40 protein-coding genes and 3 pseudogenes (1 of these 43 running past the window's edge) are annotated in these 44074 nt (G+C 66.7%); 32 read left to right on the forward strand and 11 right to left on the reverse strand.

The genetic code is table 11. From position 1 onward, the window contains the following. The 17 genes and pseudogenes from FFS09_RS15025 to FFS09_RS31570 all read left to right on the forward strand — a co-directional run. Nucleotides 1-1235: the 3' portion of a feruloyl-CoA synthase gene (locus FFS09_RS15025; RefSeq protein WP_137919704.1), read on the forward strand. Its footprint begins 628 nt before the window's first position; 1235 of the gene's 1863 nt are visible here — the last part of the coding sequence; the start codon falls outside the window, past its left edge; the stop codon is at nt 1233-1235. Beyond that, the gene (locus FFS09_RS15030; protein WP_137919705.1) at nt 1232-2479 is read left to right on the forward strand and encodes a thiolase family protein; all 1248 of its coding nucleotides are present in this window, start codon (nt 1232-1234) and stop codon (nt 2477-2479) included. The genes FFS09_RS15025 and FFS09_RS15030 overlap by 4 nt, the downstream gene beginning before the upstream one ends. 124 nt (nt 2480-2603) lie before the next feature. Further along, entirely contained in the window at nt 2604-3368 is a 765-nt protein-coding gene (locus tag FFS09_RS15035) for an SDR family NAD(P)-dependent oxidoreductase (RefSeq protein ID WP_137919706.1), read from the forward strand. Next, the gene (locus FFS09_RS15040; RefSeq protein ID WP_137919707.1) at nt 3365-3784 is read left to right on the forward strand and encodes an acyl-CoA thioesterase; all 420 of its coding nucleotides are present in this window, start codon (nt 3365-3367) and stop codon (nt 3782-3784) included. Before FFS09_RS15035 ends, FFS09_RS15040 begins: the two co-directional genes overlap by 4 nt. Before the next feature lie 51 nt (nt 3785-3835). Continuing rightward, nucleotides 3836-4969 (forward strand): ABC transporter substrate-binding protein, encoded by a 1134-nt coding sequence (locus FFS09_RS15045; protein WP_137919708.1) that lies wholly within the window; start codon nt 3836-3838, stop codon nt 4967-4969. Between the two features lie 268 nt (nt 4970-5237). Then, nucleotides 5238-6278, forward strand: a complete 1041-nt coding sequence (locus FFS09_RS15050; RefSeq protein WP_137919709.1) for a branched-chain amino acid ABC transporter permease — start codon at nt 5238-5240, stop codon at nt 6276-6278. Between the two features lies 1 nt (nt 6279). Beyond that, nucleotides 6280-8049, forward strand: a complete 1770-nt coding sequence (locus FFS09_RS15055) for a branched-chain amino acid ABC transporter ATP-binding protein/permease (RefSeq protein WP_137919710.1) — start codon at nt 6280-6282, stop codon at nt 8047-8049. 2 nt (nt 8050-8051) lie between these two features. Further along, entirely contained in the window at nt 8052-8789 is a 738-nt protein-coding gene (locus FFS09_RS15060) for an ABC transporter ATP-binding protein (protein WP_502703734.1), read from the forward strand. 36 nt (nt 8790-8825) lie between these two features. After that, nucleotides 8826-10561 (forward strand): annotated as a pseudogene (locus FFS09_RS31690) (tannase/feruloyl esterase family alpha/beta hydrolase). An 11-nt stretch (nt 10562-10572) separates the two neighbouring features. After that, entirely contained in the window at nt 10573-12279 is a 1707-nt protein-coding gene (locus tag FFS09_RS15070; RefSeq protein WP_137919712.1) for an acyl-CoA dehydrogenase family protein, read from the forward strand. Nucleotides 12280-12296: 17 nt separating this feature from the next. Continuing rightward, nucleotides 12297-12812 (forward strand): MarR family winged helix-turn-helix transcriptional regulator, encoded by a 516-nt coding sequence (locus FFS09_RS15075; RefSeq protein WP_137919713.1) that lies wholly within the window; start codon nt 12297-12299, stop codon nt 12810-12812. A 98-nt stretch (nt 12813-12910) separates the two neighbouring features. Continuing rightward, nucleotides 12911-13246, forward strand: coding sequence for a winged helix-turn-helix transcriptional regulator (locus FFS09_RS15080; RefSeq protein WP_137919714.1), 336 nt, complete (start codon nt 12911-12913; stop codon nt 13244-13246). Between the two features lie 143 nt (nt 13247-13389). Next, nucleotides 13390-13962 (forward strand): nucleotide exchange factor GrpE, encoded by a 573-nt coding sequence (gene grpE, locus FFS09_RS15085; RefSeq protein WP_137919715.1) that lies wholly within the window; start codon nt 13390-13392, stop codon nt 13960-13962. Between the two features lie 83 nt (nt 13963-14045). After that, nucleotides 14046-15992 (forward strand): annotated as a pseudogene (dnaK, locus tag FFS09_RS15090) (molecular chaperone DnaK); the annotation flags it as partial. Between the two features lie 83 nt (nt 15993-16075). Continuing rightward, nucleotides 16076-17212 carry a molecular chaperone DnaJ gene (dnaJ, locus tag FFS09_RS15095; RefSeq protein ID WP_137919717.1) on the forward strand — a complete coding sequence of 379 codons (1137 nt, stop codon included), beginning with the start codon at nt 16076-16078 and terminating at the stop codon, nt 17210-17212. A 156-nt stretch (nt 17213-17368) separates the two neighbouring features. Continuing rightward, nucleotides 17369-18520 carry a hypothetical protein gene (locus FFS09_RS31130; RefSeq protein WP_252374375.1) on the forward strand — a complete coding sequence of 384 codons (1152 nt, stop codon included), beginning with the start codon at nt 17369-17371 and terminating at the stop codon, nt 18518-18520. Nucleotides 18521-18627: 107 nt separating this feature from the next. Next, nucleotides 18628-18741 (forward strand): annotated as a pseudogene (locus tag FFS09_RS31570) (hypothetical protein); the annotation flags it as partial. On the opposite strand, the gene FFS09_RS31575 reads toward FFS09_RS31570, so the two are convergent. Together FFS09_RS31575 and FFS09_RS15110 are read right to left on the reverse strand one after the other, a co-directional pair. Further along, the gene (locus tag FFS09_RS31575) at nt 18734-19306 is read right to left on the reverse strand and encodes a DUF6862 domain-containing protein (protein ID WP_354595879.1); all 573 of its coding nucleotides are present in this window, start codon (nt 19304-19306) and stop codon (nt 18734-18736) included. The pseudogene FFS09_RS31570 and the gene FFS09_RS31575 overlap by 8 nt on opposite strands. Further along, on the reverse strand, nt 19191-19829 hold the full coding sequence (locus tag FFS09_RS15110) for a hemagglutinin repeat-containing protein (RefSeq protein ID WP_137919719.1): 639 nt from the start codon (nt 19827-19829) through the stop codon (nt 19191-19193). The genes FFS09_RS31575 and FFS09_RS15110 overlap by 116 nt, the downstream gene beginning before the upstream one ends. Nucleotides 19830-19879: 50 nt before the next feature. Here FFS09_RS15110 and FFS09_RS15115 point away from each other — a divergent pair, with 50 nt between their 5' ends. Beyond that, entirely contained in the window at nt 19880-20758 is an 879-nt protein-coding gene (locus FFS09_RS15115) for a DUF6882 domain-containing protein (protein WP_137919720.1), read from the forward strand. Between the two features lie 130 nt (nt 20759-20888). Beyond that, nucleotides 20889-21524 carry a hypothetical protein gene (locus FFS09_RS15120; protein ID WP_137919721.1) on the forward strand — a complete coding sequence of 212 codons (636 nt, stop codon included), beginning with the start codon at nt 20889-20891 and terminating at the stop codon, nt 21522-21524. A gap of 18 nt (nt 21525-21542) precedes the next feature. On the opposite strand, the gene FFS09_RS15125 is transcribed toward FFS09_RS15120, so the two are convergent. Together FFS09_RS15125 and FFS09_RS15130 are read right to left on the reverse strand one after the other, a co-directional pair. Beyond that, complete coding sequence (locus FFS09_RS15125; protein ID WP_137919722.1) at nt 21543-21758, reverse strand: DUF3820 family protein; 216 nt, start codon at nt 21756-21758, stop codon at nt 21543-21545. Further along, complete coding sequence (locus tag FFS09_RS15130) at nt 21755-22588, reverse strand: alpha/beta fold hydrolase (protein ID WP_137919723.1); 834 nt, start codon at nt 22586-22588, stop codon at nt 21755-21757. Before FFS09_RS15130 ends, FFS09_RS15125 begins: the two co-directional genes overlap by 4 nt. 150 nt (nt 22589-22738) lie before the next feature. Between FFS09_RS15130 and FFS09_RS15135 the strand changes: the two genes are divergently transcribed. From FFS09_RS15135 to FFS09_RS15150, 4 genes are all read left to right on the forward strand, one after another. Further along, nucleotides 22739-24439 (forward strand): AMP-binding protein, encoded by a 1701-nt coding sequence (locus tag FFS09_RS15135; protein WP_137919724.1) that lies wholly within the window; start codon nt 22739-22741, stop codon nt 24437-24439. Between the two features lie 154 nt (nt 24440-24593). Beyond that, complete coding sequence (locus FFS09_RS15140; RefSeq protein ID WP_137919725.1) at nt 24594-25238, forward strand: TetR/AcrR family transcriptional regulator; 645 nt, start codon at nt 24594-24596, stop codon at nt 25236-25238. Between the two features lie 96 nt (nt 25239-25334). After that, on the forward strand, nt 25335-26351 hold the full coding sequence (locus FFS09_RS15145; RefSeq protein WP_137919726.1) for an amidohydrolase family protein: 1017 nt from the start codon (nt 25335-25337) through the stop codon (nt 26349-26351). 30 nt (nt 26352-26381) lie between these two features. Further along, nucleotides 26382-27347, forward strand: a complete 966-nt coding sequence (locus tag FFS09_RS15150) for a Bug family tripartite tricarboxylate transporter substrate binding protein (RefSeq protein ID WP_137919727.1) — start codon at nt 26382-26384, stop codon at nt 27345-27347. A gap of 15 nt (nt 27348-27362) precedes the next feature. On the opposite strand, the gene chrA is transcribed toward FFS09_RS15150, so the two are convergent. Continuing rightward, entirely contained in the window at nt 27363-28709 is a 1347-nt protein-coding gene (chrA, locus tag FFS09_RS15155) for a chromate efflux transporter (RefSeq protein ID WP_137919728.1), read from the reverse strand. Between the two features lie 205 nt (nt 28710-28914). Between chrA and FFS09_RS15160 the strand changes: the two genes are divergently transcribed. Continuing rightward, nucleotides 28915-30297: a sensor histidine kinase gene (locus FFS09_RS15160; RefSeq protein WP_171020038.1), complete on the forward strand. Its 1383-nt coding sequence runs from the start codon at nt 28915-28917 to the stop codon at nt 30295-30297. Next, the gene (locus tag FFS09_RS15165; RefSeq protein ID WP_137919730.1) at nt 30290-30931 is read left to right on the forward strand and encodes a response regulator; all 642 of its coding nucleotides are present in this window, start codon (nt 30290-30292) and stop codon (nt 30929-30931) included. Before FFS09_RS15160 ends, FFS09_RS15165 begins: the two co-directional genes overlap by 8 nt. 21 nt (nt 30932-30952) lie before the next feature. Here the strand turns inward: FFS09_RS15165 and FFS09_RS15170 are convergent, their stop codons facing one another. Then, a complete protein-coding gene (locus FFS09_RS15170) occupies nt 30953-32497 on the reverse strand; it encodes a methyl-accepting chemotaxis protein (protein ID WP_252374376.1) in 1545 nt (514 codons plus the stop codon). Nucleotides 32498-32657: 160 nt separating this feature from the next. On the opposite strand from FFS09_RS15170, the gene FFS09_RS15175 reads away from it, so the two are divergent. After that, the gene (locus FFS09_RS15175; RefSeq protein ID WP_137919731.1) at nt 32658-32909 is read left to right on the forward strand and encodes a hypothetical protein; all 252 of its coding nucleotides are present in this window, start codon (nt 32658-32660) and stop codon (nt 32907-32909) included. A gap of 15 nt (nt 32910-32924) precedes the next feature. Here FFS09_RS15175 and FFS09_RS15180 read toward each other — a convergent pair whose 3' ends face one another. From FFS09_RS15180 to FFS09_RS15195, 4 genes are read right to left on the reverse strand one after another with little or no spacing between them, the layout of a single operon-like run. After that, a complete protein-coding gene (locus FFS09_RS15180; protein WP_137919732.1) occupies nt 32925-33515 on the reverse strand; it encodes a PqiC family protein in 591 nt (196 codons plus the stop codon). Continuing rightward, nucleotides 33512-34549 (reverse strand): MlaD family protein, encoded by a 1038-nt coding sequence (locus FFS09_RS15185; RefSeq protein ID WP_137919733.1) that lies wholly within the window; start codon nt 34547-34549, stop codon nt 33512-33514. Before FFS09_RS15185 ends, FFS09_RS15180 begins: the two co-directional genes overlap by 4 nt. After that, entirely contained in the window at nt 34546-35364 is an 819-nt protein-coding gene (locus tag FFS09_RS15190) for an ABC transporter ATP-binding protein (protein WP_137919734.1), read from the reverse strand. The genes FFS09_RS15185 and FFS09_RS15190 overlap by 4 nt, the downstream gene beginning before the upstream one ends. 24 nt (nt 35365-35388) lie before the next feature. Beyond that, nucleotides 35389-36498 carry an MlaE family ABC transporter permease gene (locus FFS09_RS15195; protein ID WP_252374377.1) on the reverse strand — a complete coding sequence of 370 codons (1110 nt, stop codon included), beginning with the start codon at nt 36496-36498 and terminating at the stop codon, nt 35389-35391. Nucleotides 36499-36895: 397 nt separating this feature from the next. Between FFS09_RS15195 and FFS09_RS15200 the strand changes: the two genes are divergently transcribed. Further along, complete coding sequence (locus FFS09_RS15200) at nt 36896-39058, forward strand: AsmA family protein (protein WP_171020039.1); 2163 nt, start codon at nt 36896-36898, stop codon at nt 39056-39058. Between the two features lie 198 nt (nt 39059-39256). Then, entirely contained in the window at nt 39257-40021 is a 765-nt protein-coding gene (locus FFS09_RS15205; RefSeq protein WP_137919737.1) for a tyrosine-protein phosphatase, read from the forward strand. A 4-nt stretch (nt 40022-40025) separates the two neighbouring features. On the opposite strand, the gene FFS09_RS15210 is transcribed toward FFS09_RS15205, so the two are convergent. After that, the gene (locus FFS09_RS15210; RefSeq protein WP_137919738.1) at nt 40026-40508 is read right to left on the reverse strand and encodes a hypothetical protein; all 483 of its coding nucleotides are present in this window, start codon (nt 40506-40508) and stop codon (nt 40026-40028) included. A gap of 164 nt (nt 40509-40672) precedes the next feature. Between FFS09_RS15210 and FFS09_RS15215 the strand changes: the two genes are divergently transcribed. The 4 genes from FFS09_RS15215 to FFS09_RS15230 form a co-directional block, all read left to right on the forward strand. Beyond that, the gene (locus tag FFS09_RS15215; RefSeq protein ID WP_137919739.1) at nt 40673-41521 is read left to right on the forward strand and encodes a plasmid replication/partition related protein; all 849 of its coding nucleotides are present in this window, start codon (nt 40673-40675) and stop codon (nt 41519-41521) included. Between the two features lie 36 nt (nt 41522-41557). Continuing rightward, nucleotides 41558-42535 (forward strand): AraC family transcriptional regulator, encoded by a 978-nt coding sequence (locus FFS09_RS15220; protein WP_137919740.1) that lies wholly within the window; start codon nt 41558-41560, stop codon nt 42533-42535. A gap of 68 nt (nt 42536-42603) precedes the next feature. Continuing rightward, nucleotides 42604-43764: an FAD-dependent oxidoreductase gene (locus tag FFS09_RS15225; protein ID WP_137919741.1), complete on the forward strand. Its 1161-nt coding sequence runs from the start codon at nt 42604-42606 to the stop codon at nt 43762-43764. 41 nt (nt 43765-43805) lie between these two features. Then, nucleotides 43806-44074, forward strand: a 269-nt coding sequence (locus FFS09_RS15230) for an ABC transporter substrate-binding protein (protein ID WP_171020040.1), incomplete at its 3' end; no start/stop codon positions are given.

The following is a 44074-nucleotide window of genomic DNA, read 5'->3' on the forward strand; positions in this document are numbered from 1 at the left end:
CCACCGGGCCCGACACGATCACCAAGTTCCTCTTCACCTCGGGCTCGACCAAGATGCCCAAGGCCGTCATCAACACGCAGCGCATGTGGTGCGCCAACCAGCAGCAGATGAGCGAGTCGATGCCGGTGCTGGCCGAGAGCCCGCTGGTGCTGGTGGACTGGCTGCCGTGGAACCACACGTTTGGTGGCAACCACAACGTGGGCATGGTGCTCTACCACGGTGGCACGCTCTACATCGACGACGGCAAACCCACGCCCGCGCTGATGGGCGAGACGCTGCGCAATCTGCGCGAGATCGCGCCGACGGTGTACTTCAACGTGCCCACCGGTTTCGAGGCGATCGCCAACGCGATGAAGACCGACAACGCCCTGCGCAAGACGCTGCTCTCGCGCGTGCAAATGTTCTTCTACGCCGGCGCCGCGCTGGCGCAGCCGGTGTGGGACGCGCTGCACGCGGTGCAGGAAGCCGAGATCGGCGAGCGCATCGTCATGGGCACCGGCCTGGGCATGACGGAGTCGGGCCCCTTTGGCCTCTTCGTCACCAGCGCCGACGTGAAAGCTGGCGACCTGGGCCTGCCCACGCCGGGTCTGGAGCTCAAACTGGTCGACAGCGACGGCAAGACCGAGGTGCGCTACCGGGGCCCGAACATCACGCCCGGCTACTGGCGCATGCCGGCGGAGACCGCCGAATGTTTCGATGAAGAAGGCTTCTTCAAGACCGGTGACGCGGTGAGGTGGATCGACGAGACCGACATCCACCAGGGTCTGAAATTCGACGGCCGCATCGCCGAAGACTTCAAGCTCGCTACCGGTACCTTCGTGAGCGTGGGTCCGATGCGCGCCAAGATCATCGCGGCTGGCGCGCCCTATATCCAGGACGTGGTCATCACCGGCCTGAACATGAAGGAAGTCGGCGCCATGGTGTTTCCCACCGGCGCGGTGCGCGCGCTCAGCGGCCTGCCGGCCGATGCGCCCTTGCACGACGTGCTTCACAGCGCGCCGGTGCTCGCGCACTTCCAGCGCGTGGTGACCGACCTGGCCAGAACGGCCACCGGCAGCGCCAGCCGCATCGCGCGCCTGTGCCTGCTGTCCGAGCCGCCCACGATCGACCGGGGCGAGGTCACGGACAAGGGCTCGATCAACCAACGCGCGGTGCTGGTGCACCGCGCCGAGACCGTGGCAAAACTGCACGACGACACGCTGCACGCCATCCTCAAACCCGAGCAAACCACATGACATCCCGCGGATTCTTCAACGCCTTTGACGACGTCTGGCTGCTCGACGGCGTGCGCACGCCCATGGTCGACTACTGCGGCGCACTCGGCCACATCTCGCCCACCGACCTCGGCATCAAGGCCGCGCGCGCAGCGCTGCAACGCGCGGGCGTGCCGGGCGAACACATCGGCTCGGTGGTCACCGGCAACATGGCGCCCGGCGACTTCGATCAGTTCTTCCTGCCGCGCCACATCGGTCTGTACGCCGGCGTGCCGGTGGAAGTGCCGGCCATCATGGCGCAGCGCATCTGCGGCACGGGCTTCGAACTGTTCCGCCATGCAGGTGAGCACATCCAGGGCGGCGCGTGCGATGCCGCGCTGGTGGTGGGCACCGAGAGCATGACGCGCAACCCCATCGCCGCCTTCGACCACCGCACCGGCTTCAAGCTGGGCGCCCCTGTGGGTTTCAAGGACTACATGTGGGAAGCGCTGAAGGACCCGGCGGCCGGCATCAACATGATCCAGACCGCCGAGAACCTCGCGAAGCAATACGGCATCACCCGAGAAGAGGTCGATGCTTTTGCCTCGGCCTCGTTCGCGAAAGCCGTGGCCGCGCAGGAGAGCGGTTTTCTCGCGGGCGAAATCGTACCGGTGGTCACCGAGAGTTTCGAGCTCGCAGGCTACAAGGCGCGTGGCATCAAGCTGCAGGGCAAGCTCACCGAAGTGGCCACCGACACCCACCCGCGCATCTCGCCGGTGGAGGTGCTCGCCAAGCTGAGGTCGGTGTTCGAAGGCGGCGTGCAGACCGGTGGCAACAGCTCGGCGCTGGTGGACGCGGCAGCGGCCTGCGTGGTCACCTCCGGCGGTTACGCGAAAGCGCAAGGCAAGAAACCGATGGCGCGCGTGGTGGCCGCATCGGCCGTCGGTGTGCCGCCCGAAATCATGGGCATCGGCCCGGCGCCCGCCATCCGCCTGCTGCTCGAACGCACCGGCCTGAAGCTGAGCGACATCGCGCGCTTCGAAGTGAACGAAGCGCAAGGCGCACAAACCCTCGCTGTGGCGCGCGAACTCGGCATGGATCTGGACCGCCTGAACGTCAACGGTGGTGCCATCGCCCTGGGCCACCCGCTCGCGGCCACCGGCGTTCGCTTGACCTTGACCCTCGCGCGCGAACTGCAGCGCAGCGGCCAGCGCTATGGCATCTCCAGCGCCTGCGTGGGTGGCGGCCAGGGCATGGCCTTGCTCATCGAAAACACAGCATCATGAACACCCCCGCGTCGCTTCGCGCCACCCCCTCAAGGGGGCAATACCGGCGGCCCGGCAAAGCCGGTTCCGCGGTATTTCCGGCATGCACTCGAAACACCTCTTCAATCTGTCAAAGGAGCCAAGCATGAACATTCAAGGACACGCAGCCCTCGTCACCGGTGGTGGCTCGGGCCTGGGCGAAGCCACCGCGCGCGAACTCGCGCGCCTGGGCGCCAAAGTCGCGGTGCTCGACGTGAACCTGGACAACGCCAAACGCGTGGCGGACGACATCGGTGGCGTGGCGCTGCGCTGCGACATCACCGACACCGAGAGCCTGCAGGCCGCGATCGACCAGGCGGCGGCCGCGCACGGCCCGGCGCGCATGCTGATGAACATCGCCGGCATCGGCTCGGCCAAGCGCGTCGTCGCCAAAGACGGCAGTGCCGCGCCGCTGGAAGACTTCGCCAAGGTGATCAACGTCAACCTGATCGGCACCTACAACGCCAGCCGTCTCTTCGCCGCCGCTTGCGCCAGGCTGGACCCATTGGAAGACGGCGAGCGCGGCGTGATGGTGTTCACCGCCAGCGTGGCCGCCTTCGACGGCCAGGTAGGCCAGCAGGCCTACAGCGCGTCCAAGGGCGGTCTGGTCGGCATGACGCTGCCGATGGCGCGCGACCTCGCACAGCATGGCATTCGCGTCTGCACCATCGCACCCGGCCTGTTCAGCACGCCGCTGATGAAACAACTGCCCGAACCGGTGCAGGCCTCGCTGGCGGCTAGCATTCCGTTCCCGCCGCGGCTGGGCAAACCCGAAGAGTTCGCCCAGCTCGCGGCACACATCATCAACAACACGCACCTGAATGGCGAAGTGATCCGCCTCGACGGTGCTTTGAGAATGGCCCCCCGATGAGCAAAGTGGTTGTGTACGAAGTGGAAGTGATGTTCGGCGATTGCGATCCCGCCGGCATCGTGTTTTTTCCGAATTTCTCGAAGTGGATGGACGCGTCTTCGTTGAACTTCTTCAAGCAGTGCGGCGTACCGCCCTGGCGCGAGACGAAGAAGACGCGCGGCATCGTCGGCACGCCGCTGCTGGAGATCCACACCAGGTTCATGCGTCCCGCCACCTACGGCGAGCGCCTGCAGATCCACACCAGCGTCGTCGAATGGCGCGACAAGGTGTTCATCCACAAGCACGTGGTCAAGCGCGGTGACGACGTGTTGTGCGAAGGCAGCGAGACCCGCGCCTTCGTGGTCCATCCGCCCGAAACGCCCGACCGCATCAAGGCGATCCCCGTGCCCGAAGACATCAAGGCGCTCTGCAGCTGATCCTGCGCCTGAACCGAACCGTTTTTTCACCACCCCAGAAGGAGACATCGAATGAAAGCCGTCAAGACCCTCATCGCCGTGGCCGTCACCGCCCTGACCAGCACCGCTGTGCTGGCCGACATCAACATCGGCGTGAGTCTCTCGCTCACCGGCCCGGGTTCCGGCCTGGGCATTCCGATGCAGAACCAGTTCAAGCTGTTCCCGAAGACCATCGCCGGAGAAAAGGTCAACCTGATCATCCTCGACGATGCGAGCGACCCGGGCAAGGGCGCGGCCAACGCACGCCGCTTCGTCACCGAAGACAAGGTCGACCTGATCATCGGCTCGTGCCTGACGCCCGTGGCCGCGGCCATGACGCCCGTGGTCACCGAAGCCAAGACGGTGCAACTGGCCGCCTCGCCCGTGGGCGTGCCACCCGGCGCCGATCAGTGGATGTTCCGCCTGCCGCAGGGCAACGACGTGATGGCCCATGCCATGGTCGAACACATGAAGAAGCAAGGCATCAAGACGATTGGCTTCCTTGGATACACCGATGCCTATGGTGAGCTCTGGCTCAAGGCCATCACGCCGCTGGCCGAGAAAGCTGGCATGAAAGTGGTGGCCGCGGAGCGCTTCGCGCGCACCGACACCAGCGTGACGCCGCAGGCGCTCAAGCTCACCTCCGCCAACCCCGATGCGATCCTCGTGGTGGCGTCGGGTTCGGGCGCCGCGATGCCGCACAAGGCGATCGTGGAGCGCGGCTACAAGGGCAAGATCTACCAGACGCACGCGGCCGCCACGCCCGATCTGGTGCGCATCGGCGGCAAGGACGTGGAAGGTTCCTTTGTGGTCTCCGGCCCGGCCGTGATCGCCGAGCAGTTGCCCGACAGCCACCCGTCCAAGAAGCTGGCGGTGGACTTCGTGACGCAATACGAAAAGCTGGTGGGCCCCGGCTCGCGCAACCAGTTCGCCGGCCACAGCTACGACGCCGCCATTGCGTTGAACAAGGCCGTGCCACTCGCGCTGAAAAGCGGCAAGCCCGGCACGCCGGAGTTCCGCGCCGCGCTGCGCGACACCTTCGAAACCATGGGCCGCACGGTGTTCTCGCACGGCGTGATGAACTGGACCAAGGACGACCACTGGGGCTACACGAATGAAACCGGTGTGATGCTGAAGGTCGTCGACGGCAAATTCAAGGTGGAGTGATTCGGAGCACCCCCCTGCGCGCCTGACGGCGCCCCCCCTTTCTCGCCTTCGGCGGGAGGGGGAGCGACACCTGGGGCCGGCGGAGCCGGACCCTTGTTGCCTCTGGCTTACCCCCTCCCCCTCTGGGGGAGGGCTGGGGTGAGGGCCCGCAGGCAGTGGCGTGGTCGGCGCGCCTGGCTCCCATCCCGGCCTTCCCCCAGAGGGGGAAGGAGCGCATTCACGTGGCTGAGTTTCTTTTCCGCGCTTCCTTTTCTCGCTAAGGGTCCGTATGGATTTTTCGATTGCCAGCATCCTGGCACTGGATGGCCTCACCAACGGCGCGGTGTACGCGCTGCTGGGCCTGGCCATCGTCCTGGTGTTCACCGTCACCCGGATCATCTTCATTCCCCAGGGCGAGTTCGTCGCGTACGGCGCGCTCACCCTGGCCATTTTTCAAACCGGCAAGGTGCCCGGCACCGTGTGGCTGCTGTTGCTGCTGGCCGGGCTTGCCGCGCTGAGGGACTTGGTCGAGCGCTGGCGCCAGCACCGCAACGCGTTGACCGCGTTCAAGGCCGCAGGCCGCACGCTGGTGCTGCCGCTGCTCGTGTCCATCGTGGCCATCTGGGCCGCGCCGCAGCAGTTCCCGTTGTGGGTGCAGGCGGCGCTCAGCGTCGCGGTGGTCACGGTCTACGGCCCGCTGGTCTACCGCGTGGCCTACCAGTCGCTGGAGAGCGCCACGCCGCTGGTGTTGTTGATCGTCTCGGTCGGCGTGCACTTCGCCATGACCGGCCTGGGCCTGGTGTTCTTCGGCGCGGAAGGTTTCCGCAATCCGGCGTTCTGGGACACGCGTTACGCCATCGGCCCGGTCATGCTGTCGGGCCAGGCCATCATCACCTTCGCCGCCACGGTGGCGCTGATCGTCATGCTCTGGCTGTATTTCGAGCGCTCGCTGCGCGGCAAGGCCCTGCGCGCCATTGCGGTGAACCGCACGGGTGCGCGCCTCATGGGCATCTCGTCGCAAGCATCGGGCCAGCTCACGATGACCATGGCGGCCTTCATCGGCGCGCTCTCGGGTCTGCTGATCGGCCCGACCACTACCGTGTTCTACGACTCGGGTTTTCTCATCGGCCTCAAGGGCTTCGTGGCGGCTGTCGCTGCCGGCCTTGCGAGCTACCCGGGGGCGCTGGTCGCTGCGCTCGGTGTCGGCGTGATCGAAGCCTTCGGTTCGTTCTGGGCCAGTGCCTTCAAGGAAGTGATTGTGTTCACCCTGATCCTCCCCGTCTTGCTGTTCCGTTCGCTGCGCAGCAAACATTCCGACGAGGACCACTGACATGCCGAAGCCACAAAACATCGGCCTGCTGGTCCTGGCCATTGCGATCCCGCTGATCGCCGTCCTCCCCGTGCCCGATTTCTGGATCACGCAACTCAACATGATCGGCATGTACAGCATGACCGTGCTGGGCCTGATCCTGCTCACCGGCGTGGGCGGTCTCACCTCGTTCGGGCAGGCAGCGTTCGTCGGCATCGGCGCGTACACCACGGCCTGGCTCACGCTCAACCTCGGCATGTCGCCGTGGGTCACGCTGTTCATCGGCATGGGTCTCACGGCCGCCAGCGCGCTGATCGTTGGACTGATCACCTTGCGCATGTCGGGCCACTACCTGCCGCTGGCCACCATCGCCTGGGGCCTGTCGCTGTACTACCTCATGGGCAACCTCGATGCGCTGGGCAAATACGACGGTCTGCTCGGCATCAAGAGCCTGTCCATCGCGGGCTTCGACATCGGCCAGGGCCGTGCGTTCTTCGTGCTGACCTGGGTCATCCTGCTGGCCTTCGTGGCCGCCATGCTGCACCTGCTCGACTCGCGCGCGGGCCGCGCGATCCGCTCGCTCAAGAGCGGCTCGCAGATGCCCGAGGCCATGGGCATCAGCACCTTCCGCTACAAGGTCACCATCTTCGTGCTGGCCGCGCTGCTGGCGTCCGTCGCGGGTTGGCTGCTGGCACACTTCCAGCGCACGGTGAACCCTTCTGCCTTCGGGCTGAAGATGGGTATCGAGTACCTGTTCATGGCGGTGATCGGTGGCGTGGGCCACGTCTGGGGCGCGATCGTGGGCGCGGGCCTGATCCGCGTGCTCGAAGACCAGCTGCAAGTGCTGCTGCCCAAACTGATGGGCACCAGCGGCAGCTATGAAGTGATCGTCTTCGGCGTGGCGCTGGTGGTGATGCTCAAGTACCTGCCCGATGGCCTGTGGTCGATGGTGGGCAAGCGCATGCCTCAAAAACCGCGCACGGTCGATTGGCAGAACGCCGCCGCCCTGCCCGAACGCGCCAAGCCGGCGGCGGGCGAACTGGTGCTGGACGTGCAGAAGGCGCGCATGCAGTTCGGTGGCCTGGTGGCCGTGAACGACATCAGCTTCCAGATCCACGGCGGCCAGATCGTCGGGCTCATCGGACCCAACGGCGCCGGCAAGTCGACCACCTTCAACCTCATCACCGGCGTGTTGCCCGCCACCAGCGGCCAGGTGCGGTTCCAGGGCGGCAACGTGGTGGGCAAGCCCTCGCGCGCCATCGCGCAACTGGGCATGGCGCGCACCTTCCAGCACGTGAAGATGATCCCGGACATGACGGTGCTGGAGAACGTGGCCTTGGGCGCGCACACGCGGGGCCGCAAGGGCGTGCTGCCCGCCATGCTGCGCACCAACCGTGCCGAGGAACGGCAACTCTTCCGCGAAGCGCAGCGCCAGCTGGAACGCATCGGCATGGGTGAGTACCTGCACGAACAGGCCGGCAACCTGGCCATGGGGCCGCAGCGGCTGATGGAAATTGCGCGCGCCCTGTGCGCCGACCCCACGCTGCTGCTGCTCGACGAACCGGCGGCCGGTCTGCGCCACAAGGAAAAGCAGGCGCTCGCGGGCGTGCTGCGCCAGCTCAAAGGCGAAGGCATGAGCATCCTGCTGGTGGAACACGACATGGACCTGGTGATGCAGATCTGCGACCACCTGGTGGTGATGGAATTCGGCACGCTGCTCACGCAAGGGCCACCCGCGCAGGTGCAACAAGACCCGAAGGTGCGCGCGGCCTACCTCGGCACGGAGCATTGAACATGAGCACAACACCCATCCTTCAAGTCAAAGGCCTGCGCGCCGGCTATGGCCGCGCCGAGGTGCTGCACGGCATCGACATCGAGGTGCAGCCCGGCGGTGTGATCACCGTCATCGGCCCCAACGGCGCGGGCAAGTCCACGCTGCTCAACACGCTCATGGGCATCCTGCCCGGCCACGGCACCATCGAGTTCCGTGGGCAGGACATCACCACCCTCTCGCTCGAAGACCGTGTGATGAACGGCATGGCGCTCGTCCCCGAGAAGCGCGAGCTGTTCAGCACCATGTCGGTGGAAGACAACCTGCTGCTCGGCGGCTTTCGCCAGATGCGGCTGGGCAATGCGAAATGGCGCAGCCGCATGGACGATGTCTACGGCATCTTCCCGCGTCTCAAGGAGCGCCGCACGCAACTCGCCGGCACGCTCTCGGGCGGAGAACGTCAGATGCTGGCCGTGGGCCGCGCGCTCATGTCCGCGCCCGACCTGCTCATGCTCGACGAGCCCAGCCTGGGCCTGGCGCCACTGATCGTGAAAGAGATCTTCGCCATCATCGAACGGCTGCGCCAGACCGGCGTGACCATCGTGCTGGTGGAGCAGAACGCGCGCGCCGCGCTGCAAGTGGCCGACCACGGCTACGTGCTGGAGATGGGCGAACTGAGCGCAAGCGGCCCGGCCCGCGAACTGGCCAGTGATCCGCGCGTGATCGAGACCTATCTGGGCACTGCACGGCAAAGCGCCTGACACCCTTCCCGCCACCACCCGAGGAGACACAAGATGATGAAGAACGCACAGCGTCGCACCGCCACTCTGACCCTGCCCCTCGGGCTAGGGCTAGGGCTGCTCATGGCAGCTTGCAGCACCACACCGGGCGCACCACCCGCACCACTCGCCCCCGCCGTGGGCGCCAGCCTGGGCCAATGCGAGGCGCTGACCAACCAGTTCCGTTTCGACCAGACCACCCTCGACTCCGCTGCCCCCGTGGCCGCTGGCGGTCTCATGCTCGCGGGCCAGCCGGTCGCGGCGCACTGCCTCGTCAAAGGCCAGATGCACAAGCGCAAAGGCAGCGACGGGCGCGACTACGCCATTGCCTTCGAAATGCGCCTGCCCCAGGCCTGGAACGGCCGCTTCTACCACCAGGGCAACGGCGGGCTCGACGGTGCCGTGCGCCCGGCCGAAGGCGCGCTCGGCGGCGGCCCCGTCACCGGCGCGCTGGCACAAGGCTTCGCGGTGATCAGCTCCGACGCTGGCCACACCGGCGCACAGACCGCGGTCTTCGGCCTGGAGCCTCAGGCCCGGCTGGACTATGGCTACCAGGCCGTCGCCAAGCTCACGCCCATGGCCAAGTCGCTCATCGCCACGGCCTACGGCAAGGGCCCGGACCGCTCCTACATCGGCGGCTGCTCCAACGGCGGTCGCCACGCCATGGTGGCGGTCTCGCGCCTGGGCGACCAGTACGACGGCTACCTCATCGGCGCGCCCGGCTACCGCCTGCCCAACGCGGCGCTGGCGCAGCTGTGGGGCGCGCAACGCTGGACGCCGCTGGCCACGCCCGGCGCGACCGTGAAGCACCCGCTCAACCCCAACGCCACCATCCCCGACCTGGGCAGCGCCCTCAGCGCCGCCGAACGCCAGACCGTGGCGCGCGCCATCCTCAACCGCTGCGACGCGCTCGACGGCTTGAACGACGGCATGGTGCAGGCCACGCAGGCCTGCCAGGCCGCCTTCGACGTGGTGCGCGACGTGCCCAGCTGCAGCGGCGCGCGCGACGGCAGTTGCCTCACGCCCGTGCAGAAGACCACGCTGGCCCAGGTGCAGGCCGGCGGCAAGGCGAGCAACGGCCAGGCCATCTACAGCGCCTTCCCGCACGACGCGGGCATTGCCGGCAGCAACTGGGCCACCTGGAAGTTCGTCAACAGCGTGGCGCTGGACCCGCTGTCGGTGGGCACGGTGTTCACCCCGCGCCACCCGCCGCGCCCGCGGACATCGCCAGCGCCAACATCGACGTCCTGCTGCCCGCCATCTCGGCCACCAGCGCCACCTACAAGGAATCGGGCCTCTCGCTCATGGGCCCGCCCGGCCATGGCAACCCGACCAACCTCGCCCCCCTGCGCGCACGCGGCGCGAAGATGGTGCTGTACCACGGCGTGAGCGACGCGATCTTCTCCGCCGAAGACACGCGCCAATGGTTCGAGCGCCTGAACACCGCGCAAGGCGGCAAGGCCGCGGACTTCGCGCGCTACTTCCCCGTGCCCGGCATGAACCACTGCAGCGCCGGCCCGGCCACCGACCAGTTCGACCTGCTCGGTCCCCTGGTGAAGTGGGTGGAACAAGGCGTGCCGCCGCAAGCCGTCACCGCCAGCGCGCGCGGCACGGGCAACGCCGGTGGCGTCAACGCCGAGCTGCCCGCCGACTGGACGCCCAACCGCACCCGCCCGCTCTGCGCCTATCCCACGGTGGCGCGCTACAACGGCACCGGCCCGGCCGAATCCGCCAGCAGCTTCAGCTGCCGCTGACCCTTCATGCCATGAACGCCTACCAGCCACAGCCTGCCGACCACGCCTTCATCCTGTTCGATGTGTTGAAGGCGCACGAGCGCCTGGCCGAACTGCCCGCCATGGCCGAGCATGCCGACACCGGCCTGCTCACCCAGGTGATCGGCGAAGCGGGCAAGTTCGTCGGCGAGGTGATCGCGCCGCTCAACCGCGAAGGCGATGAAGTGGGCGCACAGTGGAAAGACGGCGCGGTCACCATGCCGCCGGGGTTCCGCAATGCCTACCAGGCGTTCTGGCAAGCCGGCTGGCCGTCGCTGGCCTGTGCCACGGAACACGGTGGCCAGGGTCTGCCCACGGTGGTGGAAGCGGTTCTGCACGAAATGCTCAACGCCGCCAACCACGGCTGGACCATGGCGCCAGGGCTGCTGCACGGGGCCTACGAATGCCTGCGCCACCACGGCAGCGAGGAACTCCAGGCGCGCTACCTGGACAAGCTGGCCACCGGCGAATGGCTGGCCACCATGTGCCTGACCGAGCCACACGCCGGCAGCGACCTGGGCCTGGTGCGCACAAAGGCCGTGCCCTTGGCCAATGGCCTCTTTGCGCTCAGTGGCACGAAGATCTTCATCTCGGGCGGTGAACACGACCTGAGCGACAACATCGTTCACCTCGTGCTCGCGCGCCTGCCCGATGCGCCGCCCGGGCCCAAAGGCCTCTCGCTGTTCCTGGTCCCCAAAATCCATGAGGACGGCAGCCGCAGCGCGGTGCACTGCGAGCGCATCGAAGAAAAAATGGGCATCCACGCCAGCCCCACCTGCGTGCTGCGCTTCGACGAGGCCACCGCGTCCATCGTGGGCGAACCCGGCAAAGGCCTGAACGCGATGTTCGTCATGATGAACGCCGCGCGCTTGCTGGTGGGCCTGCAAGGTGTCGGCCTGCTCGACGCGGCGTGGCAGAAGGCGAACGCCTACGCGCAGGAACGGCGCCAGATGCGTGCCCCGGGCAGCGGCAGCAAGACCGGTGAAGCGGACGCCATCGCGCTGCATCCCGCCATCCAGCGCATCCTGCACACGCAACGCGCCTGGATCGACGCCGGGCGCGTCATCGCCTACCGCACCGCACTCGAACTCGACACGCAGAAACACCACCCCGACGCCGCCCGGCGCGACGCCGCTGCGCGCTGGTGCAGCCTGGTCACACCGGTGCTCAAGTCGGCCTGGACCGAGCAGGCCTTCAGCGGCGCCAGCGCCTGCCTGCAGGTGTTCGGCGGCCACGGCTATGTGCGCGAATGGGGCATCGAGCAACACGTGCGCGACGCGCGCGTGGCCATGATCTACGAGGGCACGAACGAGATCCAGGCGATCGACCTGCTGGTGCGCAAGACCTTGCCCGACGGCGGCGCGGCGCTGCAAACCCTGCTGGCCGACCTGGCCCACGACCTGCACGACCCCCGCGCCCTCGACGCATTCGCGCGGCTGGGGCAGTTTGTGCGCGAAGACCTGCTCCCGCAAGCCACGGGAACGGCGGCGGCGACCGACCTGCCCTACCGCCTCGCGGACGACTTCCTGCGTGCGCTCGCGCTGCTGCTCATGGCCTGGGCCTGGGAACGCATCGGCACCGCGGAACCGCCCGACACGCGCACCCGCGAGGCCCGAAACGCCTTCTGGCACGGGGTCTGGCCCGAGTTCAACATGCGCCTGGGCATCCTGGGCAGCACCCTGGCGATGCCGCCGGGTTGACGCTACAGTCGCCCCCCATGTCACAACACTCCACCGCCAACGCCCTGCGCCGCCCGCGCGTCCCACGCAAGACTGCGGCCCGCTCGGACAGCGTGGGCGAGCCGTCCGATATCGACACCTCGTTCCTCGAATCGCTGCTCGGCTACAACGCGCGCCGCGCCGCGCTGGCGGTGATCGCGGTGTTCCTGCGCCGCATGGCGCCCTATGGCGTGCGGCCGGTCGACTTCTCGGTGCTCTCCGTGGTGGCGCACAACCCGGGCGTGACCTCGCGCCAGATCTGCTCCACGCTCGACATCCTTCCGCCCAACCTGGTCGGCATGGTCAAAAGCCTGCAAAAGCGCGGACTCGTCGTGCGCAAGCCCCATCCCAACGATCGGCGGGCGCAGGGTTTGCACCTTTCTGATGCGGGGCAAACCCTCTACAACGAGGCCCAGGCCACGGCTTCTTCGCTGGAACGCGATGTGGCGGGCCGCCTGACCCCAGACGAACTGAACACGCTCATCGGACTGCTGCGCAAGGTTTACCGCACGTAGCCGCAAATGCCGCAATTCGGGTAAGTCCGCACGGGTCGCTGCAGTGTTTCCTGCCTATAGTGGAACGGTCTGAAACAGGCTGCTCCAGGAGACCTCTCATGAGTGCCAAGGACAACGCTGCCGTGATGCAGTTGTTCGATCTGCTTGAGTCTCGCTACGCCATGCGCGTGATCTGGGCCCTGAGCGATGGCCACCCGCAGACCTTCCGGCTCCTGCAGGACAGCGTGGGCGGGGTCACCCCCAACACCCTGAACACCCGCATCAAGGAACTGCGCGCGGCCCTGCTGGTGGAGCATGGCGGCCAGGGCTACCGGCTTACCCCCCTGGGCGCCGACCTGGCCCGTCGCCTGGTTGAAGTCCAGCACTTCGCCGGCAAATGGAGCCATCAGCAGGTGCGCGCCGCCAACGGCCACCTGCCCCACGCCGGGACATAGAATCACGCCCCTGGATGGGCCGCTCAGCGCGGGCTTCGTCCCTGGTGGCAAAAGTGCCACCTCCCACCCTTGAATCGGGGCCCATCGGCCCCAATTGCCCTGCATGGCCGTCCTGGCCACTGTTTTACGCACTTCAAAGACCCATGAGCCAGACGCCCAACCCCACTGACCGCATCGACCCGACCGACGTGAACGAGGCGCCCGTGAGCCCTGAAGAAGCCCAGGCGGCCGAAGCGGCCAACGCGGCAGACGTCACCTCCGCCCTCGTCAACGAAATCGCCGCCCTCAAGGCGCACAACACCGACCTCGCCGACCAGTTCCTGCGCGCCAAGGCCGAGGCGGAAAACGCCCGCCGCCGCGCCGAGGAAGAAGTGAGCAAGGCGCGCAAGTTCGCCGTGGAGAGCTTTGCCGACAGCCTGCTGGCCGTGGCCGACAGCCTGGAAGCCGGCCTGTCCATCCAGGAAGCCACGCGCGAACAGCTGCGCGAAGGCTCCGAAGCCACGCTCAAGCAGCTCAAGAGCGCGCTGGAGCGCCACAAGGTGCTGGAAATCAACCCCGCCGCCGGCGCCAGGTTCGATCCGCACCAGCACCAGGCCATCAGCATGGTCCCCGCCGACCAGGAAGCCAACACCGTGGTGACCGTGCTGCAAAAGGGCTACCTGATCGCCGACCGCATCCTGCGCCCGGCCCTGGTGACGGTCTCAGCCCCCAAATGACAACACGGCGGGCTTGAAATACCCACCGGTTATCCACATCTTTCCCACATCGTTTTACACACTTTCATCTTTCGAATCGGAGCAAAAAAATGGGACGAATCATCGGCATTGACCTGGGCACCACCAACTCGTGCGTGTCCATCATGGAAGGCAACACCACCAAGGTGATCGAGAACGCCGAAGGTGCGCGCACCACGCCCTCGATCGTGGCCTACCAGGAAGACGGCGAAGTGCTGGTCGGCGCGTCCGCCAAGCGCCAGGCCGTGACCAACCCGCGCAACACGCTGTACGCGATCAAGCGCCTGATCGGCCGCAAGTTCACCGAGAAGGAAGTGCAGAAGGACATCAACCTGATGCCCTACTCCATCGTGGCCGCCGACAACGGCGACGCCTGGGTGGAAGTGCGCGGCAAGCAGATCTCGGCCCAGCAAGTCTCGGCCGACATCCTGCGCAAGATGAAGAAAACCGCCGAGGACTACCTGGGCGAGCCGGTCACCGAGGCCGTCATCACCGTGCCCGCATACTTCAACGACGCGCAGCGCCAGGCCACCAAGGACGCTGGCCGCATCGCCGGTCTCGATGTGAAGCGCATCATCAACGAGCCCACCGCCGCGGCCCTGGCCTTCGGCCTGGACAAGCAGGAAAAGGGCGACCGCAAGATCGCCGTGTACGACCTCGGCGGCGGCACGTTCGACGTGTCCATCATCGAAATCGCCGACGTCGATGGCGAGAAGCAGTTCGAAGTGCTCTCCACCAACGGCGACACCTTCCTGGGCGGTGAAGACTTCGACCAGCGCATCATCGACTACATCATTGGCGAGTTCAAAAAGGAACAAGGCGTCGACCTGTCGAAGGACGTGCTCGCGCTGCAGCGCCTGAAGGAAGCCGCCGAGAAGGCCAAGATCGAACTCTCCAGCTCGGCCGCGACCGACCTGAACCTGCCCTACATCACCGCCGATGCCTCGGGCCCGAAGCACCTGAACATCAAGCTCACGCGCGCCAAGCTCGAAGCCCTGGTGGAAGAGCTGATCGAACGCACCATCGCGCCTTGCCGCACCGCGATCAAGGACGCCGGCATCAGCGCTTCGGACATCCACGACGTGATCCTGGTCGGCGGCATGACCCGCATGCCCAAGGTGCAGGAAAAGGTGAAGGAATTCTTCGGCAAGGAGCCACGCAAGGACGTGAACCCCGATGAAGCCGTGGCCGTGGGCGCCGCCATCCAGGGCCAGGTGCTCTCGGGTGACCGCAAGGACGTGCTGCTGCTGGACGTGACCCCGCTGAGCCTTGGTATCGAGACCATGGGCGGGGTCATGACCAAGATGATCCAGAAGAACACCACCATCCCGACCAAGTTCGCGCAGGTGTTCTCGACCGCCGAAGACAACCAGCCGGCCGTGACCATCAAGGTGTTCCAGGGTGAACGCGAGATCGCCTCGGGCAACAAGCTGCTGGGCGAGTTCAACCTCGAAGGCATCCCCGCTTCGCCGCGCGGCATGCCGCAGATCGAAGTGTCGTTCGACATCGACGCCAACGGCATCCTGCACGTCGGCGCCAAGGACAAGGGCACCGGCAAGGAAAACAAGATCACCATCAAGGCGAACTCGGGTCTGTCGGAAGAAGAGATCCAGCAAATGGTGAAAGACGCCGAGCTCAATGCCGCCGACGACAAGAAGAAGGTCGAACTCGTGCAAGCCCGCAACCAGGCCGAAGCCATGGTGCACAGCGTGAAGAAGTCGCTGGGCGAACACGGTGACAAGCTCGAAGCGGCCGAGAAGGAAGCCATCGAAGCCGCGTTGAAAGACGTGGAAGAAGCCGCCAAGGGCGAAGACAAGGAAGCCATCGAGTCCAAGACCGAAGTGCTGATGACCGCGAGCCAGAAGCTGGGCGAGAAGGTCTACGCAGCGTCGCAGGCCGAGCAGGCCGCTGCCGCCGGTGGTGGCGCCAGCGAAGGCGCCGCACAAGGCAATGGCAGGGCCAACGACGACGACGTGGTCGATGCCGAAGTCAAGGAAGTCAAGAAGGACTGATCGGGAGCCTGCTTCCACACCGCATTCGCCGCGTCCGGGTAACCTGACGCGGCGTTTGTGCTCCAAACGAACCGCAAAAGACCATGGCTAAACGCGATTTTTACGAAGTGCTGGGCGTGCCCAAGAACGCCGGGGACGACGAGATCAAGAAGGCGTACCGCAAGCTGGCGATGAAACACCACCCTGACCGCAACCAGGGTGATGCGGCCAAGGCCGCCGAAGAAAAATTCAAGGAGGCCAAAGAGGCCTACGAAATGCTGTCGGACCCGCAGAAGAAAGCGGCGTACGACCAATACGGCCACGCCGGCGTGGACCCGAACATGCGCGCTGGCGCGGGCGGCGCCGAAGGCTTTGGCGGCTTCGGCGATGCGTTCGGCGACATCTTTGGCGACATCTTCGGCGGCCAACGCGGCGGCCAGCGCGGTGGGCGTCAGGTATACCGCGGCGCGGACCTCTCCTACGCGATGGAAATTTCGCTGGAAGAAGCGGCGGCCGGCAAGGAAACGCAGATCCGCATTCCCTCTTGGGACAACTGCGAAACCTGCAGCGGCACCGGCGCCAAGCCCGGCACCAGCGCCAAGACCTGCACCACCTGCCACGGGCAAGGCCAGGTGCAGATGCGCCAGGGCTTCTTCAGCGTGCAGCAGACCTGCCCCACCTGCCATGGCCAGGGCAAGATCATTCCCGACCCGTGCACCGTGTGCCACGGCCAGGGCAAGATCAAGAAGCAGAAGACGCTGGAGATCAAGATCCCCGCCGGCATCGACGACGGCCAGCGCATCCGCAGCACCGGCAACGGCGAACCCGGCCAGAACGGTGGGCCTTCGGGCGACCTCTACATCGAAGTGCGGCTGCGCAAGCACGACATCTTCGAGCGCGAGGGCGACGACCTGCACTGCCAGGTGCCGGTGAGCATGACCACCGCCGCACTCGGCGGCGAGATCGACGTACCCACGCTGGCCGGCAAGGCCACCATCGACCTGCCCGAAGGCACGCAGAGCGGCAAGACCTTCCGCCTGCGCGGCAAGGGTGTGAAGGGCGTGCGTTCGAGCTACCCCGGCGACCTGTATTGCCACGTCGCGGTGGAAACGCCCATCAAGCTCACCGAGCACCAGCGCAAGCTGTTGAAGGAACTCGACGAGTCGTTCAAGAAGGGCGGCCACAAGCACAGCCCGAACGACAAGGGTTGGTTCGAGAAGGCGAAGTCGTTCTTTGCCTGATCGGGCTCAACGGCCCTGAACGAAAAGCGACGCCACGGCGTCGCTTTTTTGTTTTCCAGCGCGGCCGGCGAGCCCTCCGCCTCTGTCGTAGGCCGCATCCACAGGCCCCGCCGGCCCTCCTCCTCAGCCTCAAATAGTGCCTTTGAAGTATTCCCTTTGAAGAGGCCGTTTGTTGTGATCTCGCCCGGCGGCATGTACGCCGGCCACATCTTCCTGGTGGGCAGCGAAGACGGGCTGGGCGTGAGCAACCGCGGCACGATCGCCAGCCAGGGCAAGCTCACCCTGCTGCCCAACGGCCAATTGATCAACCACGGCAGCGCCTACGGCCAGCACATCCGCATCGATGCCCCGAGCGTGCACAACCAGGACGGTGGCGTCATCGCCGCGCGCGAGTCCCTCACCATCCACGCCGCCCAGATCCACAACACCGAGGGTGCCGAACTCCTGAGCCTGGGCCAGATGGTGCTCAACGCCAGCGAGCGCATCGAGAACCGCTCCGCGCGCATCGAAGCCCAGGGGGCTCTGAGCATCACCACCCCGGTGCTGGTCAACGCCAACGACCACTTCAAGACCGAACTGGTGGCCCAGCCCGGGCAGCGCTATTTGCGCCTGCGCCACAACGGCGTGGACTACCGGCCCGAGGAGTTGGGTCTGACCTTCGCCGGCCTGGACCACTACGACGACAAGCCGAGTTATGCCGTGCTGTTGCCCTCCGCGGAATACCCGTTTACCGAGTACCCCGCGTTGGCCGCGCTGTGGGCCGAGCCCTACGGCGGCCATCCCGCCATGTTCATGGTGCAGCCCAGCAGCACGACCAAACCCTGTCCGGGCGGCGATTGCAATCCCACCGTGCGCGACACCTACGCACCCGAGCACCCCATCTGGCGGCACCTGGGTGTGAGCTCACCCGGCGCGGCCCCCGTGTACACGGGCCCTGCCTGTGAGAACGACAGCATCGCTTGTTCGCCCGCGCAGTGGGACGCGCAAAGGGCATGGCGCGAGCAGATGAACCAGTACAACGGCCAGAAGTTCGCACAACAGAAACTGCTGGACCAGAAGATCGACGCCTACAACGCCAGCGTGCGCGCGCGCAGGCCATTCCCGCCATGGCACCGAGCACCGCGTTGTTCCAGCCCGCCTCACCGCAGAGCGGCACCCTGGTCGAAACCGACCCGCTCTTTGCCAACCACCGCCAGTGGCTGGGCTCGGACTACCTGCTCAAGGCCTTCAACGCGGACCAGCAACACAAGCGCCTGGGGGATGGCTTCTACGAGCAGCGCCTCATCCGCGAGCAGGTCGGCCAGTTGACGGGTCAGCGCTTCCTCGGTGACCACCGCGACGACGAGGCCCAATTCCTCGCGCTCATGAACGCGGGCCTGAAGGAGGTGAGTGCAGAACTCAACGACCGGACCAAGATGGACCGCAATGGCTACCAGCAAGCTTGTGCAGGCAAGTGCGGCGAAGTGGGTGATGAGGGCGGTCACCTGATCGCTGCTGCACTCGGTGGCGCGGGCGATAGGATCAATATCGTGCCGCAGGATTCGACAATGAACCGGGGGGAATGGCGGGCGATGGAGCGGGAGTGGCCAGGTCGTCACGCAGCCGCTGCTTTGCGCTCGCCGCGATCTCCTTGTACTTCTCCGGGTTCTGCGCCGCCCACTCCACGGCTTCCTTGATGTCTTGGGCCTCTTGCTGGAGTTGCGCGGCAGCACCTGCAGGGTCTTTGGCGGCATCCGCGAAGGTGTTGAAGAGGTCCGCGTAGCCTTGTGCGATCGACACCACTGTGCCTTTTCCGGTTTCAACCAGCAGACGTCCCTGGTCGAATGTGCCTATCGCTTGGTTCAGGGTGTGTTTGCCGTCAGCACCTACGATCACATCCACGGCGCCGACCTTGACCAGTTCTGCCGCAAAGCTGCGCACTTCCTGCTGCAAGGTTCGGCAGGCATTGGAGCTCGGCACCTGACAGGCCGCCGCCAGTTCACGGTGGCGTTGGCTGTCGAGCTCGTTCAGCGCCTGGATGGCCGTTGTCTTGTCGTCCACGCAGTTGCTGGTGATGCATTGCGCGAGTTCGGCTTGCAACTGTCTCTTGCGCACAATCTCGCGGTGATTGGCGGTCGATGCCGGTGCGCTCGTAGGTGCTGGTGCCGGCGCCGTTGGAAGTGGTGGTCGTGGTGGTGCGGGTGGTGCTGGCGATATTCAGATCACGCCCGGCATCGAGCACGATGGCGTCCTTTGCGGCGATCTCGCCGCCTGCGATAGCGATGTCGCGCCCTGCGCTCAGGGCTGCTGTGCCCTGCGTGGTGGTCTTGCCGCTGTGGCTGATGTCGCGAGCGGCATCGATCTGCACCTGCTGCCGCCCGGCGATGGTGCCGCTGTTCAGAACATCGCCGCTCATGTGGATGCGCACCTCGCTGCCCGCGATCAGCGCGCCGCTGGGGGCCAGGTCGCCCGCTCGGGGTGCGAGGTAGACGCGCGGCACCCGGGCTTTCTCGGTCCTTCCATCGGGCAGGGTGACGTCTTCCAGCACGAGCCAGACGATGTCGCTCGTGAGCGCGACCATCTGATCGGCCGACAGCGCGATGCCCGGGCGCAGCTCATAGGCCTGCGCGAAGGTCATCGGCAAAGAAACTCTGCCGCCGAAAGTTTTTAACCAATAGGACGCAAGCGATGAAAACTATCGAAGAGGCGTATCGACTTCTTACAGATGAGCTACTCGAGTATGTAGCTGACGACGCCTGGGATTCAGCTTACTCACACGCCGCAATCTACGACCGCATGACCTCGACAAGTTATGCGCGTCAATCGAAGGAGGTTGTGGTTAAGAACGACAGATTTCCTTCCAATACTTTGGGTGAAGCTTCACGCGCCAAACTATTCCTCCGAGATCACCACCTCCAAGCCACAGGACGACGCATCTGGGGTCTGACCTTCACGCTGTATCCAGACAGCACGTTCAACATCGAGTACGACTACAACAAGCCTGCTGACTACGACGAAGATGATGGCGTCGCCGAACCCAGCGAACCCACCCCCGTGGCTAACCTGCTCGGTGGATTGCTCAGTGTTTCGGAACCTAGCGCGGCCTATCACTCCCCCGATGCCCACCACCTGTCGACCGCGCTGATTTGGCTGAAAAACCAAACCATCAAGCACAGTGAAGCATGGGGCCTAGGCAACGAGTCCAACTGGAACCTCGACATGAACGAAGGTTGGTTGCGCTGGACCTTCGCAGATGGCCGCGTGGTGCAAGCCGCTGTGCAAGTGATAGGCACCTACAACACAAAGAACAATAGCTTCCTCTGGGGATGGGACCACCCCTCGGTACCGCAGCCCTTGCGCCGCGCCGCTCAACATATCCACACGCTCGGCCAAGAGCTGGGCATCGAACGATGGATCACACGCGCGGTGAATTGCACACAGGACGAAGCCTGGCAATTCAGCGCGCTGGCAGCGCAGCAAGACGGCGCATCTGGCGCATACCGGGGCGATTCCAAGGGCACCTGGGTGTACATGTGCTTTTCTGAGCCTCAAGCAACAGCGCTTTGATATTGGCTGGCCATCGGAATGTGCCGCGCAGCAAAACGGCTCATCGGGCACCTATGGCGGCGACGCCAAAGACACCTTGGTGTGGATGTGCTTTGCCGAATGCAAACATCCAACCAAAGAGGGAATGGAAATGAAAAAAATGAAAAAAAATGAAAAGGAACACGATTGCAACCGCTTTGACGTTGCTCTCTCTCGCGGGGTGCGTGAGCGTTTCCGAAGTCGTTCAAGTCCCTTCCGACAAGCAATCGGCTGCAGCGAGTTTTCAGCTGCCAGTCACGCCGTCGGACGCAAGCGAGACCGTTGTGTATGTCGTGCACAGAGACCGTGGGTCGTTCCGAACAAACGGGATAGAGGCGTCATCTTCACGACCGCTCTTGTCATCGAGGGGGCGACGGCACCGCTTGAAACCATCCCAGGCCAATATGCCGTCGCGAAGATCAAACCTGGCAAGTACGCCGTTAGCGCACAACGCCTGTGTCATCTGCCACACCAACGCGACAAGGTCCCAGAGATCTTCCCGCCGGTCGGAACCGTTATGCCAGTGAGGCAGGCTGGTTGGAGCACCTACGCGGGTTCTTTTGGTCAAGGCTTCATGAGTAGCGACGCGGTTTTCGACTTCCGAGGTGGAAAAACCTATGTGTTCTCGGTCCATGCCTACTGTCTCCGCGTCCAATCCGGCGAGGTTTTGCTACATCCGCGCATTCATGAAACGGATGAGCAGGGCGGAAAATACTTGGTCATGACCAGCACGCCAGCGAAAAAGTAGTAAGTGTCTCTGGGCTGCTCAACGCAACCGCCGCAACGGCGTGAGCAATTCCCCCAACCCGTTGTGGTCAATCTCATGCATCAACGCCAGCAAACGCCCGATCTCGCCCGGCGGAAACCCCTTGCGCGCGAACCAGTTCAGGTAGTTGCCCGGCAGGTCGGCAATGCAACGCCCCTTGTATTTGCCATAAGGCATCTCCACCGTGAGCAGGCGCTCCAGGTCTTCCGGTTTCATACGGCGCTTGAAGATGTGGATGTGTCGAGCCACGCCCGCACGCAGGCGTTGAATTCGAGCGGTTTCTGGCGCATCACCCAGTGGCCGGTGTCCAGCGCGAGCACCTCGCAGCCTGGGGCCTGGGTGAGTTGCGCCACCCAGGCCTCGGAATGGAACATGAAGGGTTTGCGCCGACCGTAGATGTAGAGCGCGGGCATGCTGATGCCCAGCAGCTTGTCCACCCGTGCCACGCCACGCAGGCCGCCCTGCTCGCCGAACCAGCCCATGGCGTAGGGGTAGTTCATTTGCCAGGTGATGTGCTCGGGCGGATTGCGGCAACCCATCTTGCGCGCCATGTGCCGCGTCATGCGGTTGGCCAGTCCGGGCAGCCAGCGGCCGAGCTTCCAGGCCACCGCCAGCCAGATCTGGTAACCCGCGATCATGCGTTTTTGCTTGCCGCTGAGGCTTCTGAGGTAGACACCGGCACTGGTGTCGCCGATGTCCACGCCCACCACGCGCGCGACGCGGTCCGCATGGCGCGCGGCGAACTCGTAGCCGAACAAGCAGCCCCAGTCGTGCAGCAACAAGGTGACCGGCTCGTGCGGGCTCACGGCATCGACGATCTTGCGGATCAGGCCGTTCACGGCGGCCACCGACATCGGACGCGGCGGTTTGCTCAGGTCGTAGCCCGGCAGGCAGAAACGCACGCAGCGGTAACCGTTGCGCAGGGCGGCCACCGTGTCGTCCCACAGCGCGGGGGTGTCGGGCCAGCCGTGCAGCATGACCACGGTGTGCGGGCCTTCGCCTTCCACGAGGACATCCACGTCGTCGATTTCCAGGCGGGTGTTCATGCGGGAAGGTCTCCGGTGGAGGGTGGGTGATTCGGGCAGCGCATCGTACTGGAATGGAACACCCGACCCTCAGGGAAATCCCGAACGTGTGGGCGCGAACCAAGGCGTTCATGATGGTCGATGGACCACCACGACCCCACACCGGAAGACATGAACAGCGAACCCTCCACCCCGTCCTATTCCCAGGGCCCACAGAGCCCCGCCCTGCACGAAATCACCATCGGCGAGGCCCTGGCCCGCGCGGCCCGGCAATGGGGCACACGCGAGGCCCTGGTGATCCCGCACCAGCGCGTGCGCTGGACCTGGAGCGAGCTGCTGCAGCGCAGCGACGCCGTGGCCGCCGGCCTGCTGGCGCTGGATCTGCAGCCCGGCGACCGCGTGGGGATCTGGGCGCCCAACTGCGCCGAATGGACGCTGATGCAGTTCGCCACCGCGCGCGCCGGGCTGGTGCTGGTCAACATCAACCCGGCCTACCGCGGCAACGAGCTGGCCTACGCGCTCAACAAGGTGTCGTGCAAGGCGCTGGTGCTCGCGCCCGCGCTCAAGACCAGCAACTACATCGAGATCCTGCGCGGCCTGGCACCAGAGCTGGACACCAGCACGCCGGGCGCACTGCACGCGCAAGCGCTGCCGCACCTGCGCTGGGCCATCCGCCTCGGGAGCGACAAGACGCCCGGCATGCTGAACTTCGACGATCTGCCCGCCCAGGCCGGTGAAACGCACCGCGCCCAGCTCGCCTCCATCGGCCCCCGGCTCGCGGCCACCGACCCGATCAACATACAGTTCACCTCGGGCACCACCGGCTTCCCCAAGGGCGCCACGCTCACGCACCGCAACATCCTGAACAACGGCTTCTTCGTCGGCGAAGCGATCCGCCTCACGCCCGAGGACCGCCTGTGCATCCCCGTGCCGCTCTACCACTGCTTTGGCATGGTGATGGGCAACCTGGCCTGCGTCACGCATGGCTGTGCGATGGTGTACCCGTCCGAAGCGTTCGACCCCGGCGCCGTGCTGCAAGCGGTGCAGGCCGAGCGCTGCACCGCGCTCTACGGCGTGCCGACCATGTTCATCGCTGTGCTCGACCACCCGCAGTTCGCAGCCACCGATTTGAGCAGCCTGCGCACCGGCATCATGGCCGGATCGCCCTGCCCGATCGAGGTGATGAAGCGCGTGCAATCGCAGATGAACATGCGCGAGGTGACCATCGCCTACGGCATGACCGAGACCTCACCTGTGTCGACGCAGAGCGCGGTGGACGACCCGGTGGACCGGCGCGTGTCCACCGTGGGCCGCGTGCAGCCGCACCTGGAAGTGCAGATCATCGACACCGAAGGCCGCGTGGTGCCGCGCGGCCTGGTGGGCGAGTTGTGCACGCGTGGCTATTCGGTGATGCAGGGCTACTGGGACGACGCGGAGAAAACCCGCGAAGCCATTGACCCCGAGAGCTGGATGCACACCGGCGACCTGGCCACCATGGACGCCGAGGGCTACGTGAACATCGTCGGCCGCCTGAAAGACATGGTGATCCGTGGCGGCGAGAACGTGTACCCGCGCGAGATCGAGGAGTTCTACTACCGCCACCCCAAGGTGCAGGACGTGCAGGTGGTCGGCGTGCCCGACGCGCGCTACGGCGAGGTGCTGTGCGCCTGCGTGGTGCTCAAGGCCGGCGAGAAAGCCACCGCGCAGGAGCTGCAGGACTTCGCGCGCGGTGAGATCGCGCACTACAAGGTGCCGGCCTACATCGAGTTCGTCGATGCCTTCCCCATGACCATCACCGGCAAGATCCAGAAATTTCTGCTGCGCGAGGCCATGATGAAGAAGCTGGGGTTGAAGGCAGCGGCGACCGCCTGAGGTTCGCGGCCGCCCGGTATTCACCAATAGATGAATTAAGGACACGGTCCGGCGGCGCCATGCCGAAGGGCGACACCGGTCCCGCCTGGCGGTTCGGGTACGCTCTCGGCCCACACGCGCCGCCCCATTCCACCCCGCCACAAGGACCTGCCCCGTGACCGCCAAAAAGGCCGCCAGCGAGCCCAAGATCAGAGACCCCGAACGCTCCAGGGCGGCCATCCTGGTGGCCGCGCGCGAGGAGTTCGCGCGCGCCGGACTCGGGGGCGCCCGCGTCGAGCGCATCGCCGAAAAGGCGGCGGTCGACAAGAAGCTCGTCTACTACTACTTCAAGGACAAGGACGGCCTGTTCGCCGCCGCGCTGGAGAGCGTGTACGCGGAGATCCGCGACGCGCAGCTCTACCTGGACCTGCAGGGCATGGCGCCGCTGATCGCGCTGCGCCGCCTGGTGGAATTCACCTGGGACTACTACATCGCCCACCCCGAATTCATCACGCTGCTCAACAGCGAGAACCTGCACCTCGCGCGCCACCTGCACGGCTCCAAACGCATTCGCGAGCTCAACTCGCCGCTGGTGCAGTCGCTGGGCGACATCCTCGAGCGCGGCCAGAAGGAAGGCCTGTTCCGCGCCGGCATCGACCCGGTGCAGCTCTACATCACCATCGCCGGCTGCGCGTACTTCTACCTGTCGAACATCCACACGCTCTCGGCCGGTTTCAACCGCGACTTCAAGTCGCCCAAGCAGCTCACACAGCGGCTTGCCCACATTACCGAGGTGGTGTCCGCGTTCGTGCTCGTGTAGCCGATCCCTCGGAGGAGGCAGGGAAAACCAGGGGCTTTCGCCCCTTTTCTTTTCCCTATAATTCTCCAAATGGTGAATAGCGGGAAACAACGACCCATGCGAAAGATCGACAGTTACGCCCACATCCTCCCGCGCAAGTACTTCGAGCGCATGGCCGAGCTCGCGAAGGACAAGGGCGCCATCAAGCGCTGGCTGACCATCCCCGTGCTCTACGACCTGGACGCGCGCTTGAAGATGATGGAAGGCTTCCCCGAGTACCAGCAGATCCTCACGCTCTCGAACCCGCCCATCGAAATGATCGCGGGGCCCGACGACTCGCCCGCGCTGGCCCGCCTGGCCAACGAAGAGATGGCGAAGATCCGCGACCAACACCCCGACAAGTTCCCCGCCTTCGTGGCCTCGCTGCCAATGAACAACCCGGCCGCCTGCCTGGAGGAGATGGAATACGCGATCAACACCCTGGGCGCGCGTGGCATCCAGGTGTTCACCAACGTCAACGGCCGCCCGCTCGACGAGCCCGAGTTCTGGCCGATCTTCGAGGCCGCCGTGAAGACCTACGACGTGCCGGTCTGGATGCACCCGGCGCGCGGCGCCAACATGCCGGACTACGCGTCGGAGACGAAGTCGAAGTTCGAAATCTGGTGGACCTTCGGCTGGCCCTACGAAACCAGCGCGGCCATGACGCGCATGGTGTTCTCCGGCTTCTTCGACAAGCTGCCCGCGTTGCGCGTGATCACCCACCACATGGGAGCGATGATCCCGTTCTTCGACGGCCGCGTCGGCCCCGGCCTGGACCAGTTCGGCAGCCGCACCTCCGACGAAGACTACGAAGGCCTGCTCAAAAGCATGGCCAAGCGCCCGATCGATTACTTCCGCATGTTCTACGCCGACACCGCGCTCGCCGGCGGGCGCGCCGGCATCCAGTGCGGGCTGGAATTCTTCGGCGCGAAGCAGGTGGTGTTTGCGTCGGACTGCCCCTTCGACCCCGAAGGCGGTCCCATGTTCATCCGCACCATTCCCGAAGCCATCGACTCGCTGAACCTTTCGCAGGAAGACCGCGAGGGCATCTATTTCGGGAACGCGCTGCGGCTCCTGAAGATGCCCTGCTGCTGACCCCACCCACACACCCAGGAGACATACACCATGAAAAGATGGATCGGTTCGCTCATCGCAACCTTGATCGCCGCGACCAGCGTCGTGGCCCACGCCCAGACCTACCCCAACCGCCCGGTGCGCATCATCGTGCCCTACGTGCCCGGTGGCACGGTCGACCTCGTGGCGCGCGTGCTCGCACAGCGCCTCACCGAGCAGATGGGCCAGCCCTTCGTGGTGGACAACCGTGCCGGCGCCAGCGGCGTCATCGGCAGCGACCTGGTGGCCAAGGCGCCTGCCGACGGCTACACGCTGCTGGTGCAATCGCCCACGCTGATCGCCAACCCGCTCATGGTGCGCAAGGTGCCGTACGACGTGGTCACGGACTTCACGCCGGTCTCGTTCCTCGGTTCCGTGCCGATGGTGGTGGCCGCGCACCCCAGCGTGCCCGCCGAGAACCTGCAGCAGTTCCTGGACGCCGCGCGCGCCAACCCGAAGGGCTTCAGCCTGGGTACCTCGGCGATCGGCTCGCCCATGCATGTGTCGCTCGAAGCCATCAAGTTCGGCGGCAAGCTGGAGATGCCCATCGTGGCGTACCGCGGTACCGCCGCCGCGCTGAACGACCTGCTCGGCGGGCAGATCAGCGTGATCATCGACGCCCTGCCCTCCACCGCTCCGCACATCGCCAGCGGCAAGCTCAAGGCGCTGGCGGTGACGACCAAGGCGCGCCTGCCCAGCATGCCCAAGGTGCCCACGGTGGCCGAGTCCGGCATTCCAGGCTTCGAGATGGTGACCTGGTACGGCCTGTGGGCGCCGGGCAAGCTGCCCGAGGCAGTGGCCAAACGGCTGACGGAGGAGACGGCCAAGGCCATGCGTTCGTCGCTGGTGGCCGAACGGCTCGGTGGGCAAGGCTTCGTCGCCGCGCCGATGGGGCCGGCGCAGTTCGCGCCCTACATCACCAAAGAGATCGCGACCTACGCGCGCATCGTGCGCGACGCGAAGATCCAGATCGACTGAGGGACGGTCCGGCGTTCAACGCGGCAGGAACGTCAAAGCCAGCCCCGCGAGCGCGCACAGCCCCAGCAGCGGCATCACGCCCAGCCGAAAGCGGAACAAGGCCACCAAGGCCAGCAGCGTGATCGCCGCGGAGGGTGCGTCGAACGCGCCCGCGAAACCCTGCGGCCACCACACGTGGTACGCGAAGAACAGCGCGAGGTTGAGGATCACGCCAACCACCGCGGCGGTGATGGCCGACAGCGGCGCGGTGAAGCCCAGCCTGCCGTGCGTGGCCTCCACCAGCGGGCCGCCGGCGAGGATGAACACGAACGAGGGCAGGAAGGTGAAGAAGGTCACCACGCACGCGGCCAGCGTGGCCCCGAGAAACAGCGTATCCGGGCCCAGCACCGCCTTCGTCCATCCCCCGACAAAGCCCACGAAGGCCACCACCATGATCAGCGGGCCGGGTGTGGTCTCGCCGAGCGCGAGGCCATCGATCATCTGCGTGGCGCTGAGCCACTGGTGCGTGTCCACCGCGCCCTGGTAGACGTAAGGCAACACGGCATACGCGCCACCGAAGGTGAGCAACGCCGCCTTGGTGAAAAACCAGCCCATCTGCGTGAGCGTGCCTTGCCAGCCTTGCGTGAGCAGCAAGGCCGCCATGCCCAGCAGCCACAGACCCAGCCCCGCCGCGAGCACCCGCGCCAGATGGCGTTTTGAAAAACGCGCATGCGCTGGCGTCGGTGTGTCGTCGTCGATCAGGGCGCGGCCAAAGCCCGCCGCCTGCGCGCCGTGCCCACCACCCAGCGCGAACACCTGTGGCCAGCGCCGCGCGCCGAAGTGGCCGATCAGGCCCGCCGCCAGCACGATGGCGGGGAACGGCGTGTCAAAGCCGAAGATGGCCACGAAGGCGGCGGCGGCGATGCCCCACATCCACGGGTTGCGCAGCGCGCGCGTGCCGATGCGGTGCGCCGCGTGCAGCACCAGCGCCGTCACCGCCGGCTTGATGCCGTAGAAGATGCCGGCCACCACCGGCACGTCCCCGAAGCTCAAGTACACCCAGGACAGGCCGATGAGGATGAACAGCGAAGGAAGAACGAACAATGCACCCGCCACGATGCCGCCCCAGGTGCGGTGCATCAGCCAGCCGATGTAGGTGGCCAGTTGCTGGGCTTCGGGGCCGGGCAGCAGCATGCAGTAGTTCAGCGCGTGCAGAAAGCGTTTCTCGCTGATCCAGCGGCGGCGCTCCACCAACTCGGTGTGCATGATCGCGATCTGCCCCGCTGGCCCGCCGAAGCTGATGAAGCCCAGCTTGAGCCAGAAGGCCAGCGCTTGAACGAAGCTCACGGGCGGTGGGGGGTTGGAAATGACGGTTTCGGGCATGTGCAGGTATGGGACGGGCGACCGTTGCAATGTAGCGCGCGCATTTGAAACGGCGGTGACGATCGCCACTACGCCCTTGACGCCCCCCGGCGCACCCGGATGGCCAGGGCCTTTTTCACGCCCCCTCCCTGCCGGCTCTGATACGCTGGCGCTGCGCCACACAAAGAGGGCGCGCGATTCCAAAGAAGAGAATACAGGGGGTGGTATGACGATCCACAAGCCGCAGGACCGTGTCCTGACCTGGGTGCTGCCATGGTTCCCAACGGCCATTGCTTTCGCGCTGCTGTGCGTTCTGCTGCTCTTGTCCGAGCGCATCGTGGTCAGCGCGCTCCAACCGGTGGACGCGGCGCTCGCGCCCGTGCAACGGCTCCGGCGCCAACTGCTGGCCTGGGGCGGGAGCATCACCGTGTTGCTCGCCTTCACCGGGTTCTGGCTCTCTGGCTACCTGGCGCGGCGCCAGCAAGAGCACCGGCAGCGCTTGCGGGAACAGGGCCAGCTGCTGAGCGCGGCCATCAATTCCGCCAGCGACGCCATCGTCAGCGTGGATCTCTCGGGGCGCATCACCCAGTTCAACCCGGCGGCCGCGCACATCTTCGGCCACCCGGCATCCGCGATGCTGGGGCAGCCGCTGGACACGCTGCTGCCGCAGGTGCCGCGCCTGGACCTCCTGCGGCCCGGTGCGACATCGACAGGCCCCATGGGCATCGGGCGGGTCACCGGTGTGCGGGCCAATGGACAGGCGCTCGATCTCGAAGCCTCGGTCTCGCACCTGACCGTGCGCGGCACCCGGATGGTGACCACCATCCTGCGCGACGTGACCGAGCGCGTGCGCACCGAGCGCGCGCTGGCGCAACACCAGCTCGCGCTGACCGAGCTCACGCACCGGCTGCTGCAACAGGAGAAACAGACCACGCGCAAACTCGCGCAGACCTTGCACGACCAGTTAGGCCAGACGGTGGGCGCGATGCGCCTGTCGTTCGATGCGCTGATCAACATGATCCCCGAGCCCTTGACGCCCAAACTGAAAGACCGCGGCCGCGCGCTGGGCCAATTGATCGACACGGCCAATGCGCAGGTGCGGCAGGCGCTGGTGGCGCTGCGCCCGCCTTTGCTGGACGAAGACGGTCTGCAGGCCGCACTGCGGCACGAGGTGCACGCACGCGCCGCGGACGCCGAACCCGTGGTGCTCCACCTGGAGGTGGCACCGCTGGTTGCGCGAACGCGCTGGCCCGCCGACGTGGAGCATGCCGCGTTCATGGTGGCCCGCGAGGCCATGGCCAACGCCCTGCTGCACGCCGGCGCGCGCTCGGTGGTGTTACGCGTGGACGGCCACAACGACCAGCTCCACCTGAGCGTGACCGACGACGGGGTGGGGCTGAACGCCGACATGGCCGCGGGCCGGCCCGGCCACCTCGGCATCGTGGGCATGCGCGAACGGGCACTGGCCATTGGCGCGCGCCTGCACGCCAACAGCCTGATCGAGGGCGGCACCGTGGTCTCCCTCACCTGGGAAGCATCCTCACACCCCCCATCGCCCACACGTCATACGCAAGACACCGATTGCGCCACGCCGCCACACCATGAGTGATATTTACCTTGTCGACGACCACGCCATGATGCGAGACGGCTTGCGCGCCGTGCTCGAAGGAGCCGGGCACCACGTGGTGGGCGAATCGGACCATCCCACGCCCGCACTGGCCGATCTGACCCGGTTGACGCCCGCGGTGCTGCTGCTCGACCTGCACCTGCAGCAGCGCTCGGGCCTGGAGTTGCTGGAACAGCTGCACCGCCGAAAGCTGGGCACCCGAACCGTCATGCTGACCATGTCGGCGCAACCGCGCCACGTGGCCGAAGCCATGCGCCTGGGCGCGTGCGGCTACGTGCTCAAGGGATCGCCCGCGCGCGAGGTGCTGGCCGCGGTGGACGCGGTGACCAGCGGCCGCCAGTACCTCGGCACCAGCGTGACCGAACTGGCCGTGACCGCGCTCGTGAACGACGCACCACCCGGTGGCATCGAAACCCTCTCGGCACGGGAACAGCAGGTCATCCTGTTCGTGGTGCGCGGCTTCACCAGCGTGGCCATTGGCGAACAGCTGCACCTGTCGCCCAAGACGGTCGAGTCCTACCGCAGCCGCCTCATGGCCAAACTCGGCGTGGGCGACGTGCCGGCGCTGGTGCGGCTGGCGATCCGAGAGGGCTTGATCAGCGCGGATGAGCACTGACCCCGGGCTGCTGACTCCGCGTCAACGGAACACGCTCACCGCCTCCACCAGCCGCCGGGTCTGCTGCTGCAGGCTTTGCGAAGCGGCGGCGCCCTGCTCCACCAAGGCCGCGTTCTGCTGGGTAACCTCGTCGAGGTGGACCACGGCCTGGCTCACCTGCTGAATGCCGCTGCTTTGCTCGGTGGTGGCCGAGCTGATGTGCTGGATGAGTTCCGACACGCGCTGGACCTGGTGCACGATCTCCTCCATGGTCTTGCCGGTTTCGTCGACCAGGCGCGTGCCGGCTTCCACCTTGCCCACGCTGGCGCCGATCAGCGCCTTGATTTCCTTCGCCGCTTCGGCGCTGCGCCGGGCCAGCCCGCGCACCTCGCCGGCCACCACGGCGAAGCCACGCCCTTGTTCGCCCGCGCGCGCAGCCTCGACGGCGGCGTTCAAGGCGAGGATGTTGGTCTGGAACGCAATGCCGTCGATCACGCCGATGATGTCGTGGATCTTGCGCGAACGCTCGGTGATCTCGCCCATGGTCTGCACCACCTGGGACACCGCCTGCCCGCCGCGCGCAGCGGCCTCGCTGGCGGTGCCAGCGAGTTGATTGGCCTGGCTCGACGTCTCTGCGTTCTGCCGCACGGAGGCGCTCATCTGCGCCATCGAGGCCGCCGTCTGCTGCAGGCTGGCGGCGGCCTGCTCGGTGCGCTGGCTCAGGTCGTTGTTGCCCTGGGCGATCTCGCTCACCGCCGACTGCACCGTCAACACCTGTTGGCTCACGTCATCGATCAGCCAGCGGAACATCAGGCCCAACTGGCTGATGCTGCGCATCGCCATGCCAATTTCATCCACCCGGTCCATGTGCGCCACGCTGCGCGTATCGCCGGTGGCCACGCGCAGCGCCTGCGCGCGCAGGACCTCGAGCGGGCCGGCCAACTGGGATTCGAGAAACCACCCCGCCAGACCCACACCCACGGCACAGAGGCCGGCGAACGGGGCCCATGGCAGGCCTTGCAGGCCCAGCGCCCACGCGCCGCCGACCAGGCCCGCCCACAACACCGCCAGCGGCAGGCGGATGCGGTGGCGCACACGCAGGGTTTTGAATGCGTTCGTGATGCCCATCGGTCCGGTGCGCAACAACAGGCCCTTGTGGAACTTCAGATGCCGAGCGCGGCCCGCGCGCATGTCGGCGTACAAGGCTTCAGCGCCGGCAACCCCGTCGCGCGTGGCCTGGGTGCGCACCGACATGTAGCCCACCGTTGTGCCGTTGCGGATGACGGGTGTGGCGTTGGCGAGCACCCAGTAGTGGTCACCGTTCTTGCGGCGGTTCTTCACCAGGCCGGTCCATGGCTCGCCGCCCTGGAGCGTCGCCCACATGTCGGCGAAGGCCTGCCGGGGCATGTCCGGGTGGCGCACCAGGTTGTGCGGCTGTTGCTGGAGCTCGTCGAGCGAGAAACCACTCGCGTTCACGAACGCCGCATTGGCATAGGTGATGTGGCTCCGCGTGTCGGTGGTCGACATCAGCGTCGCGTTGTCGGGGAGTTCATGTTCACGCTGGGTGACGGGGCTGTTGGTGCGCAAGGGACATCTCGAAGGGATGAAAAGGATGCCCATGGATTCGGCGCCCCCTGGCGGTGCTTGAGTGGCGAATTGCCATGGAACTTGATCCAGATCAAGCCGGCGGTGCTTGCGCTAAGCTGCGGCCTATCCGGCCCCAGGCCGCTCTGTCCAAGGAGCTCACATGACCCCCTCTCCCTTGCGCACCCTCATGGTGTTCAGCGCTGAAGACCAGGCCTGGATTCGGCGCACCCCTGTCACCGTTCCCGACTTCTGGCACGGGCATGCAGTGCCGCCCGCCAAGGGCGATCTGGTGCGCCTGGGTGGCCGTCAGTTCCACGTTCGCGGCCGCGTGTGGGAACACGACGGCGAGGGCCCGGTGCTCAAGCTCTACATGGGTGATGCCCACGCGCCGAGCGATACCACCTTCGGCTGAGACGCCGGCAGCCGCTCAGCCGCCCACGATGCGTTGGGCGAGCTGCCAGATCGCCAAACGGTGGCCCGCCGCCAGCGCGTCCACCGAGTTGTCGGCCAGCGGCACCTGAAAATCCGCTTCGCCCATCGCGGGCGCTGCCTTGTTGCCGCGCTCGTCGCTCAACCACCAGCGCGCCTTCATGTGCAGCGATCGACGTTCGGCGTCGGCGATCAAGGCGTCGATCTGCACACGCAAACGCTTGTCCACCGCCACGCCGCTCTGCACGGGCGCGCGCCAGACCAGGCCTTCACCGCGCAACAGGGCGAGGTCGGCCACCAGGCGGCTGGGGATGCTCTCGCGCAGCGGCTCGGCCCAGCGGTGCCCCGCCAACGGCACCACCATCGAGGCGCCGCTGGCCACCACCAGGGTGTCGCGGTCCAGCGCGCCGGGCAGGCGCACCACGCTCGCCACCTCCCACACCGCACCATCGCCCGGGCGGGGCGTGGGCTTGGGCTGCGGAGGTTCCGCGCGCAGTTCGTACCAGCGCGCGGGCGGCGCATCGCTGGCGCAACCGGCCAGCAACCAGGGTGCCAGGCAGAGTCCGGCCAATGTGTCGCGGCGCTTCATTCCGGGTTCACCTTTCTGCCCCGCAGGAGCGAATCGGGTTGTTGTTCCAGCGCTTCGGCCAGGTCGCGCAAGGCGCGCGCGGCGCGCGACAGGTCGTCCAGCGCACGGTCGGCCCCGACCATGAGGTTGGAGTCCCCCGACGTGGCTTCGCGCAGCGCGCCGGCCGTGCGGCTCACCTCATTGGCGGCGCGCTGCAGGTTCTGCACCAGGGGCGCGTCGGGCGCCAGGATCTCGGCCACCTGGTCCGACGTGCGCCCCACGCCCACGGCCGTCTGGTTCACCGAACCGGCCGCCTTGTTCATGCTGTCCATCGCGGTGCGGGTGGACACAAGCGAGCGCTGCAGCTCGTCGGCCAGGGGGTCCAGGCGCTTGTCCAGCCGCTCCGACGCGCGCTTGAGCGTGGCGGTGATCTGCGCCATGTCGCTCAGCGCCTGGTTCAGCTGCGGACCGGAAATCACCGCGCGCGCCGAGGCGGCGATGGCCGAGATGTCGTCGGTGATCTTGCGCAGGTCGATGCCTTCGAGCTGATCGCGGAAGGCCTGGATGGCCGTGGGTGTCGTCGGAATCTCGGTGGCATTGTGTCCGGTGTCGCCGCGCTTGCTGCTCGCGCGCTGGGGGCGCAAATCCAGATCGACATACAACAGGCCGGTGAGCAGGCTCTGCGTGGACAGTTGCGCGGTCAGGCCCCGCTGCACGAGAGCGGTCAAGGCCGGGCCTGCATCGGCATCGAGCTGTTTGCCGTCCAGGCCGCGCAAGGTATCGGCATCGAGCGAGGCCACCACCGGGATCGAGAAGGTGTCCTTCTCACGGTCGTAAGACACCTGGATGGAGTCCACGCTGCCCACGCGCACGCCGCGGAACACCACCGGCGCACCGACCTGCAGGCCGTACACCGAGCCGCTGAAGTACATCACCGTGCGCTCGGTGCGCGTGAAGTAGTTGCTGCCCGCCAGCGTGATGATGGCCACCGCGATCAACGCGATGCCGGCGACCACGAAGGCGCCGATGAGTGTCGGGTTGGCCTTGCGCTTCATGCGGGCTCCTCCTGTTGCGGTGCGGCGGCGCCGCGCCGCAGGAAATGTTGGACTTCTTCGGGTCCGCTGCGCCGCAGTTCCTTGGGCGGGCCCAGCGCCGTCATGGTCTTGGTCTGCGCGTCCAGAAACAGCAGGCGATCGGCCAGCGCGAAGATGCTGTCGAGCTCGTGGCTCACCATCACCACGGTGGTGCCCAGGTCGTCGCGCAAATGCATGATGAGTTCGTCCAGGTGCGCCGAGGTCAACGGATCCAGCCCGGCGGAGGGTTCGTCCAGAAACAGCAGCGGCGGGTCGAGTGCGAGTGCCCTGGCGATGGCGGCGCGCTTGCGCATGCCGCCGCTCAAGGCGGAGGGCTCGGTGTCAAAGTTGCCCGCCAGGCCCACCAGGGCCAGTTTGAAACGCGCGGCCTGTTCGCGTTGCGCTTCGCCCATGTCGGTCAACACCTGCATGGGCAGCATCACGTTCTCGCCCACGGTCATGCTGCTCCACAGTGCGCCGGCCTGGAACATCACGCCGAAGTTCTGCAGCAGCGCGGTCTTCTCGTCTTCATCGGCCGCGTAGAGATCGCTCTGGCCATACAGCACCCGGCCTTTGGCGGGCGCCTGCAGGCCAATGAGGTGGCGCAGCAGCGTGCTCTTGCCGCAGCCGCTGCCCCCGGCGATCGACAGCACTTCGCCGGGCCGGATATCGAAGTTGAGGTCCCGCTGGACCACGTTGCGGCCAAAGGCCATGGTCAGGCCTTCCACGCGCACGAGCGGCTCCTGGCCGTTGGGCGCGGGCGGTGTGGCGGTGGGCGGGTTCACGGGTTCCTGCATGGGATTTTTAGCGCTTGCGGTTTCCTAGATATCCAGACGTTGAAACACCACCGTAAGCATGGAAGCCGCCACGACGATCCAGACAATGGCTTGTACCACCGATGCGGTGGTGGCATCGCCCACGGCCTGCGCGCTGCGCCCGGCCGACATGCCTTGCAGGCAGCCCGCCAGGGCGACCAGCACCGAGTACACGGTACCCTTGAACAGGCCCACCAGCACATGGGTCAGCGTCATGGCATCGAAGCTGGCGTACACGTACTCCAGCGGCGTCACGCCGAAGATGCCCACGGCCACCAACCAGCCCACCAGCATGCCGACCACGGCGCCAAAGGCGGTGAGCATGGGCCCGACGATGAGCAGCGCCAGCACGCGCGGCAACACCAGGAAGTCGATCGGGTTCACACCCATCGTGGCCAAAGCGTCCACCTCCTCGTTGGCGCGCATGCTGCCGATCTGCGCCGCGAAGGCCGCGCCCACCCGGCCGGCGAGCACGATGCCCACGAGCAAGGCCGCCACCTCGCGCACCACGCCAATGGTGACCAGGTCGGCAATGTAGGTCTGTGCGCCAAAGCGCTGAAGCTGCGAGGCCCCCATGTAGGCCACGATGAGGCCAACCAGGAAACACACCAGCGCGACGATGGGCAGGCTGCGCGGCCCGGTCTGTTCGATCTGCCACATCAGGTCGGCCGCGCGCATGTCGCTGCGGCCGCGCAGCCAGCGGCCGATCGACAACAGCACCTCGCCCACGAAGCCCAGCGTCTTGCGGCGCAACCCCATCGCGGCCGTGACCCTCGCCCCCAGGGCGGCGATGCGGCCCGGGCGCTGGGTGGTGGACGGGGGTGCGGTCGGCGCCGCGTCCAGCGCCAGGGCCAATACCTGCTGGAAGCCCTCGGGCAGGCCGTGCAGGTCCACGTCGACCTGCTGGCGCGCGAACGGTTCGAGCTGCTGCCACAGCGCTGCTGCCAGCGGCGCGTCCCACGAGCGCAGCCCGGTCGCGTCCACGCGCACAGGGCCAGCGCCGTCGGTGGAAATGGGTTCGGGCAAGGTGCCGCGGTGTCCGCGCCATTCGCCGCTGAGCCGCAGCACCTGGTGTGTGTCTTCGGTGTGCCAGCTGGCCTCGGGAGCATCGCTCATGGAAGGATCCATTCAGCTTGGGGCCTGTTCACACTGTTTTTCCAAGTGCGAATGGGTTGAAAACAGCGCCCATCCAGGCGCGCGACGACGGCCTGGCTGGACGCCTGGCCTAGGAGTGCAACGACGAGGGGCGCTGTTTTCAACCCATTCCCTTCGGGTTGCGGCCAAAAAGGCCATGCGCCGCGTTGCGAAGCCTCGCCGGGCCACCGGCCCGTCTGCGTTTCGCGCCTTGCGCATGGCCTTTTTTGATCCGCAACGCACTTGGAAAAACAGTGTGAACAGGCCCCAGCATGGGCGATTCTATCGACCGCCTCCGTGCCGCGAAGGTGTGCCCGCGCACAGACGAAACACGCCGATACAGCCAGCATGGAACCATCCATCCACCCTGCATTCCCACATGGATGAAAAGCCGCCCCCATCCCCATCGACCCATGCGGCGCCGTCCTACCCCAGGAAGGGCGGTTCGCCGATGAACACGCGCGGGCGCACCCTGTGGATCGTGGGTGGTGTGCTCGCGGTGCTGGTGCTGGGCGTCGTGGCGGGTGAAGCGAGCGGCTGGCCCTTCCTGCGCCAACCGCTGCAGAACGCCGCCACCCAGGGTGCGGCGGTTCCCGTGCAGCTGGATGGCCGCGTGCGCATGTACCTGATCTGGCGGCCACGGCTGGAAGTGGAACACCTGCGGATCGCGTCGGACCCGCGCTATGAAGTGCCCCATCTGCTGGACGCGAGGGGCGTGTCGCTCGCCTGGCGGTGGAGTGATGTGTGGCACTGGCAGCGCGGCGGCGAACGTTTGCGTGTGCAGGCCTTGCGGGCCGACACGCTGGATGCGCGCCTCATGCGCACGCCCGACGGCAACGCCAACTGGCAGCTCGGCGCGCCGGACAAGACGCCCAAGGAAGACGAGGCGGGGCTGGGCGGCATTCCGCGCTTCGACTCGCTGGTGATGGGCCAGGGCGAGATTCACTGGAAAGACCGGGTGCAGGACATCGACCTCGACATCCGTGTGCGCGGGCGCGAAGGCAAGGCCGAGATCGGCGCGGACGCGGGCTACGAAGCCTCGTTCACCGGGCGCTACCGCGCCATGAAGATGAAACTGCAGGCGCGCGCGGGCAGCACCCTGCCCCTGCTCCACGACCCCGAGACCGCGCCCGATGCGCCGTGGGTACCGGTGCTGGTGGAAGGCACGGTGGCATCCTCGAGCATCCTGTTCGACGGCCAGGCCGCCGCCCTGCTCGGCACACCGCGCCTGGATGGCGCGCTGTCGTTCCAGGGCCCATCGCTCGCCGCGGTGGGCAAGCCGCTGGGCATCACGCTGCCACAAACACCGCCGTTCCATCTGCGCGGGCGGCTGACGCAAGACAGCGGCGTGTGGCGCCTGCAGGCCTCGCGCGCCACCATCGGCACCAGCCGCCTCGCGGGCGATCTGAGCTTCCACCAGCGCGCCACGCCACGGCGCCTGACCGGCACGCTCACGGGCCCCAAGCTGGCCTTTGCCGACCTCGGCCCGGCCATCGGCGGCGATGCCCCTGCGGCGCCCCCGGCACCCGACGGCGGTCGCGTGCTGCCGCAGCGCCGCTTCGACCTGCCTTCGCTCAAGGTGATGGACGCGGACGTGAAGGTCGACGTCGACCAGGTCGACTTCGGCACGACTGCCATGGCGCCCTTGCAGCAGTTGAAGATGCGCGTGTTGCTCAAGGCCGGCGTGCTGCGTCTGGACGATCTGCAGACCACGGTGTCGGGCGGTCAGTTCAAGGGCATGACACAGCTCGACGCGAATGCGCAACCCGCGAAGTGGCAAGCGCGCCTCGATGTGGCCGGGGTGGACATCGCCGGCTGGCTGCGTGGGCTGCGGCCCGACGATGCACCCCGCAAGACACCCGCCGCCACCGCGCCGAAGGCCTTGAAAAAGGAGCGTGAGCAGGCGCGCCAGGGCGGCGATCAGGCGGTGCAGTCCTATGTCACCGGCGTGCTCTCGGGCAAGCTGGACGTGCGCGGCGCGGGCAACTCCACCGCGCAGATCCTGGGCTCGCTCGACGGTCCGATCGACCTCACACTGCGCGATGGCACCATTTCCCATCTGGTCACCGAGGCCCTGGGCCTCGACGTGGCACAGGCGCTGGGCGTGTACCTCAAGGGCGACAACCCGCTGTCCTTGCGCTGCGCGCGCTTTGACCTGGTGGCGAACGATGGCCTGATCGTCCCGAAGCTCGCGGTGCTGGACAACCGCGACAGCACCGTGCGCGCCACCGGCCAGGTCAACCTGCGCGACGAGTCGATGGCCTTGCGCGTGGTCACCCAACCCAAGGACTGGTCACCGCTGTCGCTGCGCACGCCCATCAACGTGACCGGCTCGCTGGGCAAGCCCGATGTCGGCATCGAGGCGCGCGGTCTGGTGGGCCGGGTGCTGGCCGCGGTAGCGCTGGGTGCGGCAGCGGGCCCGGCGGCGGCCGTGGTGCCGCTGGTGGAGCGCGGCAAGAAGGACGACACCGCCGACCCGTGCCTCACGCCCACGGCCGCGGCGACGCAGACGCCACCAACGGCGAACACGAAGAAGCCCTGAAGTGTCCGATGCCCTCCCCCGCTGGGGGAGGGTTGGGATGGGGGCACGCATGAAGTGATGTGGTAGGCACACGTGCCCCCATCCCAGCCTTCCCCCAAAGGAGGAAGGTGCGAATTCACGTCGCAGCTCTCACGCTTTTGGTGTCGTCCTGTCCCAAGGTGACAGCGCCTGTCACACCGCACACCGACAATGGCCAGCATGACCACCGCATCCACCCCAGACCGGACCGAAGACCTTCCCCGCCTGCTGCCGAGCGCATCCAATTTTCGTGACCTGGGCGGCCACGTCGGGCTCGACGGCCGGCGTGTACGCCACGGCCGCGTCTACCGCTCCGACCACCTGGGCGGTCTCACACCGTCCGACCTGCGGACACTGCAAGGCATGGGCCTCACCCACCGCATCGACTTTCGCGGCGTGGAGGAATGCGCCGCACTGCCCTGCGATGTGGCCGGCCTCACCGCGTTGCCGCTGTCGATCGAGCCCACCGTGGTGCAGCGCGTGCAAGCCCTGATCGGCGAAGGCACGGTGCCCTCCGAAGCGCAGGCGGTCGAACTGATGTGCGACACCTACCGGGGCTTCGTGCGCGAGGCGGCACCGATGTATGCCCGCTTCTTCCGCCACCTCATCGAGCAACCCACGCCCGTCGTGTTCCATTGCACCGCCGGCAAGGACCGCACCGGATACGCCGCCGCGCTGCTGCTCGGTGCGCTGGGTGTGGCGCACGACGACATCGTGCAGGACTACCTGCTCACCAACCGCCTCTTCCGCCGCAGCCCGCTGGTGCAAGCGCGTGGCCCGGCGCATGTGATGGATGTGCTGTGGAGCGTGCAGCCGGCGTTTCTGGATGCGGCGTTCGCCACCATCGAGCAGGAGTTCGGAGATCTCCCGAGCTACCTCGAAGGCCCTATCGGCTTGGGTCCGCGCGAGCTGGCGCAGCTGCGCGCCTCGTTGCTCGAAGGCTGAACCATCAGTACCCCGGCTTGCGAAAACCGCGCAACGCCGCCCAGCCCAGCCACACGAACACCAGCAGCACCAAGGCCTGCGTGATCGCGAATGGCGGTTCGGCCTGGGTGGGCGCGAGTTGCGCGAGTGCGGGCGTCTTCACGAACAGCTGCACCACCAGCACGAACACATTGAAGTAGACCGCGACCACGGCCGTCACCACATAGGTGCCGCGCCACTTGCCCGCCATCTGTTTGCCGTAGCGCGCCAGCAGGCACACGGCCAGCACCACGAGCGAGATGGCACCCACCGCGTGCGCGGGTGTGATCTTGTCCACCGGGAAGAAGAAGCCGGTGACGCTGGTGAGGACGGTGGTGAGGAGAAAGAACGCCGTCCAGCCATCGAGCCGCGCGCCGGCCATGAGGCCGCCGATGACCACGAGCCCGGCAACGATGCCGAGCACGCTGATGAGGACATGGATGAGGGTGAACATCGGGAGGTCGAACATCTCGGAGGCCCTTTCGAACGGATGGTGGACGCGAATGCCGTGGCCACTCTAACCGTGGCTTGCAAGAAATGCACCCGGTTTCGGAGGTGTTGAACCTTCGGTACTACCGACCAGCCATCTACAATTCGCGCCCCACGTCCTTCTTGAACCGCGAACCCCGTCCCATGCAGATCACCGTCAACCCGGAACTCAAAGCCTACATCGACCCCCTCACGCCCGACGAGCACGATGCGCTGGAGCGCAGCATCCTCGCCGAAGGCTGCCGCGATGCGCTGGTGCTCTGGGGCGACGTGCTGGTGGATGGGCACAACCGGTATGGCATCTGCCAGAAACACAATCTGCCGTTCGAGACGGTGCAGAACCCGCGCTTCAAGTCCATGGAGGACGTGCACCTGTGGATGATCGACCAGCACCTGGGCCGGCGCAGCGTGTCGGACTTCCAGCGCGGTGTGCTGGCCTTGCGCAAGCGCGAGATCATTGCCGAACGGCGCGCGCGTCTTCTGGCGTCCAGCCCCGCGCCCGAGGACCTGCCGCCCGAGGCGGACACGCTCCCGCCACAGGCCTCGGACGCCCCTGCCGCGCCCGTCGTGCCCGAAGCCCGGCCGCTGAACAGCCGCGAAGACATTGCCAAGGCCGCGCGCCTGAGCAGCAGCCAGGTGGTGATGATCGAGAAGATCCAGAAGCAGGCCACACCCGAGGTGGTCGAGGCGCTGAAGGCCGGCACGATTTCGCTCAATGCCGCCGCCGCGGTGGCGGGCCTGCCGGAAGAGGAACAGAAAGCCGCGGCCCTGGCGGGCAAGGAAGAACTCAAACTGGCGGCCAAGCGCGCGCGCGACGCGAAGAAGAAACCACCAGCGGACGATGCGGCGGAGCATGCCGAACAAGCATCCGCCCCCGCCGACGAGGTGGAGGCCTTGCGCGCGAAGGTCGCTGCGTTGCAGATGGAAAACACCGCGTTGCGCGAGCAGGTGTCCGCCTTGCGCGCACAACTGGAAGAGGCGCAGTCGGCCTGACGGTCTCCGCGCGCGTGCCCACCAAGCTGATGCACCATGAGCACCGCCTCCGGTGACCTGATCAGCCTGGTGCTCGGCACCCTGCGCACGGACCGCGCCGTGACCGCGCGCTTCTCGCTGTCGGCGCCCTGGGCGCTGCGCTCCGAAGGGGTGGAAGGCCTGCTGGTGCGCGTGTGCACCGGCCACCCCTACTGGATCCAGATGGACGGGCAGGCGGCTGTGCATGTGCAGCCGGGCGACATCGTGATGCTGCCCCAGGGTGGGCCCCACGTGGTCGCCTCCACCCTCGGCCTGGACCCCGTGCCGTTTCGCACCTTGCTGCAGCAACACATGCGCGGCGCGCACGGCGACCACCCCATCACCTTCGCGCACGGCGGCACCGGCGACGCCACCGAACTCTTTTCGCTGCACCTGTGGATGCCGCAACACCAGGGCAGTTCGCTGCTGTCCTGGCTGCCGCCCCTGATCGTGCTGCGCGCGGCCGACATCGCCACCACGCGCAGCCTGGCGCTGACCACGCAGGCGATGGTGGACGAGACGATCGCGCAGCGCCCGGGCTGGCAACTGGCCACCGCCCGCGTGGCCGACCTGCTGCTGGTGCACGTGCTGCGCGAGCACCTGCACAGCGGCCCGGCCGACGCCCAGGGCTGGCTCAATGGCGTGCGCGACAAGGCCATCGGCAAAGCGCTGGTGCAGATGCACGCCCACCCCGAGTTGCCGTGGTCGTTGGCCAGCCTCGCGCGCGTGAGCCACCAGTCGCGCTCGGTGTTCAGCGAGCGCTTCGTGGAGCTCATGGGCACCACGCCGCTGCGCTACCTCACGTCGGTGCGCATGGGCATCGCGCGCCAGCAGTTCCTCAAAGGGGCGGACGACGTGTGGCGCGTCGCGCAGAGCGTGGGCTACGGTTCCGAGAAGGCGTTCTCGCGCGCTTTCGAGCGCTGGTCGGGCACCACGCCGAGCCAGTGCATCAAGTCGCGGACGCTCGGTACCCAGATCCGGCGCCCTGAAGGTTGAACGCAACCAAGGGCTGACGAAGAATCCACGCACCGGGTCCACGCACCCGTGTCTTTCATTCTTCGTCCATGAAAAAAGTCTTGATCGTTGGTGCCGGCATTGCCGGCTGTTCCGCCGCACTGGCGTTCGCGCGCAGCGGTGGCTGGGATGTCTCCGTCATCGAAAAACAGCCGCAATGGCAGTTCCAGAGCTCGGGCATCTTCGTCTACAGCAACGGCCTGGAGCACTTCCACCAGATCGGTGCGATGGAAGACCTGGTGCGAGCGGGTTTCCCGATTCCGTCGGGCCGCAACGTGTACCTGCACCACGATGGCCGGCACATCGTGGACGTGACCTACCCCAGCGTGGGCTCGCCGCCCATGCCGCCCATCCTGGGCGTTAAGCGGGCCGAGATGCACCGCGTGCTCTCCAGCCAGCTCGACGCGCTGGGCGTGCCGGTGCACCTGGGCACCACCGTGCAAGCCTTGCAGCAAGGCGATGCGCATGCGGACGTTCGGTTCGCCGACGGCAGCACGGCGTCCTTCGACCTGGTGGTGGGCGCGGACGGCATCCGATCGGGCGTGCGGGCCTTGCTGTGGCCCGAGGTGCAACCCACGTACTCGGGTTTCGGCGTCTGGCGCAGCGTGCACCGCCGCCCGCCCGAGCTGGTCGACAAGATCATGATGATGGGCGTGGGCAAGCGGCTGGGGATCATGCCGATTTCCGACGAGAAGCTCTACATCTTCGGCACCGTGGCCGAGCCGCAAGGCGCCTGGTTCGACAAAGCCCGTTGGCCCGAGACCATGCGCGAGCGCTTCGCCGAATTCGGTGGCCCGGTGCGCCCGTTTCTCGACGAGATATCGCCAGACACCGAGGTGCTCTACACAGCCGTGGAAGAGGTGGTGATGCCCCTGCCCTGGCACCAGGGCCGTGTGGTCCTGATCGGGGATGCCGCGCACGCATCCACACCGTTCATGGGCCAGGGCGGCGCACTGGCCGTGCAGGACGCCGTGGAGCTGGCCCGCCTGCTGGCCGACGACGCGCCCGTGCCCACCGCGCTGGCCACCTTCGGCGAGCGCCGCGCGCCCGTGTGCCGTTTCGTGCAGGAGGCCTCGCACCGCGTGGGCCGCGCGGGTGCCGAGCAGGACCCGTTGCGCCACGCGCAGGCAATGCAGGCCATGCCGGCCAGCGCGCAACTCCACGTGGACGATTTCTACCGGCAACTGCACCGCCTGAGCGAGCAACGCTGAACCCGCCCCCTCAACTCCTCGCAACCCTGAAAGGATTTCGCATGTCCCGATCGACCCACCCTCTGCGCCGCACCGTGCTGGCCGTGCTCCTGGCGAGCGGCGCCACGGCACCGTTCATGGCCCATGCGCAGTTGCAAGAGATCACCTACCTGCTGCCCGCGCCCGGCACGCTGCCGGCCTTCGGACCGTGGATGGTCGCGCAGGCCAAGGGCTACTACGAACAGGAAGGCCTCAAGGTCACCTTCGTCACCGCGCGTGGTGGCGTGGACGTGGCCAAGCAGATCGGCGCGGGCAATGCGGTCATTGGCGG

This window comes from Hydrogenophaga sp. 2FB (genome assembly GCF_005503365.1).
Lineage (GTDB): Bacteria > Pseudomonadota > Gammaproteobacteria > Burkholderiales > Burkholderiaceae_C > Hydrogenophaga.

What these genes read in the sequence shown, in the direction of transcription:
- FFS09_RS15030 (WP_137919705.1), top strand. Translation starts at nt 1,232, where the DNA reads ATGACATCCCGCGGATTCTTCAACGCCTTTGACGACGTCTGGCTGCTC.
- FFS09_RS15035 (WP_137919706.1), top strand. Translation starts at nt 2,604, where the DNA reads ATGAACATTCAAGGACACGCAGCCCTCGTCACCGGTGGTGGCTCGGGC.
- FFS09_RS15040 (WP_137919707.1), top strand. Translation starts at nt 3,365, where the DNA reads ATGAGCAAAGTGGTTGTGTACGAAGTGGAAGTGATGTTCGGCGATTGC.
- FFS09_RS15045 (WP_137919708.1), top strand. Translation starts at nt 3,836, where the DNA reads ATGAAAGCCGTCAAGACCCTCATCGCCGTGGCCGTCACCGCCCTGACC.
- FFS09_RS15050 (WP_137919709.1), top strand. Translation starts at nt 5,238, where the DNA reads ATGGATTTTTCGATTGCCAGCATCCTGGCACTGGATGGCCTCACCAAC.
- FFS09_RS15055 (WP_137919710.1), top strand. Translation starts at nt 6,280, where the DNA reads ATGCCGAAGCCACAAAACATCGGCCTGCTGGTCCTGGCCATTGCGATC.
- FFS09_RS15060 (WP_502703734.1), top strand. Translation starts at nt 8,052, where the DNA reads ATGAGCACAACACCCATCCTTCAAGTCAAAGGCCTGCGCGCCGGCTAT.
- FFS09_RS15070 (WP_137919712.1), top strand. Translation starts at nt 10,573, where the DNA reads ATGAACGCCTACCAGCCACAGCCTGCCGACCACGCCTTCATCCTGTTC.
- FFS09_RS15075 (WP_137919713.1), top strand. Translation starts at nt 12,297, where the DNA reads ATGTCACAACACTCCACCGCCAACGCCCTGCGCCGCCCGCGCGTCCCA.
- FFS09_RS15080 (WP_137919714.1), top strand. Translation starts at nt 12,911, where the DNA reads ATGAGTGCCAAGGACAACGCTGCCGTGATGCAGTTGTTCGATCTGCTT.
- grpE (WP_137919715.1), top strand. Translation starts at nt 13,390, where the DNA reads ATGAGCCAGACGCCCAACCCCACTGACCGCATCGACCCGACCGACGTG.
- dnaJ (WP_137919717.1), top strand. Translation starts at nt 16,076, where the DNA reads ATGGCTAAACGCGATTTTTACGAAGTGCTGGGCGTGCCCAAGAACGCC.
- FFS09_RS15110 (WP_137919719.1), bottom strand. Translation starts at nt 19,829, where the DNA reads ATGACCTTCGCGCAGGCCTATGAGCTGCGCCCGGGCATCGCGCTGTCG.
- FFS09_RS15115 (WP_137919720.1), top strand. Translation starts at nt 19,880, where the DNA reads ATGAAAACTATCGAAGAGGCGTATCGACTTCTTACAGATGAGCTACTC.
- FFS09_RS15120 (WP_137919721.1), top strand. Translation starts at nt 20,889, where the DNA reads ATGAAAAAAATGAAAAAAAATGAAAAGGAACACGATTGCAACCGCTTT.
- FFS09_RS15125 (WP_137919722.1), bottom strand. Translation starts at nt 21,758, where the DNA reads ATGAAACCGGAAGACCTGGAGCGCCTGCTCACGGTGGAGATGCCTTAT.
- FFS09_RS15130 (WP_137919723.1), bottom strand. Translation starts at nt 22,588, where the DNA reads ATGAACACCCGCCTGGAAATCGACGACGTGGATGTCCTCGTGGAAGGC.
- FFS09_RS15135 (WP_137919724.1), top strand. Translation starts at nt 22,739, where the DNA reads ATGAACAGCGAACCCTCCACCCCGTCCTATTCCCAGGGCCCACAGAGC.
- FFS09_RS15145 (WP_137919726.1), top strand. Translation starts at nt 25,335, where the DNA reads ATGCGAAAGATCGACAGTTACGCCCACATCCTCCCGCGCAAGTACTTC.
- FFS09_RS15150 (WP_137919727.1), top strand. Translation starts at nt 26,382, where the DNA reads ATGAAAAGATGGATCGGTTCGCTCATCGCAACCTTGATCGCCGCGACC.
- chrA (WP_137919728.1), bottom strand. Translation starts at nt 28,709, where the DNA reads ATGCCCGAAACCGTCATTTCCAACCCCCCACCGCCCGTGAGCTTCGTT.
- FFS09_RS15160 (WP_171020038.1), top strand. Translation starts at nt 28,915, where the DNA reads ATGACGATCCACAAGCCGCAGGACCGTGTCCTGACCTGGGTGCTGCCA.
- FFS09_RS15165 (WP_137919730.1), top strand. Translation starts at nt 30,290, where the DNA reads ATGAGTGATATTTACCTTGTCGACGACCACGCCATGATGCGAGACGGC.
- FFS09_RS15175 (WP_137919731.1), top strand. Translation starts at nt 32,658, where the DNA reads ATGACCCCCTCTCCCTTGCGCACCCTCATGGTGTTCAGCGCTGAAGAC.
- FFS09_RS15180 (WP_137919732.1), bottom strand. Translation starts at nt 33,515, where the DNA reads ATGAAGCGCCGCGACACATTGGCCGGACTCTGCCTGGCACCCTGGTTG.
- FFS09_RS15185 (WP_137919733.1), bottom strand. Translation starts at nt 34,549, where the DNA reads ATGAAGCGCAAGGCCAACCCGACACTCATCGGCGCCTTCGTGGTCGCC.
- FFS09_RS15190 (WP_137919734.1), bottom strand. Translation starts at nt 35,364, where the DNA reads ATGCAGGAACCCGTGAACCCGCCCACCGCCACACCGCCCGCGCCCAAC.
- FFS09_RS15195 (WP_252374377.1), bottom strand. Translation starts at nt 36,498, where the DNA reads ATGAGCGATGCTCCCGAGGCCAGCTGGCACACCGAAGACACACACCAG.
- FFS09_RS15200 (WP_171020039.1), top strand. Translation starts at nt 36,896, where the DNA reads ATGGATGAAAAGCCGCCCCCATCCCCATCGACCCATGCGGCGCCGTCC.
- FFS09_RS15205 (WP_137919737.1), top strand. Translation starts at nt 39,257, where the DNA reads ATGACCACCGCATCCACCCCAGACCGGACCGAAGACCTTCCCCGCCTG.
- FFS09_RS15210 (WP_137919738.1), bottom strand. Translation starts at nt 40,508, where the DNA reads ATGTTCGACCTCCCGATGTTCACCCTCATCCATGTCCTCATCAGCGTG.
- FFS09_RS15215 (WP_137919739.1), top strand. Translation starts at nt 40,673, where the DNA reads ATGCAGATCACCGTCAACCCGGAACTCAAAGCCTACATCGACCCCCTC.
- FFS09_RS15220 (WP_137919740.1), top strand. Translation starts at nt 41,558, where the DNA reads ATGAGCACCGCCTCCGGTGACCTGATCAGCCTGGTGCTCGGCACCCTG.
- FFS09_RS15225 (WP_137919741.1), top strand. Translation starts at nt 42,604, where the DNA reads ATGAAAAAAGTCTTGATCGTTGGTGCCGGCATTGCCGGCTGTTCCGCC.